General features: G+C 46.1%; 68 protein-coding genes and 1 tRNA gene (1 of these 69 cut by a window edge). 15 read left to right on the forward strand and 54 right to left on the reverse strand.

The window, feature by feature from the left end:
- Positions 1-322 precede the first annotated feature (322 nt).
- The 5 genes from JQC72_RS14670 (at position 323) to JQC72_RS14690 (ending at position 5,625) form a co-directional block, all read left to right on the forward strand.
- Positions 323-694: a hypothetical protein gene (locus tag JQC72_RS14670; protein WP_205496943.1), complete on the forward strand. Its 372-nt coding sequence runs from the start codon at positions 323-325 to the stop codon at positions 692-694.
- Positions 695-1,447: 753 nt separating this feature from the next.
- The gene (locus JQC72_RS14675) at positions 1,448-2,509 is read left to right on the forward strand and encodes a Cfr family 23S rRNA (adenine(2503)-C(8))-methyltransferase (RefSeq protein ID WP_335342483.1); all 1,062 of its coding nucleotides are present in this window, start codon (positions 1,448-1,450) and stop codon (positions 2,507-2,509) included.
- A gap of 389 nt (positions 2,510-2,898) precedes the next feature.
- Entirely contained in the window at positions 2,899-3,732 is an 834-nt protein-coding gene (locus JQC72_RS14680) for an SDR family NAD(P)-dependent oxidoreductase (protein ID WP_205496947.1), read from the forward strand.
- 339 nt (positions 3,733-4,071) lie between these two features.
- Positions 4,072-4,401, forward strand: a complete 330-nt coding sequence (locus tag JQC72_RS14685; protein WP_205496949.1) for a carboxymuconolactone decarboxylase family protein — start codon at positions 4,072-4,074, stop codon at positions 4,399-4,401.
- A 174-nt stretch (positions 4,402-4,575) separates the two neighbouring features.
- Positions 4,576-5,625 (forward strand): NAD(P)-dependent alcohol dehydrogenase, encoded by a 1,050-nt coding sequence (locus JQC72_RS14690; RefSeq protein WP_205496951.1) that lies wholly within the window; start codon positions 4,576-4,578, stop codon positions 5,623-5,625.
- A 1,655-nt stretch (positions 5,626-7,280) separates the two neighbouring features.
- Here JQC72_RS14690 and JQC72_RS14695 read toward each other — a convergent pair.
- The 3 genes from JQC72_RS14695 to JQC72_RS14705 all read right to left on the reverse strand — a co-directional run bounded on the left by JQC72_RS14695 (position 7,281) and on the right by JQC72_RS14705 (position 8,709).
- Entirely contained in the window at positions 7,281-7,547 is a 267-nt protein-coding gene (locus JQC72_RS14695) for a hypothetical protein (RefSeq protein ID WP_205496954.1), read from the reverse strand.
- Positions 7,548-8,207: 660 nt separating this feature from the next.
- On the reverse strand, positions 8,208-8,330 hold the full coding sequence (locus JQC72_RS14700; protein ID WP_205496955.1) for a sporulation protein YjcZ: 123 nt from the start codon (positions 8,328-8,330) through the stop codon (positions 8,208-8,210).
- 85 nt (positions 8,331-8,415) lie between these two features.
- The gene (locus tag JQC72_RS14705; protein WP_205496957.1) at positions 8,416-8,709 is read right to left on the reverse strand and encodes a hypothetical protein; all 294 of its coding nucleotides are present in this window, start codon (positions 8,707-8,709) and stop codon (positions 8,416-8,418) included.
- Between the two features lie 718 nt (positions 8,710-9,427).
- Here JQC72_RS14705 and JQC72_RS14710 point away from each other — a divergent pair.
- Complete coding sequence (locus JQC72_RS14710) at positions 9,428-9,652, forward strand: hypothetical protein (protein WP_205496959.1); 225 nt, start codon at positions 9,428-9,430, stop codon at positions 9,650-9,652.
- A gap of 752 nt (positions 9,653-10,404) precedes the next feature.
- Positions 10,405-11,478, forward strand: a complete 1,074-nt coding sequence (locus JQC72_RS14715) for a bifunctional 3-deoxy-7-phosphoheptulonate synthase/chorismate mutase (protein WP_205496961.1) — start codon at positions 10,405-10,407, stop codon at positions 11,476-11,478.
- An 81-nt stretch (positions 11,479-11,559) separates the two neighbouring features.
- On the opposite strand, the gene JQC72_RS14720 is transcribed toward JQC72_RS14715, so the two are convergent.
- The 7 genes from JQC72_RS14720 to JQC72_RS14750 all read right to left on the reverse strand — a co-directional run bounded on the left by JQC72_RS14720 (position 11,560) and on the right by JQC72_RS14750 (position 17,658).
- Entirely contained in the window at positions 11,560-11,979 is a 420-nt protein-coding gene (locus JQC72_RS14720) for a NucA/NucB deoxyribonuclease domain-containing protein (RefSeq protein ID WP_205496963.1), read from the reverse strand.
- 101 nt (positions 11,980-12,080) lie between these two features.
- Positions 12,081-12,245 (reverse strand): hypothetical protein, encoded by a 165-nt coding sequence (locus JQC72_RS14725; protein ID WP_205496965.1) that lies wholly within the window; start codon positions 12,243-12,245, stop codon positions 12,081-12,083.
- A gap of 115 nt (positions 12,246-12,360) precedes the next feature.
- On the reverse strand, positions 12,361-12,732 hold the full coding sequence (locus tag JQC72_RS14730; RefSeq protein WP_205496967.1) for an iron chaperone: 372 nt from the start codon (positions 12,730-12,732) through the stop codon (positions 12,361-12,363).
- A 293-nt stretch (positions 12,733-13,025) separates the two neighbouring features.
- The gene (locus JQC72_RS14735; protein ID WP_205496970.1) at positions 13,026-13,880 is read right to left on the reverse strand and encodes an ATP-dependent DNA ligase; all 855 of its coding nucleotides are present in this window, start codon (positions 13,878-13,880) and stop codon (positions 13,026-13,028) included.
- 114 nt (positions 13,881-13,994) lie between these two features.
- Positions 13,995-14,687 carry a thermonuclease family protein gene (locus JQC72_RS14740; RefSeq protein ID WP_205496972.1) on the reverse strand — a complete coding sequence of 231 codons (693 nt, stop codon included), beginning with the start codon at positions 14,685-14,687 and terminating at the stop codon, positions 13,995-13,997.
- Positions 14,688-15,240: 553 nt separating this feature from the next.
- A complete protein-coding gene (locus JQC72_RS14745) occupies positions 15,241-15,705 on the reverse strand; it encodes a hypothetical protein (RefSeq protein ID WP_205496974.1) in 465 nt (154 codons plus the stop codon).
- A 24-nt stretch (positions 15,706-15,729) separates the two neighbouring features.
- The gene (locus tag JQC72_RS14750; protein ID WP_205496976.1) at positions 15,730-17,658 is read right to left on the reverse strand and encodes an HNH endonuclease; all 1,929 of its coding nucleotides are present in this window, start codon (positions 17,656-17,658) and stop codon (positions 15,730-15,732) included.
- 429 nt (positions 17,659-18,087) lie between these two features.
- Between JQC72_RS14750 and JQC72_RS14755 the strand changes: the two genes are divergently transcribed.
- Complete coding sequence (locus JQC72_RS14755) at positions 18,088-19,206, forward strand: DNA cytosine methyltransferase (RefSeq protein WP_205496977.1); 1,119 nt, start codon at positions 18,088-18,090, stop codon at positions 19,204-19,206.
- Between the two features lie 33 nt (positions 19,207-19,239).
- Here JQC72_RS14755 and JQC72_RS14760 read toward each other — a convergent pair whose 3' ends face one another.
- Positions 19,240-20,853 carry an AlwI family type II restriction endonuclease gene (locus JQC72_RS14760; RefSeq protein ID WP_205496979.1) on the reverse strand — a complete coding sequence of 538 codons (1,614 nt, stop codon included), beginning with the start codon at positions 20,851-20,853 and terminating at the stop codon, positions 19,240-19,242.
- A 304-nt stretch (positions 20,854-21,157) separates the two neighbouring features.
- Here JQC72_RS14760 and JQC72_RS14765 point away from each other — a divergent pair, with 304 nt between their 5' ends.
- The 4 genes from JQC72_RS14765 to JQC72_RS16640 all read left to right on the forward strand — a co-directional run bounded on the left by JQC72_RS14765 (position 21,158) and on the right by JQC72_RS16640 (position 23,317).
- Positions 21,158-21,571: a hypothetical protein gene (locus JQC72_RS14765; RefSeq protein WP_205496981.1), complete on the forward strand. Its 414-nt coding sequence runs from the start codon at positions 21,158-21,160 to the stop codon at positions 21,569-21,571.
- A gap of 53 nt (positions 21,572-21,624) precedes the next feature.
- The gene (locus JQC72_RS16915) at positions 21,625-21,774 is read left to right on the forward strand and encodes a hypothetical protein (protein ID WP_419179879.1); all 150 of its coding nucleotides are present in this window, start codon (positions 21,625-21,627) and stop codon (positions 21,772-21,774) included.
- A gap of 180 nt (positions 21,775-21,954) precedes the next feature.
- A complete protein-coding gene (locus JQC72_RS14775) occupies positions 21,955-22,896 on the forward strand; it encodes a DUF2726 domain-containing protein (protein WP_205496984.1) in 942 nt (313 codons plus the stop codon).
- A gap of 286 nt (positions 22,897-23,182) precedes the next feature.
- Complete coding sequence (locus JQC72_RS16640) at positions 23,183-23,317, forward strand: hypothetical protein (RefSeq protein ID WP_302104900.1); 135 nt, start codon at positions 23,183-23,185, stop codon at positions 23,315-23,317.
- A gap of 263 nt (positions 23,318-23,580) precedes the next feature.
- Here JQC72_RS16640 and JQC72_RS14780 read toward each other — a convergent pair whose 3' ends face one another.
- The 24 genes from JQC72_RS14780 to JQC72_RS14895 all read right to left on the reverse strand — a co-directional run bounded on the left by JQC72_RS14780 (position 23,581) and on the right by JQC72_RS14895 (position 43,905).
- Positions 23,581-24,318, reverse strand: a complete 738-nt coding sequence (locus JQC72_RS14780; protein ID WP_205496985.1) for an N-acetylmuramoyl-L-alanine amidase — start codon at positions 24,316-24,318, stop codon at positions 23,581-23,583.
- On the reverse strand, positions 24,315-24,713 hold the full coding sequence (locus JQC72_RS14785) for a phage holin family protein (RefSeq protein ID WP_205496987.1): 399 nt from the start codon (positions 24,711-24,713) through the stop codon (positions 24,315-24,317). Before JQC72_RS14785 ends, JQC72_RS14780 begins: the two co-directional genes overlap by 4 nt.
- A 6-nt stretch (positions 24,714-24,719) precedes the next feature.
- Positions 24,720-24,860 carry a CD1375 family protein gene (locus JQC72_RS14790; RefSeq protein WP_205496989.1) on the reverse strand — a complete coding sequence of 47 codons (141 nt, stop codon included), beginning with the start codon at positions 24,858-24,860 and terminating at the stop codon, positions 24,720-24,722.
- Positions 24,860-25,183 carry a hypothetical protein gene (locus tag JQC72_RS14795; RefSeq protein WP_205496991.1) on the reverse strand — a complete coding sequence of 108 codons (324 nt, stop codon included), beginning with the start codon at positions 25,181-25,183 and terminating at the stop codon, positions 24,860-24,862. The genes JQC72_RS14790 and JQC72_RS14795 overlap by 1 nt, the downstream gene beginning before the upstream one ends.
- 14 nt (positions 25,184-25,197) lie before the next feature.
- Positions 25,198-28,152, reverse strand: a complete 2,955-nt coding sequence (locus JQC72_RS14800) for a phage tail spike protein (RefSeq protein ID WP_302104910.1) — start codon at positions 28,150-28,152, stop codon at positions 25,198-25,200.
- A complete protein-coding gene (locus tag JQC72_RS14805) occupies positions 28,152-29,606 on the reverse strand; it encodes a distal tail protein Dit (RefSeq protein ID WP_205496994.1) in 1,455 nt (484 codons plus the stop codon). Before JQC72_RS14805 ends, JQC72_RS14800 begins: the two co-directional genes overlap by 1 nt.
- A complete protein-coding gene (locus JQC72_RS14810) occupies positions 29,599-33,441 on the reverse strand; it encodes a phage tail tape measure protein (protein WP_205496996.1) in 3,843 nt (1,280 codons plus the stop codon). Before JQC72_RS14810 ends, JQC72_RS14805 begins: the two co-directional genes overlap by 8 nt.
- A gap of 17 nt (positions 33,442-33,458) precedes the next feature.
- Positions 33,459-33,611, reverse strand: a complete 153-nt coding sequence (locus JQC72_RS14815) for a hypothetical protein (RefSeq protein ID WP_205496998.1) — start codon at positions 33,609-33,611, stop codon at positions 33,459-33,461.
- Positions 33,611-34,000, reverse strand: a complete 390-nt coding sequence (gene gpG / locus JQC72_RS14820) for a phage tail assembly chaperone G (protein ID WP_205496999.1) — start codon at positions 33,998-34,000, stop codon at positions 33,611-33,613. Before gpG ends, JQC72_RS14815 begins: the two co-directional genes overlap by 1 nt.
- 44 nt (positions 34,001-34,044) lie before the next feature.
- Positions 34,045-34,434 (reverse strand): HK97-gp10 family putative phage morphogenesis protein, encoded by a 390-nt coding sequence (locus tag JQC72_RS14825; RefSeq protein ID WP_205497001.1) that lies wholly within the window; start codon positions 34,432-34,434, stop codon positions 34,045-34,047.
- Between the two features lie 33 nt (positions 34,435-34,467).
- Positions 34,468-35,031 (reverse strand): major tail protein, encoded by a 564-nt coding sequence (locus JQC72_RS14830; protein ID WP_205497002.1) that lies wholly within the window; start codon positions 35,029-35,031, stop codon positions 34,468-34,470.
- A gap of 2 nt (positions 35,032-35,033) precedes the next feature.
- On the reverse strand, positions 35,034-35,396 hold the full coding sequence (gene gp17 / locus JQC72_RS14835; RefSeq protein ID WP_205497004.1) for a tail completion protein gp17: 363 nt from the start codon (positions 35,394-35,396) through the stop codon (positions 35,034-35,036).
- Positions 35,393-35,689, reverse strand: a complete 297-nt coding sequence (locus JQC72_RS14840; RefSeq protein WP_335342482.1) for a phage head closure protein — start codon at positions 35,687-35,689, stop codon at positions 35,393-35,395. The genes gp17 and JQC72_RS14840 overlap by 4 nt, the downstream gene beginning before the upstream one ends.
- The gene (locus tag JQC72_RS14845) at positions 35,652-35,891 is read right to left on the reverse strand and encodes a hypothetical protein (protein ID WP_205497070.1); all 240 of its coding nucleotides are present in this window, start codon (positions 35,889-35,891) and stop codon (positions 35,652-35,654) included. Before JQC72_RS14845 ends, JQC72_RS14840 begins: the two co-directional genes overlap by 38 nt.
- A 15-nt stretch (positions 35,892-35,906) precedes the next feature.
- Complete coding sequence (locus JQC72_RS14850; RefSeq protein WP_205497007.1) at positions 35,907-36,161, reverse strand: head-tail connector protein; 255 nt, start codon at positions 36,159-36,161, stop codon at positions 35,907-35,909.
- 18 nt (positions 36,162-36,179) lie between these two features.
- Positions 36,180-37,340 (reverse strand): phage major capsid protein, encoded by a 1,161-nt coding sequence (locus JQC72_RS14855; RefSeq protein WP_205497009.1) that lies wholly within the window; start codon positions 37,338-37,340, stop codon positions 36,180-36,182.
- Complete coding sequence (locus JQC72_RS14860; RefSeq protein ID WP_205497010.1) at positions 37,340-37,990, reverse strand: HK97 family phage prohead protease; 651 nt, start codon at positions 37,988-37,990, stop codon at positions 37,340-37,342. The genes JQC72_RS14855 and JQC72_RS14860 overlap by 1 nt, the downstream gene beginning before the upstream one ends.
- Positions 37,965-39,218: a phage portal protein gene (locus JQC72_RS14865; RefSeq protein ID WP_205497012.1), complete on the reverse strand. Its 1,254-nt coding sequence runs from the start codon at positions 39,216-39,218 to the stop codon at positions 37,965-37,967. Before JQC72_RS14865 ends, JQC72_RS14860 begins: the two co-directional genes overlap by 26 nt.
- Before the next feature lie 8 nt (positions 39,219-39,226).
- Entirely contained in the window at positions 39,227-40,915 is a 1,689-nt protein-coding gene (locus tag JQC72_RS14870; RefSeq protein WP_205497014.1) for a terminase large subunit, read from the reverse strand.
- Entirely contained in the window at positions 40,896-41,249 is a 354-nt protein-coding gene (locus JQC72_RS14875; RefSeq protein ID WP_205497016.1) for a P27 family phage terminase small subunit, read from the reverse strand. Before JQC72_RS14875 ends, JQC72_RS14870 begins: the two co-directional genes overlap by 20 nt.
- A 99-nt stretch (positions 41,250-41,348) precedes the next feature.
- Positions 41,349-41,561: an HNH endonuclease gene (locus tag JQC72_RS14880; protein ID WP_302104901.1), complete on the reverse strand. Its 213-nt coding sequence runs from the start codon at positions 41,559-41,561 to the stop codon at positions 41,349-41,351.
- A gap of 455 nt (positions 41,562-42,016) precedes the next feature.
- Positions 42,017-42,748, reverse strand: a complete 732-nt coding sequence (locus JQC72_RS14885) for a hypothetical protein (protein WP_205497018.1) — start codon at positions 42,746-42,748, stop codon at positions 42,017-42,019.
- Positions 42,749-42,771: 23 nt separating this feature from the next.
- Positions 42,772-43,149, reverse strand: a complete 378-nt coding sequence (locus JQC72_RS14890; RefSeq protein WP_205497020.1) for an HNH endonuclease — start codon at positions 43,147-43,149, stop codon at positions 42,772-42,774.
- Positions 43,150-43,398: 249 nt separating this feature from the next.
- Positions 43,399-43,905, reverse strand: coding sequence for a sigma factor-like helix-turn-helix DNA-binding protein (locus JQC72_RS14895; RefSeq protein WP_205497022.1), 507 nt, complete (start codon positions 43,903-43,905; stop codon positions 43,399-43,401).
- A 337-nt stretch (positions 43,906-44,242) separates the two neighbouring features.
- On the opposite strand from JQC72_RS14895, the gene JQC72_RS14900 reads away from it, so the two are divergent.
- The gene (locus JQC72_RS14900; protein WP_205497023.1) at positions 44,243-44,758 is read left to right on the forward strand and encodes a 2'-5' RNA ligase family protein; all 516 of its coding nucleotides are present in this window, start codon (positions 44,243-44,245) and stop codon (positions 44,756-44,758) included.
- A 229-nt stretch (positions 44,759-44,987) separates the two neighbouring features.
- Here the strand turns inward: JQC72_RS14900 and JQC72_RS14905 are convergent.
- The 18 genes from JQC72_RS14905 to JQC72_RS14980 form a co-directional block, all read right to left on the reverse strand.
- A tRNA-OTHER gene (locus JQC72_RS14905) sits at positions 44,988-45,049 on the reverse strand.
- 1,249 nt (positions 45,050-46,298) lie between these two features.
- On the reverse strand, positions 46,299-46,499 hold the full coding sequence (locus JQC72_RS14910) for a hypothetical protein (RefSeq protein WP_205497025.1): 201 nt from the start codon (positions 46,497-46,499) through the stop codon (positions 46,299-46,301).
- A 291-nt stretch (positions 46,500-46,790) separates the two neighbouring features.
- Positions 46,791-47,243 (reverse strand): ArpU family phage packaging/lysis transcriptional regulator, encoded by a 453-nt coding sequence (locus JQC72_RS14915; RefSeq protein ID WP_205497027.1) that lies wholly within the window; start codon positions 47,241-47,243, stop codon positions 46,791-46,793.
- 1,006 nt (positions 47,244-48,249) lie between these two features.
- Entirely contained in the window at positions 48,250-48,378 is a 129-nt protein-coding gene (locus tag JQC72_RS16645) for a hypothetical protein (RefSeq protein ID WP_302104902.1), read from the reverse strand.
- Positions 48,371-49,270 (reverse strand): DNA cytosine methyltransferase, encoded by a 900-nt coding sequence (locus tag JQC72_RS14920; protein ID WP_302104903.1) that lies wholly within the window; start codon positions 49,268-49,270, stop codon positions 48,371-48,373. Before JQC72_RS14920 ends, JQC72_RS16645 begins: the two co-directional genes overlap by 8 nt.
- Positions 49,271-49,272: 2 nt before the next feature.
- Positions 49,273-49,656: a RusA family crossover junction endodeoxyribonuclease gene (locus JQC72_RS14925; protein ID WP_205497031.1), complete on the reverse strand. Its 384-nt coding sequence runs from the start codon at positions 49,654-49,656 to the stop codon at positions 49,273-49,275.
- A 204-nt stretch (positions 49,657-49,860) separates the two neighbouring features.
- Positions 49,861-50,136 (reverse strand): helix-turn-helix domain-containing protein, encoded by a 276-nt coding sequence (locus JQC72_RS14930; protein WP_205497033.1) that lies wholly within the window; start codon positions 50,134-50,136, stop codon positions 49,861-49,863.
- Positions 50,133-50,771: an ATP-binding protein gene (locus JQC72_RS14935; RefSeq protein WP_302104904.1), complete on the reverse strand. Its 639-nt coding sequence runs from the start codon at positions 50,769-50,771 to the stop codon at positions 50,133-50,135. The genes JQC72_RS14930 and JQC72_RS14935 overlap by 4 nt, the downstream gene beginning before the upstream one ends.
- A 103-nt stretch (positions 50,772-50,874) precedes the next feature.
- A complete protein-coding gene (locus tag JQC72_RS14940; RefSeq protein WP_205497036.1) occupies positions 50,875-51,750 on the reverse strand; it encodes a phage replication protein O in 876 nt (291 codons plus the stop codon).
- Positions 51,751-51,794: 44 nt separating this feature from the next.
- Entirely contained in the window at positions 51,795-51,986 is a 192-nt protein-coding gene (locus tag JQC72_RS14945) for a hypothetical protein (protein WP_205497038.1), read from the reverse strand.
- 11 nt (positions 51,987-51,997) lie between these two features.
- On the reverse strand, positions 51,998-52,327 hold the full coding sequence (locus tag JQC72_RS14950; RefSeq protein ID WP_205497040.1) for a hypothetical protein: 330 nt from the start codon (positions 52,325-52,327) through the stop codon (positions 51,998-52,000).
- Positions 52,328-52,366: 39 nt separating this feature from the next.
- Positions 52,367-52,504 (reverse strand): hypothetical protein, encoded by a 138-nt coding sequence (locus JQC72_RS14955; RefSeq protein ID WP_205497042.1) that lies wholly within the window; start codon positions 52,502-52,504, stop codon positions 52,367-52,369.
- Between the two features lie 330 nt (positions 52,505-52,834).
- Complete coding sequence (locus JQC72_RS14960; RefSeq protein WP_205497044.1) at positions 52,835-53,074, reverse strand: hypothetical protein; 240 nt, start codon at positions 53,072-53,074, stop codon at positions 52,835-52,837.
- 64 nt (positions 53,075-53,138) lie between these two features.
- Positions 53,139-53,348, reverse strand: coding sequence for a hypothetical protein (locus JQC72_RS14965; RefSeq protein ID WP_205497046.1), 210 nt, complete (start codon positions 53,346-53,348; stop codon positions 53,139-53,141).
- A 5-nt stretch (positions 53,349-53,353) separates the two neighbouring features.
- Positions 53,354-53,488 carry a hypothetical protein gene (locus JQC72_RS16650; protein ID WP_302104907.1) on the reverse strand — a complete coding sequence of 45 codons (135 nt, stop codon included), beginning with the start codon at positions 53,486-53,488 and terminating at the stop codon, positions 53,354-53,356.
- Entirely contained in the window at positions 53,488-54,327 is an 840-nt protein-coding gene (locus JQC72_RS14970; RefSeq protein ID WP_205497048.1) for a hypothetical protein, read from the reverse strand. The genes JQC72_RS16650 and JQC72_RS14970 overlap by 1 nt, the downstream gene beginning before the upstream one ends.
- Positions 54,328-54,524: 197 nt before the next feature.
- Positions 54,525-54,704: a hypothetical protein gene (locus tag JQC72_RS14975; protein WP_205497050.1), complete on the reverse strand. Its 180-nt coding sequence runs from the start codon at positions 54,702-54,704 to the stop codon at positions 54,525-54,527.
- Positions 54,682-54,918, reverse strand: a complete 237-nt coding sequence (locus JQC72_RS14980) for a helix-turn-helix domain-containing protein (RefSeq protein WP_205497052.1) — start codon at positions 54,916-54,918, stop codon at positions 54,682-54,684. Before JQC72_RS14980 ends, JQC72_RS14975 begins: the two co-directional genes overlap by 23 nt.
- A 178-nt stretch (positions 54,919-55,096) precedes the next feature.
- Between JQC72_RS14980 and JQC72_RS14985 the strand changes: the two genes are divergently transcribed.
- The gene (locus JQC72_RS14985; protein ID WP_205497054.1) at positions 55,097-55,489 is read left to right on the forward strand and encodes a helix-turn-helix domain-containing protein; all 393 of its coding nucleotides are present in this window, start codon (positions 55,097-55,099) and stop codon (positions 55,487-55,489) included.
- Here JQC72_RS14985 and JQC72_RS14990 read toward each other — a convergent pair.
- Complete coding sequence (locus JQC72_RS14990; protein ID WP_205497057.1) at positions 55,486-55,707, reverse strand: hypothetical protein; 222 nt, start codon at positions 55,705-55,707, stop codon at positions 55,486-55,488. The two genes, JQC72_RS14985 and JQC72_RS14990, sit on opposite strands and share 4 nt — an antisense overlap.
- A 180-nt stretch (positions 55,708-55,887) precedes the next feature.
- Between JQC72_RS14990 and JQC72_RS14995 the strand changes: the two genes are divergently transcribed.
- Positions 55,888-56,455 carry the beginning of a recombinase family protein gene (locus JQC72_RS14995; protein ID WP_205497059.1) on the forward strand. Its footprint extends 833 nt past the window's final position, so only the first 568 of its 1,401 coding nucleotides appear in the window; the start codon lies at positions 55,888-55,890; the stop codon falls past the right edge of the window.

A 56,455-nucleotide genomic window follows, 5' to 3' on the forward strand; every position in this document is an offset into this window, starting at 1 on the left:
CGTTTATTTTCATGCTGCCATCACTCTGGTTTCCTTGATACTTTGGATCAATGATTGATTCACCAGACACGCCCTAGCTTCTCCTAAAGTAAACGGCAATCAAATGCAAATCAATATTGAGAACAACGGTGGGTTGCTGACTTGTCAATATCAAAAACAATAACATTATCCCGCAATTCATCTCCACATCTTTGTGGGGATTTTTTATGTATTGCCTATATGAACAAACAAAATTTTATATAATATTTTTGTGGTAGACTGATTATATTTCATCTTTTGATATTGTTTGGAATATTTCTGGCAAAGATGAGGAGGACAAGCATTGAAAAACATTTTTTTGGCGACTGCACTTTCATTTTTATACCCAGGATTTGGCCAGATTTATAATCAACAAAAGGTCAAAGGGATCATATTGATTGTGATCCAATTGTTCCTGGCATTCTTACATAAAAAGGCCACGGGAGTATTGAATAGTCCATACAATGGATATTGGGTGATTGGTATTATAGATGCGTTTGTTTTTGCAATCATCAAGGAAATAAGAATCAGAGATTTGGATGAAACGGAAGATGCCAGAGATGAAAAGAAACAATGGATTTTGATTGTTATCACTACGGTTGTAGCCGTTTCGACACACTATGGAATTGAACCTTCAGTATGTGTTGACTTATCGGTAATACAATGTTGGATGTAACAAGAAAAAGAGCTTATTGGTTAAGATAGGCTCGTTTCTTTTCAGTGATTTTGCTTGAGGAACTTGATTTTTCCCCTTTTATCAAGGTGGTCAATACGTGACTTGCTCCATGCGGCTGAGGTCGTTGGATGTCTTTCTCTCTCCTCTCAGCCCCATTGTCAATACACAATTAATGAATATTATGAAAAAATGAGGTAGCACGCCGTCAGAAGAAGGTTTTTTTACTTTTTGTCCCATTGAAACCGTATATTTTACACGTATCTGAATAGGAAGAAGTCCCGCAAATTTCCCATTTGCCCGGTTGGATTTCAATCCCGGGTGCCGCGTTCATTTTCACCTTTATTTCGAGTACTAGAGATGTTTGAATCAAGAAGAGATTGCGTTTTACCAAAAATTTGAGTACAATATCCTACATATAAAGCGAGGAGGCTGTGAAGAGCGGTGGACAATGTTTTCGCATATGTACCCATCATAAATCTTATAGCGAAAACATACCGGGGCTCTTCATAAGACCGCCTTTTCTTTATTCTATTATGTAAAAATTACTTTATCTCTTTATCGTTACTATTACTGAAAAAGCAAACAAAGGCACCGGTATGTCCGGCGCCTTTTTTACATGGTACAGTGTCGAACATTGATTTGGCTTGTGCCATGTCTTTGGCGCCGGTGACCCGGCGTCTTTTTTTATGGGAAGCCATTGGTTTCTCACGAAAGCCGTCGGGGCACCGTGTCTTTGATCCAATCTGAGGGAGGATCGAAATGGAAACAAAATTTGATCGGTTAAAAACGTTTGTCGCTGAGAAGGGGTGGACGAACTACCGCTTCAACCAAATCCTGCACGCAATTTTCAAGGAAAAGAGAAGCGAGTTCGACCGGATGACGACGCTCCCGCTGTCATTGCGCAAGCAGTTGCAAGAAGAATTTGGCAGAACGTTACTGAGTCTTAGGCCGATATATCGTCAATCGTCCGGTCAAGCGGACAAAGTTCTGTTTGAACTGCCCGATTCCAACAAGATTGAAACGGTCAGGTTGATCTATCGCACTGGCTGGGAGTCGTATTGTATTTCCTCCCAGTGCGGATGCGGATTCGGCTGTAAATTTTGTGCCACGGGAAAGATCGGAATGAAGCGAAATTTAAGCGCAGACGAGATCACCGATCAGATCCTGTACTTTTATTTGCAAAACCATCCTATCGACAGTATTTCATTTATGGGAATGGGCGAGGCACTTGCCAATCCGCAAATCTTCGTCGCCTTAAAAACCCTGACCGACCCTCGGCTGTTCAACTTGAGTCCGCGGCGGATCACGGTTTCCACGATTGGGCTGGTTCCCCAGATACAGCGATTGTCACAGGAGTTTCCGCAGGTGAATCTCACCTTTTCGCTCCACTCCCCTTTTGACGAGCAGCGGAGCGATCTGATGCCGATCAACCGCAAGTATCCATTGCGGGAGGTGTTGGAGGTGCTGGATGCACACATCCAAAAACATCGGCGCAAGGTATACATCGCCTATATCGTGCTTCCCGGCGTCAACGATAGTCCCGTGCATGCGGAGAAGCTGATTTCCCTGTTGCGTGGGCGCGGACCGTGGGATTATCTATATCACGTAAACCTCATCCGTTACAATCCTGCCATTGGAGCCACGAAAGCGTACAATCGTCCGCACAAGCGGGAATTGGCTAGTTTTTACCAACGATTGCGAGAAGCAGGCCTGAATGTAACCGTGAGACAATCCTTCGGAGTGGACATCGAGGCTGCCTGCGGTCAACTGTATGGGCAGTATTATATTCGTGGAGAGCCGGGAGAGGTGGAATAGACCTTTCGACACGCTCAAGCCGTCATGCTCAGCATGACGGCTTTAGAAATGAAATGTCGATCCTTCACCGGCACTTCCCGCGACCGGTTGCCCGTTTTTCATCCCCTGAATAATGACGCCAAAATCGGCCGATGCTCCCTCTACCCCTACAATGGCTCCGGGTGCCATTTGTAGTTTATGCTTTTCTCACCGATTAACCGGAGTTAGGAAACAACCGGACGATCCTTTATCTGGCCGGCTTGCTCCGTCGGAGATAGCCTCTCCTGACGCTGATGAGGTAGAGACCAAAAATTTAGTGCTTGCCTTAAAGTAGACTTTAAGCCGTATGATATTTACGACATCCCACTCCGATGAATGGTAAAAGTACAAAAAGGGGGATGTGGGGACGTATGGCTGACAAGAAGGTTTGGTTCATCACCGGTGCCGGGCGCGGCATGGGCGTAGACATCGCCAAAGCCGCCCTGGACGCCGGCTACCGGGTCGTCGCCACCGGCCGCAATACCGACAAGGTGACCAAAGCTGTCGGCGAGGCCGAGGACGTGCTGGTCGTGAAGCTGGACATCACCAATCCTGCCGACGCCGAGGCAGCTGTCAAGGCGGCGGTTGACCGGTTTGGACGGATCGACGTGCTCGTCAACAACGCTGCCAACTGTTATCTCGGCTACTTCGAGGAGCTGACCCCGAAGCAGATCGAGCATCAACTCGCCACCAACCTCATCGGCCCGATGAACGTCACCCGCGCCGTGCTGCCCGTGATGCGTAAGGCCCGGTCCGGTCACATCATCACGATTTCCTCGATCGCGGGCCTCGTCGGCCAGGAGTTCTGTTCCGCCTACGCCGCCTCGAAGTTCGGCCTCGAGGGCTGGATGGAGTCGCTGCGCTTCGAAATCGCCCCGTTCCGCATCAAAACCACCATTATCGAGCCGGGCTTCTTCCGCACCGAGCTCCTCACAAAGGAGTCGTCGACCTATGCTGAGCTGTCCCTCGAGGACTACGCCGAACGCTCTGCTCAAAACCGGGCTTGGTGGGAGGCGCATAACGGAAAGCAGGTCGGTGACCCCGCCAAGCTCGCCCGGGCACTGATGACGATCGCGAGCCAGGAGGAGCCGCCGCTGCGCTGGGTCGCCGGTGCCGACGCGATCGCCATTGCTGAGCAGAAGGTTGCCGAACTCCAGCAGCAGATCAACGCCTATCGTGACCTGTCGACTTCACTGGCGTACTAGGACGCGTAACCGCTTGGACTGATCTTGCCGGACCACGCCATCGAGCTCGCTGACCGGCCCAACCGGTGATCACTGTGCCAACCAACGCGGTCGTCCGTGTTGTGCTGGCGTATCTTCTGAGCTCTGACCTCTGGTACTACCGGGTTGAACAACCATCTGATGTAGCTATTAATGAGATGATGATTCGTCCTGCACATCAAGAGTGGTGATATTTGGGTGGCGATAAAAGCAGAATAAATAATCAGTTCAGTAAAAAATGATTATTATCAAATGAAAAAAAGGGTTCCTCTCCTGCGAACGTCGGAAACGAAGGTACTTCAAATAAAAGGAGGAATATAAATGTCCAATTCAAAAGAACTTACTGCCTCACAGAAAATGATCGGAGATTTTGCACCAAAGCTTGTCCAACTAACCGATGATGTTTTATTTGGAGATGTATGGGAGCGCAAAGAGCTTTCTCCACGTGACCGCAGTTTAATTACCGTATCTTCGTTAGTAACTGGTGGAAATACAGAACAACTGAAATTTCATTTAAATAAAGCAAAAGAAAACGGCCTTTCGGAAGAAGAACTGATTGAAGTCATTACCCACTTGGCTTTTTATGCTGGTTGGCCGAAGGCAATGTCTGCCATTATGGTCGCAAAAGAAATGTTTTTGAAAGGAAAATAAAAACGATTGTCGCAGATTCATTGATGGTTATATCACGTGTTAAGACCGGGCTCGAAGGTTATGATAGGTTGGAGGCACAAAGGATCGGAAAAGATCAAAATTTGGTACTTGCCTTAAAGTAGACTTTAAGTCGTATGATATTTACGACATTCCACTCAAACAAGGAGGTTTGTTATGATTACTGCCAACGCACGTGCCGTCTTTGGTCCGAGCGATCCGTTCAAAGCGATTACAATCGATCGCCGCGATGTCGGACCTCGTGACGTCCTCATTGAGATTCAGTACTGTGGTATCTGCCATTCAGACATTCATTTTGCTCGCGGTGAGTGGGGTTCGGTGAACTATCCCATCGTTCCCGGCCACGAGATCACCGGAATTGTCGCCGATGTGGGCTCCGAGGTCACAAAGTTCACCGTCGGCGACCGGGTCGGTGTCGGCTGTATGGTTGACTCCTGCCGCGAATGCGTGAACTGCCGCAAGGGCGAGGAGCAGTACTGTCTCAATGGACATACCCTTACCTACGGTGCCGTCGACAAATACGGCCAGCCCACCCAAGGCGGCTATTCCACCCACATCGTCGTGGACGAGGACTTCGTCCTCAGAATCCCTGAGGGGATCGAGCTCGACGTTGCCGCACCGTTACTGTGCGCCGGCATCACGACGTACTCGCCGCTGCGCCACTGGGGAGCCGGCCCCGGTAAGAAAGTGGCGATCATCGGCCTCGGCGGACTCGGTCACATGGCCGTTAAGCTGGCGCGCGCCATGGGCGCTGAGGTCACCGTCCTGTCACGCTCGCTGAAGAAGAAAGACGACGCTCTGCGGCTCGGGGCGCACCACTACTATGCCACGAGCGACCCGGAGACATTTGAGAAGCTTGCCGGTTCCTTCGACCTCATCATTAACACGGTGAGCGCGAAGATCGACGTTGATGCCTACCTCTCGTTGCTGGCTCTGGACGGCACCTTGGTCAACGTCGGTGCTCCTGCGGAGCCGTTGTCACTCAACGTATTCTCTCTCCTCGGCCAGCGCCGGTCGTACGCCGGTTCACTGATCGGTGGCATCCGCGAGACCCAGGAAATGCTGGACTTCTGCGCCAAACACCACATTGCCCCCGAGATCGAGGTCATCTCGGCCGACAGGATCGACGAGGCCTACGAGCGGGTACTGGCTTCCGACGTGCGGTATCGATTTGTGATCGATATCAGCACGATGCGGACCGCGTAACCATGCGGGCTGCTTGAACATGACTCCATAACTGAATTGTTCAGCGGACACCCTAACGGTTGTCCGCTGTTCTTTTCCAAAATCGCCGTTTGTCTCATCATAGATGGAGAGTGGGTAGGAGACGATGAGCAACACCTGGAAAATTTAAATTTACATGCTAACCCTGATCAGCTTCTTGGTTGGCACCGTCACAATTCGTCATCGTGGGCGAAAGCATCGCGATTACTCCGATTCTGTTATTTTAAACTGAGGAGAAGCTATCCGAATGGCGAAACTTTTCATTATAATCAAGAGTTTCGCTGCTTTCAAGAAGTGGTGTTTTTTAATGTCATACATTACCGAATAAGAATTCGGTACATCGTACCTCATAAACGGAAGTAATGCCTCCCTCTACCCCTTATAACAGAGATTCCTCCATTCCTTTTGCAGTTACCTTAGTGGACATTGTTTTACAGAGATATCTGAAGCCTTAGCGGACATAAAGGTGTGGTTTTCAGGGAGGTAATGTCCGCTAATGACATTTAGCGGACATGTTTTTTTAAGATGGTTTTTTCCGTTCTTCCCTTTCATCTCATCAAAAGAAGAAAAAGAAGGAAAAAACAAAAATTAATACTACGATTACCAATAGGAAAATTAACAAGCGACGCAATCCGAAACTGAAAAAAGGGAAACCACCAAATCCGAATCCGCTCATAATAAAACCTCCTTTCATGTAATTTCGTTTCATAGACAATAGAGAGCCTCTTCAAGAGACCCCGGGGCCAATTATTAAGTATTTGTCATCTCTTTGCGATCATGTTTTTTTTTTTGATGTCGATATCAATGTCAATGATGTTGATATTTCTGTTTCTGTTCTTGTTGTCATTGTCATCATCGTGATCTCTTTTTCTCCGATCTTTCCAATCATGATCTTTCCGATGGTTTATCCGATCATGGTCTTTCTGATCGTCGTCTTTCCGATGCATTTTCCGATCATGGTCTTTCCATTCATGGTCTTTCTGATCATCGTCTTTCCATCCATCAATTATTTTCAAAAAAGTATTAAAAAAATTCACGACATCACATCCTAGTTGTTTTTTTAGTTCAGCGTGTAAGGCACGAATTTGAAACTCTTGCCTTTTTAACATTTTGACCTAGATACTCAAATCCACATGGACTTTGACACGTCAAATTTTATTTTCATTTTTAGGTGAACGAAAAGGAGTCTCGTCAAAGAAACATCAAAAAAGTGAACCACCTATATCTTTTGCTTTATTTTATTCAGTTAACAAAATGCTGTTTAGGTTTCTTAACTAGGGTAAAAGTAGATTTTTTTGAATCGGTGGAATTGTCCTTTCCCAACTTGGGTTCACTCAGCCTTATTAAAGAACATCTTTTACTTTAGATTTTTTCCTTCAAAAGGGGTCGCTGTAAAATTTCGGGATAGGCTGAGGAATTAATGGCAATGAGGTACATTACAGCGGACATGGAGATGTAGTTTTTGGGGAGGTAATGTCCGCTAAAAAGCTCGTCGGCTCATTTCAACAACGTTCACGTTGATTCACCTGGTTGAGTTTTTTTCATAACTGGGTCTTCTTTCTTTTATGGAAGTAAACACAGGAAACAGCCGACGAAGTGTACCGGCTGTCAAGGAAATGAAGGTTGCTGCAAATCCCTTACTTTATTTTGGTAATACCTTCCAGGATATTTTTGCCCACTTGGGGGTTGGAACGGATAAAATCCGCAAACATACGCATTTCATTGGGATCAACATCGGCTCCGGTTACATGCATCAAGTACCGGATCATCCCATCCATTCCTCCCTTTCGATAGGCTTGCATGGCTCCTTTTTGAATCTGTTTCAATTGGTGTTCGGTTAACACCTTTTGTCCCAGTACCGAATTAATCATACGCGTTAATTCTTTTGTCGATGGGGTACCCATCCCCTTCCCTCCTTTCGAAACCAACAGGCGGCATTTTTCCACTTTAAAACATAACCCCTACCGAAAACGGTGGGAGTATGGGGATAGTCCGAGATACGTGTAAAGTGAACTACTCGTCAATCAATTGGCGAGTAGTTCACAAAAGTGAAAGTAGACCCTGACTCGGGCTCATTGTGTGTAAATCCTGTTAGTCATCAAATCCAACGCCGGCAAAAACAAAAATTGTTGCGATTACCAACAGGAAAATCAACAGGCGACGCAAACCAAAACGTTTTTCACCAAATCCGAATCCGCTCATAATATAAACCTCCTTTCATGCAATTTCGCTTTATACTATTCATTGATCCGTTATGTAGAGACGGCATATATATATAGTTAAGTCTCTAATTTTATGAGCTCCCGCGGGGCTAGTATATGTCCGCTTTCAATTTAGGAGTGTCGGGTAGGGCAGGCTCATATCGGAGCCTGCCTTAACTATGCGACCAGCTGTTCGAACCAGAGTCATTTTATCTTTGTTTGAAATTCCGTTTTATTAATTGGTGATCTCCGTCCGACGTTCTCTATTTTCTTCCAATCCATATACAAAACCCAGCGGAAAAACCGCTGGGTTTGTCAATAGCCTCACCCAACATAAGTTGGGCTCATTGTGTGTGAATCCTGTTAGAAACCAAATCCAACGCCGGCAAAAACAAAAATAGTTGCGATTACCAACAGGAAAATTAACAAGCGACGCAATCCGAAACCAAAACCACCAAATCCACCAAATCCACCAAATCCGCTCATAATATAAACCTCCTTTCATGTATCTCGCTTCAGACTATTCATTGATCCGTACTGTAGAGACGGCGCATACATAGTAAGTCCGAAATTAAACGAGCACCCACGAGACTTCAGGAAAAACCCAGCGGTTTTTTCCGCTGGGTTGTAAGAGGAGATAGAGTTGGGTTCGGTTGGTTTCGGCTGGCTTTAGCTGGCTTTCCTGCTGATCTTCCTGCTGGTAGCCAACTAATGTATTGTATGTAAATTGTTTAAGAACGGTGATAGGGTTTAGCCTGTTTTCTCCGTGATCTCTGTCTATCTTTTCTCCACATTCTCCCAAACTATGTACAAACCCAGGGCTTTTTCCCCTGGGTTTCTCTCGCCCAACATAAGTTGGGCTCATTGTGTGTAAATCCTGTTAGAAACCAAATCCAACACCGGCAAAAACAAAAATTGTTGCGATTACCAACAGGAAAATCAACAAGCGACGCAATCCGAAACCAAAACCACCAAATCCGCCGAATCCGCTCATAAATATAACCTCCTTTCATGTAATCTCGCTTCAGACTATTCATTGATCCGTACTGTAGAGACGGCGCATGCATATAGTTAAGTCCCAAATTAAATGAGCTCCCGCGGGACTTTGAGCAGTCTCAGATTATAACAGAAAGCCCACCGGTGTCTGGCCGGGCGCGATTATCCATGTGCCTATGGGTGGAACGGTTCACTAGGAAGTGTCTACAAGTACCGACGATCCGTATGAGCCCTCTACCGTCCCCCGACCCGATTCATCCACTCATTTGGTCTCGTGGAAACGACTGAGTGAACCCAAGTTGGGAAAGGACAATTCCACCGATTCAAAAAAATCTACTTTTGCCCTAGTTAAGAAACCTAAACAGCATTTTGTTAACTGAATAGAATAAAGCAATAGATATAGGTGGTTCACTTTTTTGATGTTTCTTTGACGAGACTCCTTTTCGTTCAAACTAAAAATGAAAATAAAAATTTGACGTGTCAAAGTCCATGTGGATTTGAGTATCTAGGTCAAAATGTCAGAAAGGCAAGAGTTTCAAATTCGTGCCTTACACGCTGAACTAAAAAAACAACTAGGATATGATATCGTGAATTTTTTGAAAATAATTGATGAATGGAAAGACGACGATCAGAAAGACCATGATCGGAAAGACCATGAATGGAAAGACCATGATAGGAAAAACCATCGGAAAGATCATGATTGGCAAGATCGGAGAAAAAGAGATCACGATGATGACAATGACAACAAGAACAGAGACAGAAATATCAACATCATTGACATTGATATCGATATCAAACATCGCAAAGAGTAGGAAATGAGATGACAAATACTAAATAAGTGGCCCCCCGGGTCTCTTGAAGCGAAATTACATGAAAGGAGGTTTATATTATGAGCGGATTCGGATTTGGTGGTTTCCCTTTTTTTAGTTTTGGATTGCGTCGCTTGTTAATTTTCCTGTTGGTAATCGTAGTATTAATTTTTGTTTTTTCCTTCTTTTTCTTCTTTTGATGAGATGAAAGGGAAGAACGGACTGGATAGTGTCCATAGAAAAAAGCCCTTAACTACCCAAGGTAGGTGCCAGCCTTATCGCTTGGGAGTGCGGGCTTTTTTCGTTGTTTCTTGAGGGGAGTGAGTAGTTGACGTATCTCTAGGAGGAGAGTTTTGACCGCGGTCAGCAACCCGACCACGATCCCGACAATCAAGAAGATTGTGTTAACTGTGTTCAGCGCCGCTCACCTCCTTTCGGAGGCCAGCAACTTCCCCGCACCGCACCTACCTGCGTACAACAAAATTTTACCACAGATCATTTCTGATAGAATAGAACGAGTCTTTTCCTTTTGCCTATTCCCACTTCCGTCGTCATCACGCCGGGGGAACAGCTGCATATGCAATTTTTCTCATCTCTCGCCCAGAACCAGGATGTTTTGCAGTGGGCAAGTCACTTGACCCGTCATCATTGATCCCTTTATTTCTTTCGCCCATTTCCCCGGTCAGGGGTGACATCCGACGCCGTTATGCGTATAATAAGCGATAATTTTTTCTAAGGGATGGGTGGGGAGAGAATTGAGTCACCAACAGTTCGAAAAGCTGAGGAAGAAACTGGACGAAATCAACTTGCAACTGCTTCGCATCATCAACGAACGTGCGTCGGTGGTAAAGGAAATCGGAGAAATCAAAAAACGATACAGTGTTCAAAAATTCGACCCGATCCGGGAAAGAGACATGCTGGAACGGATCGTGCAGCATAACGAAGGGCCATTCGACGACAACACGGTCCGCCATCTGTTTAAGCAGATTTTCAAGGCTTCATTGAGCTTGCTAGAAGATGACCACAAAAAGGCATTGCTGGTCAGCCGGAAGCGCCAGCCGAAAGACACCGTCGTCATGGTGGGCGATGTTCCGGTCGGCGGGGAGCGAAACGTCATGGTGGCGGGACCTTGCTCAGTTGAATCGGAGGAACAGGTTCGGCAAGTGGCGCAAACGATGAGCAAACTGGGAATTCGCCTGATCCGTGGCGGTGCGTACAAACCGCGCACGTCTCCCTACGACTTTCAGGGCTTGGGAGAAGAGGGGTTGAAAATCCTGCGCCGGGTGGCGGATGAATTCGGCTTGAAAGTGGTCAGTGAAATTGTTCATCCGGCCGATATCGAGATGGCGACACAGTATGTAGATGTGATCCAGATCGGTGCACGCAATATGCAGAACTTTGAGCTCTTGAAAGCGGCAGGCTCTGTTCGGAAGCCCGTGCTGTTGAAACGCGGCTTGGCGGCGACACTGGAAGAATTCATGTTTGCGGCGGAATATATTGTCTCCCGCGGCAACACACAGGTCATCCTGTGCGAGCGCGGCATTCGTACTTATGAAAAATGGACGCGAAACACGTTGGATATTTCGGCTGTTCCCATTTTGAAACAAGAAAGCCATCTGCCCGTGTTGGTGGATATCAGTCACTCCACCGGCCGTCGTGACATCCTGTTGCCCATCGCTAAAGCGGCATTGGCTGCGGGGGCGGACGGGATCATGGTGGAGACGCATCCGGAACCTTCGGTGGCGTTGTCGGATGCTGGGCAGCAAATCAATCTCGAACAACTAGAAGCATTGCTGACACAATTGCGTCAAACGCACGACTTGGTGTGAAGGAAGGGATGGCGGAGGTCGGGAACACTGTTTCCCCCGGAACACACAAAAAGCTACCCGGTTAAGGGTAGCTTTTTGTCATCATTGAACGATAAATTTCACTCGGGTACCGTCCGGGTAATCCTCAAGTTGATTGCTCACCCATGCGCCTGCTCCACGGTTATCATTCGGACTGATATAACGAACATCTGCGCCTGCGCCACCTTCCAGGCACATAGCCATTGGCCATTCGTCTCGATCATAACCGCTAATCGGCGGATAAGGCGCAAGCGACTCCTCCCGTCTTTCATCCGCTCCATCCCGTTCGATCGTGCAAACATCCGGTTGGCCAGATGCAATGGCATCGCGAATATGGCCACCGGTTTCTGGATATCGATCTAGCGGGAAGTAAAGTACAACGTCGTAGCTACTATAAGCATTAGTGCTATGAGAAGGTAAAACTGCAATAGACGACACAACCAGCGCCACGGCAATCACAAGAGAGCGAAGGAGTTTAAACATGTTATCCCCCTATTCATATTATTTGTAATAGACACTCTAATCAAAATATATCACGTTCAAGGATGAATATGAGGGATAACTACTATCATTTATCAAAACATTTACCCTATATCAATAAATGTTTCCCAAGGCAGATGATCCTCATCCAACTCCGGCAGCTGAAACATTTTCTGCTTTTTCTCTTGCTCATGAAGCAACGATTCATGTTTGGGCAAGATCATCCGATGCCCTACCCATAGCTTATTACCACGATCCAACTCCTTCATTTGAACCACCTCATGATTATATTATGGGAATACATGTTCGTATTATAGTGGTATTTTATTACGGGTAATACCAGCATAGCTCACTAGGGGCAAAGTAAGAGCTATCCTATTTTTTTTATTTCCGCCAAAAAGTTGAACAGCCTGCCTTATCCTTGATATTAAATTCAATTATCTTCTCTAGCAATTCGTAATTAACTGGTTCAGTCCATTTAATTCGGAACAAGCGTGAAGAAGCGCTGTAGCCAGCTTGGGCGATTTCATCGGCAAAATGCACCATTGTCTCTTCTTCGGGTAAAATGCTCAAATGATTCTTTGCTGTGGCAAACATAATGATGTATGTGCCGTGATCGGTAAACGTGGGTTTGTTCCACTTGATTTGCGGTTCCAAATTTGGGAATTTATTAGCAACCCACGCCAAAATTTCCTCTGTTCGGGCCCGATGTTGCGGGTTATCAATACGCGCTAAATATTCTGCAAAAACTTCCATGTTGTTCCCTCCTAAAATAAAAATTATGTCGTTCAGAGAAGTCCCTCAAACCCATTCGTCGTTAAAACTCCTCACAGAACCGCTCAGACACGTTCTTAAACAACACCTATTTCCAACTATATATTTTACAACCTGGATAGTCAAAATGTCTTAAAACGCAAATTAGAGGCTTTAAAAAGTATCTGACTTGTATCGCCAGCGATAGCTGGTCTGTCTAAAAGTATATAACTGTAGAGAGCCTTTTTTACAATAATTTTCCACTTCCCTATCCAAAAGCCGGGGTTTTCCCCGGCTTAGAAAATAAAGTGTTGAAACACGGGGAGGCGCATATACCCTTTCGAAGTCCATCCTCGGAATTTGACCTTACATCTCAATCGTGGCTCTAGGTATATAAACTGCTCATTTTCGGCGATTTTGATCAGATTGGACACTTCGTAAAGCGCCTTTCTCTCCGCTGGGACTACACCTAATTCCAAAATACCGACTGGTCGGATATCATTTCCTTCCTCGATCCCGATCATCCACCCAAATTCACTTTTTCGGTAACCTGTGATGACCACTTCCGCCTCTTTGTAGTTGATGACCTTTTGCCACGCTTTTGACCGTTTCCCCGCTAGATATGGAGCGTCTTTCTTTTTCAGCACGATGCCCTCCAAATCCATCTTCGAGCAAACATTGAACAGATCGGTTCCGCAACCATCCACATAACGAATCGTGGCGATTGTATTGTCCTCGTCAATCGCTTTGGATAGTATCGCTTTCCGCTCCATCAGTGGTTGTTTGGTTATGTCCTGTCCCCGATGATAAAGTATATCAAACACAATATACTGAACAGGAAGTTGGTGAGATAATCGTTGAATTTTCTCCTGCTTCCCAGCTTGCAACCGTCTCATAACCGCTTCAAAATCCGGTCGGCCTCCATCACCGGTTACGATCAATTCGCCGTCCAACACTGTTTCAGGCGGCACTGACAACTTACTCAGTTCAGGAAAACGATCCGTCACGTCGTTTCCATGTCGCGTATATCCCCTTATGCCGTCCACGGTCGATAGGAGCAGCCGAAACCCGTCCATTTTCGGTTCAGCAATGTACTCGTCACTGTCAAAAGGTCTATCGGATTGATGTGCAAGCATTGGCTCAATAAACACAAAAATCCCCCTGCCTTTTTGGCTATGTATAGGGGGATCTAATTTTATTGTATCATTTCGCATTTAAATCGGGAGATGGGAAACAGAGGAAATACTGTGACCACAGGGGCGGGTTCATTTCTTCTTATATCCAGCTTTTTTGGCGTCCTCTTCGTTCCAAAAGAACACCCTTTGTTCTATGAGAATATCCTTGTATTGATCGGGTTCCACGTACTCTTTGGTTTTATAGTTACCTGCGTACTTATCGGGTTGCCGGTGACCAACACGCAGCCGGAACTCATAAGGCAATTCTTCCAGCGGATCGTCAGGATTCCAGATGCCGCGGCCGTCTTTCTTCGCCTCATTGAGGGAATCTAGGTATGGCTGTACCCGTTCAAAATTCGGATAGATTATATACGGAACGGCTTTTCCTTGAAGAATCATCTCTCGGTTGACATCCATATCACCTTTTTGGATATAGGCGAGCAACCTACCGTAGTCATCTTTCGCTTGTTTTCCGGGTATCACTTTCACCTTTGTTCCTTCAGGAAGCAATTGTTTTAAATACACTTTGGCTTCTTCTCCGTATTTTCCTTGACTTTTCCCTTGGTAGTTAGTTTCAGGAGCGTCAATGGAAAGCATGCGGACTTTGGTGGTTCCCAATACAGGATTTTTCAAATGAACGGTATCTCCGTCCACAACGTCATCAATTGAGGATTCATAACCATTGGGCTGATCATCCGGTGGATTTGGTTTCTCAGGCGGAGTGGGGGGATTACAACCGGCCAGTAACACCACGGCTAACAAAAAAACCCACAGCTTTTTCATGTCCCTTCCCCCTTAACCTTAATGTTTAACCAGACATTAATTGGAATAAGTTGTATCTTTACTCTACTACTATTATCAGAGAATTACAATTGTGTTAATGTAAAAAATTGATTACACCAACGCTCCCGCTATTATTTCATACTACCTCCCGCTTAAATCCCATGTTTCCTGGGAATCCTAAGTATGCCTTTATGAAGCGGTACTACATTTATAGCAGGCCTTGCCGAAGAAGTTCGAACAGCCCGTCCGAAGGTCTTCTGGCAGTCGTAGAGGTGGAAAACACTACGAAACTGATCAAAGACGGACAGCGAATCCGTTTGAACGAAACAGAAGGATATATAGAACTGCTGTGACTTACGATGACAGCTTACGTTATCACCTTGCGGTTGGATTCGTCATAGTTCCACCTTCACCATGGTTCCATCGGAGGTCGGAATGAGATCTTCAGATCTCTTTCTCCCCTTGTTTGCCAGGCGTTACAAAAGAAACCCGCCCATGGCTCACAATCTGGACGGGTTTCTTTTTATTTCTTCTTTATATCCATCTTTTTACCTTACTCCATTTCAACCCACTTTTCTTGCTTCAAATCATAGCTATCGCCGGAATTAGGGTAAAACAAGTAAATGGGAATCGGTGATTTCTTTCCATCTGCTGCGTTAAAACATCGTTGGAAAAATGAAACAAAGTACTCTTTTGCAAACTCATCAATCTCTTCGACTAACTCTTCATCATCACGAATCTCCGAACGGTCTTTATCTAATTTTGAGTAAAGATAGAAACCAAATGTAGGCAAATCATTATCTGGTTCTCCATAAGCATTATGCATAAGTTGCCCATAATTTTCATCCATTTGTGTACAAGTGACACCAAAAACCCCGCCATTTCCTCTTATTTCTAATTCTACAAATTTGGCATCCGGATGAAAAGGGTACTGTATGAGAGTTCGGAACTTTTGGATCGTCGCTTCCTGTTCTTCGTCAATAGCTTGCTTGACAAGCATTCGGGTATTATGATCCATTTGAATCCCCCCTCTATTGTCTTGTCAACGTCCACCGCCCCAAATTTGACGTCCGCCTGTATGTCTTATGTTACCATGGACTCTAGATTTCACAAGTTGCATTAACCCTTCTTCCTGATGATGGTGCCATACATACCCAACTGGATCTTCCCCTTTACTAATCCATTCATGATTGGCTTTGATGAACTCTTCTTTTAACTTTGGGTTTTTATTTAATTTCTCAATAAGAGTAGCACTTCCCCTCCCGGAAGACAATTCGGATAACTCGGAATCAGAAAGATTGTTTTTTATCACAGGATTATCTCTAATAAACACCTTTAGTTTTTCGATTCCAGGGCTATTTCGATCTCCAATTCCTTTCTCTAATACTTCCAGAAATGTATTGTCTATTTTTTTTGTCAGTTCAGGATTGTTTTCCATATCTTTAGCTAAACGTTTATCAAGTAGCTTAAATTGAGTGTCATCAACCAATAAATACTGATCAACATTTAAACGGGATTCATAATCTGTCCATTGTCTAAAATCAGGAAATCCGTTTTGGTCAAACGGCACCTCATACTTCTGACCATTAACATCAATAGTAAAATTCTTGCCTGCGTATGAAGAGTTGCGAATAGCTCTTTCTCTCCCATCATAATACGTTAAATATTTTTTTCCGTTTTTATCCACAACTTTACCAGCATTTTCATTTGGAGAAAACTCCTTTTTCGATGAAGGTTCTTGACCGTATTTTCTTAAATTCGCTGCACGAATGCTTTCTCTTTCAGATTCAGATAGCCATTTGGCGGCCTGAACACCTTCCGAAGATGCCGTTTGACCTGCAAACTTCTGTAACCACTGTCCAAAAGCTGTATCGCCAATTTTGGGTTGGTATGTACTCCCGTTAGCTAAAACAACCTCTTGCGCAAAGGGGTTTTTGAGATTGTTAATCCCTTGAATGAGTTGGGTGCCGTATTTATTGATATAATGCCCACCGCTAAACAAAAGCAATGTAGCTAGCGCTGAAATACCAGCTTTTTTCCAATCTATTTTTCTTCCATGAAGAATATCATCCGAAGCGGATGCTGTACCACCAGCACCTATAAACTTCATAAAATTACTGACATAAGGGGCCAATCGTTGGACAATAGGCTTGGCGACTTTTCCCAGAACAGATGTGAGAGTTTGCCCGATCCCTTCTCCAACACCGTGGGTAATCAGACCGACAATGCCGCCAATCATTATGTCTCTAGCGATTTCCTTTGGGCCATTACCTTGAAGATAAGAGAACAATCCTCCTATTCCAGACCCACCTAATATGGAATAGCCTGCCCCTCTGACGATCAGGGCAACCCCTGCTTCTTCAGCGAACGGCACAAAACATAAAACTACACCAAGTACGACCGTTCCAATCGCTCCGAGCTCTTCTGTATGGTCCTTGATCCAATCCCAAACATCTGAAGCGACACCCTTGGTAAAATCCCATGCTTTACCTGAGTACTCCTTCGTTTTATCCCATAACCATCCCAATCCATTCTTGAATGAGCCCCATAAACCAGTATCCTGCTTGTTTTTCAACGGTTGGATATGAGGTTTTTGTTGATTGCCATCACCTAGAGGCCCCAAGTTTGGAGGGGAATGATTGCTTCCCTCATAGGATAATGAGGAGTATGGTGATTTTTGATCAAACTGAGAAGCTCCCTGTAAGATACGGTTATGAGATGAAGAGCCTCCGCCTACAAAGGCTTCACATCCGGCTAACACACTGGCATCCTGATTGATACGAGCGATTTGGGTCTTAATCGCGCATGCCATTGACTTTTTGACCGGTTCACTGATGACAGCGTTAAAAATAGCTAGTCCCAACAACGCAGCCGCACTCATCACGATGACATATTCAATGGTTGGTGATCCACGCCGGTTCCCCAAAACTCTCGAAAATATGCCTGATAAGGCACTCCAAAATCCCCTCAATAAAATCCCTCCGGAAAGAAAAAATTTCTATACGGATTCTATATTACACCAATATTCGTCTGGTTTTAATAGACAAATAGTAATATTACGGAAATGGTTTGTCGGTTTTCTTATCTTGTCGCCAAGTAACTAAATGAATACTCTTCCTAATAATCGCTTCTACTTTAGATATCTTAGGAGCAATAAAATATAAAAAATGTACTACCATTGTCACGCAATATCTTCACTTCTCATCTTTATTCATCATTACAAAAAATCAGCCTTTTGTTTGTTCGAAACCCACGTATTTCTCACTGTTAAACATAACTTACCCAATGTAGTTGAATAACATAATAGGTAAATCTTGATGCTGCTTTTTACTGGAGAATTAAGTATAATCAATGATGTAACCATCTAGGAACACATATTCTACATAAGGGTGAAGTATAGATGATATTTAGAAAAGGGGAGTTATTTTGCGGGCCTGGTGGTTTAGCTTTAGGTTGTAAACTTCCACAATCTATTAATAAGAAAACAGGAGAGGTTTTTAAAGTAGAGCACACGTGGGCAAATGATATTGATCCTTATGCATGCCAAACTTTTAGAAAAAATATTTGCCCAGATAATCCCGAATCTGTTATTTGTAAAGACGTCCGTGAATTAGAAATTGAAAAGTTACCTCCCATTGATTGCTTTACATTCGGATTTCCATGTAACGATTTTAGTATTGTTGGAGAACACAAAGGTACAGATGGAAAGTATGGTCCACTTTACACATACGGTGTAAAAGTATTAAATTACCATAACCCATTGTTTTTTATAGCGGAAAATGTTGGTGGACTTCAGAGTGCAAACGAGGGAAATGCCTTCAAAAAAATACTTCATGATATCGCAAATGCTGGTAAAGGGTACAACATTACTCCTCACTTATACAAATTTGAGGAATATGGAGTACCTCAAAAAAGACATAGAATAATTATTGTTGGTATAAGAAAAGACCTTAACCTACAATTCCGTGTACCTGCACCTACCCACGTGGACAGATATGTAACAGCTCGTGAAGCGTTAGAAGTACCTCCTATACCACCTGATGCTGCCAATAATGAGCAAACGCGTCACAGCTCCAAAGTAATTGAAATGCTGAAATATATCCCACCTGGTGAGAATGCATGGTATGATGGAATCCCAGAAGAACTACGACTTAATGTAAAAAAGGTTAAAATGAGTCAGATCTATAGAAGATTGCATCCTGATGAACCAGCTTATACTATTACCGGATCAGGTGGTGGCGGTACTCACGGTTACCATTGGAAAGAAAATCGGGCACTCACAAACCGTGAACGTGCAAGATTGCAAACATTCCCGGATGATTTTGTATTTGAAGGTCCAAAAGAAATGGTTAGGAAACAGATTGGTATGGCAGTTCCCCCATTGGGAGCAAAAATAATAATGCAAGCAATACTTGATACATTCGCTGGTAATCGATATAAATGGGTAGAGCCTAAATGGAATTTTGAAGAAATGGAAGGAAATGATCTGGTAAAAGTCCTTCAAGAACAAGCAAACTGAAGCATTGCTTCAGTTTGCTTGAACATCATGTTCCTATACCTGTTTAATTACATTCATAAACTCCCCAAATGTTTTGTAACCTCTATTCTTAATGGCGTTCAAAAACATCTGTAACCTCTTTTCCTTTGCAATGTTATTCTCAATACAATAATCCAAAAAAGAAAGAAGGACTCTGGCACTAATGATTATTCCATTTATATCTTTATTAATGATTTTTTTTGCTTTCTCGCTAATCCTAACTAAATTATTTTCACCACCAAAATCATTCGCAGTTACATAACCAAAAAAGCACAATTCTCTACCTTCAAAGTTATCATAGTTTGGAATATACTCAGATGCCATATGAGATGCTAACGATGCACTAAGCGAGAATTTTTGACGATAATTTTTGGTATCAATTATTCCACATTTATTTTCTCCATATTTTAGTAAAATCTCAATTTCTGTTTTAGTATTTGCCGAATCTGGTCTCATGACCACTTGAAACCCTAATGCATTTAGCACTTCACCAGTTTTATCCTCAAATTTAAGGTTATTTTCTTCTGATAAGTAACTTTCTACAAAATCGTTATTTAGCTGGTCAAATCTTGATGAATTTTGAGCAACTTCAAAAGCTAATTTCTTTGCTTGCGCAGGATTAAACTCCTGTCTAAATATCTGCTCAAGCTTTTCTATACTTAGATTTGAAATACTAGGATAGTCTTTCAACAATGATTTGACTTTTATCTCCTTTTTTCTTGCGTTTGATGCAGGTTTTTTTTCTCCCATCCTAGTAGCTTTATAGCTATCCACATCTAATCCGCTATTTTCATACATGCGCTCTCTAGATATTAAATATCGTTTATTAAAAGGATAACGGGTTTCAAAGTAATCCAATTCTTCTTTTATACTAGTACTTTTTTCTGGATTAACTCGTAAAGCTTTACCTCTTATATACTCGACTAGACCAGTGTATTCACTAATTAACATAAATGTATGTGCTACATCAGAATGATTTTCTTCAAAGCTTCTCGAATCTTTATCGACACGATCCCTGTGATCATAACAATTCGCTATTTCTTCTTTCATTTCAATCTTCTTTTCAATAGGGGAATGTCTGTAATCAACAATCTTATGGATTACTTCGTCCAAATCAGAATCTTTCTTAGCAGTTAAAGCGAAATAGGTTATTTCCTCTTTTGTTAAATAATAATCAAGTAATTCTTGATTGGTTAAGCGAATCAAAAACAATATTGGACGGATCTCAAATCCTTCATCAAATTTAGGTCGAAATCCAGGTTCTAAAAAGTAAGCATTTGGAATTTGGAATGTAAGAATCTGTTTCTTGATATTCTCAAACACTTTTTTTCCTTCCAATATTGCTAATCCAACTTTAGTGGGAACTATGTATCCATCATCATTAGTGTAACAGTAAGAAAATGTTTTTAGTAATGCAAACCAAGTTCGTCCTCCAGAACCATCATGGCTTACGTTATTTCTTTTTAGATTAGCTAACGACAAAGCTCGTTCATATTCCTTATGAACTTCTCTATTACGATCCCATTTAATTGTAAAGTTATTTGTCGCTTTCTTAAGAGCCATTAACGCATCTCTGTGAAAATGAGGATCGCGTTCAGGCCGTGTAATAAACCACGTTTTCCTGCTCATGTCTTAAACCTCCGTAAGTTAAATAATCTTGTGTTTTTTTATTATATAAACATCGACATGTAGCAGAAAAGTTTTCGAATAGTATATATTTTCGTATATCAAGGAATACGAGGAGGGAACGGGATAAGCGAAAAAAAACGCTTGAAAACAGGGAAGTGATATGGGCTTTGACCAACATAAAAAAATGACAGCCGACGCGGATCATTCCGCGTTTTTTTCTTTTGGCCAAGTGAACACAAAATTGACACTCGATACGAAAAATTAATTTAGGTAGGTTTTAGAAACTATTTTGGTGGGAGAGAAAATGTATAGTTTAAACGGAGACTGGAGTGCAAAGACATTACATGGAGCACAATTTGTGTGCGGGTATTGTGGTTCAGTTACAGCTTCTAATCAAGGCTTTTTTAATCAAATAAAGAATTACCACCACACTAAATACAAACACTTTATCTATATTTGCAGTTTCTGTAATCTACCCACTTTTTTTGAATATTTTGGGACAGACTGTCAAAAACAAACTCCTGCTCCCATGATAGGTAGAACAGTTAAGCATCTTCCTAAGGATGTGGAAAAAGTTTATAATGAAGCCCGTGATTGCACAAGTGTTGGAGCTTATACTGCGGCTGTGATGTTGTGTCGCAAGCTACTAATGCATATTGCTGTAGAGCAAGGTGCCGAAGAAGGAAAATCATTCAAACACTATGTTGATTTTTGGTAGAGAAATCATTGATATCTGACAATCAAAAAATTTGGGTTGACCATATCCGCCAGTTGGGTAATCAGGCTAACCATGAAATTGTACATTATGTGAGAAATGATGCAGAGAAAATCTTGAGTTTTGTTGAGGTATTGCTAATAATGACTTACGAATTTCCCCATAAATTAAAGGGTGAAGAAGAGACGTCTCCCCATTCGACATAAAAAACAGCCGATCCCTTACGGGGCGTTTGGTTCGCTTGCGCGAAATAGTACAAGACTCTTCCGAACGAGTTTTGACCAACATAAAAAAACCGGCTATTAATTAGCCGATTTGAGCTTGATGACGAACCCTTGGTTTTTTCCTGAACAAACGAAAGAGCACGTGGGAATAATGGAGGTCTTATGCTTAGAGAAAATCTCTTTGATAGCAAGACGGAAGAGCGGTTGTACCTTTATCTTCACTCCAATTTGTCTGATAAATTCATGATTCATGCGCATGTCCCTGTATTTAATGTTTTTGAGAGAAAAAAGGTACGTAATCATCCTAAGATCGGGGAGAGGGAATTTTCCTTTTTAGAAAAAACGAATTTTGATTTTGTTGTGGTGGATAAAGACAGTAGTAATCCAATCCTCATCATTGAGTTCGATGGTTTGGGCATGGGTTACAACACAGAAAAGGAATACGTACAAGTAAAAGAAACGTGTGATCCCTACCGGAAATTGAAGCTCGACTGTAAAACAATACTTTGTCATTCGGCTAAAATGCCATTTGTTATCATTTCCTACCCCGAAGTTGAGCTAATCGAAAATCAAATAACAGTCCTAGATGGGATCATTGGAACTTATTTAGCAAATCGGGAATTTAATCGTCTTTTTCAAGAGGATGTTCATCTATTAGAGGAAGAACTGAAAAATGTTTACGATCCAATTCAGAGAGAAGTCATTATTGAGCAGTATGGGTTGGAAAGGGAAGTCGAAAGCAAATATAGATATAACCCAATCTTGAGGAAAATAATGAAGTTACAACATAAATTGATGCTTGAAAAAAAGCTACCTATTAGCTGTTCCAAAATCCTCGGGGATCCGACTCCCTTATCTAAAAAACTCGGCTATCCTGACCAGGATGATGAAGGATATGATTCGTGTCTGGTAATTGCTGAGTACCGTGAAAATAAAAAAGATCCAGAAGACCCTTTTTCCACGAAGAATATCTTATGTCATAGGAAGATTCCTGTCCGTACATTTCATTGTAAAGGAGTTGTTCCCTGGATTTTGTCAGCAGATATTGGAGAATTACTGGTTCTTTTAGAAATAGCGAATATGTTTGGTGTTAGCGTTGATTGACAAGTTCAAAAAGAAGGCTAAATAAGCCCTCTTTTGACACAAGCTCAAACCGGCCATTAATTGGCCGGTTTAGCACCTTTTTTCTAAAAGGTGCTCTTTTGTTTTTGATCAGGAGTTCCGCGAACAATGCGGAATTGAATACCAATGCACCAAAGCTCCCGAATCATCGCTGTTCACCCGGCCACGGTGTAGGTGGCGTGCTGTGGCCGGTACGCTCGTCCATTGATACAAGGGAAATTGAATTTTGGAGAAGCAGCGGGATAAATGAATCAGTGAGGCAGCCGACATGAGCGAAAAAGAAAAGAAGTACCCCGGCCATGTAGACGGGGTTTTCTCTACCCAGGTAGGCTGGGAAATTACCGTACCTCAAATGGATGCTCAGATCATCCGAGAAAGTGAAAAAGGCCAGATCAGAAGGTAACGGAATGAATATCCCTCTTTTTTTATCGGTTCATTACTACTATCATAATATTCCAATATGTTTATGAATCCAACTTACCCAATTATCAAAAATCGGTCCTAATTGAATCACCTTCTAAAAGAATACGAAAAATGTTGCATGTAATAGGCAATACGGGCTTAATAACCGGGCGGTTATCTGCCGCCCGGTCTCTTTATTTAATGTCTGATCTTGGTCTACGTCTATTTTAAATCATTAAATCGCTCCCACCAGCCACTTTTCCGTTACCGCTTGATAATCTCCACTTTGTCTTGGTACTTGTCCAGCGCCGCCGACACTGCCGCCAACACTTTATCTTTATAAGCTGAATCAATCACCGATTTTCCGTCCACGATGACGCGATGCATCGGCTTCGGTTGGGGTGCGGCTTTCTTTTTCAAGCCAAAAGTAGCGGCCACGCCTTCCGCAATCGCTTGGGCCAACCCATCAAGGAATTTACCGTCACGCAACAATCTTTCTTCGTTCGGGTTGTCAATGAACAGGTTTTCAAGCAACACAGCAGGCATTTTGGTGGCACGCAGAACATAAATGCGGGAGTGTGCACCTTCTGTATCGTTTTTAACAGCATCCCCGTGTGCCCCGATCCCGTATCCTTTCAGGAAGGCCAACACGCTGTCGGTAATCACTTTTTGAATTTGCAACGTGCGGGACGGTGCACCTTTCATCGCATAAGATTCAAAACCGGAACCGCCGCCACAGTTGTTGTGGAGTGACAAGAATAAATCGGCTCCGGATTGGTTTGCAATGTCTACGCGCTTATAAAGTCCTTGCGGCGGTGCAGGATAGTTTTTGCTGTTGTTCCGGTCTCGCGTGAAGGTAACGGCCACGCCTTCATATTGACCCAGTGCGCCGCTCACTTTCTCGGCCAAATTCAAAGCCACATCTGCCTCACGCAACCCTGACTTCGACACCGCCCCGGAATCAGGTCCACCATGTCCAGGATCCAGACAGATTTTAATCATTTCTTATCGATCTCCTTTCCTCGCAGGATTTCTACAGCTTGTTGGATTTTTGGCGGAATGGGGAGACCCATCCGACCGGCGTTTTCAATGATGGAGAGGGCTTCATTGGCGATATAGAAAGCCGTGGCTCCATCCCGGAAAATATGACCGTCGCCCAACATGGCATCTACCTGATGGGCCACGGCCACTATCGCAAAGATTCCCACCTTCATCGTGATTCCCTGAAACCCGATCCGACTGGATAACTTCCCCTCTTTCCCTGCCGCCAAGAAACCGGTCAGGTAATCGAGGGCAACAAACAAAAGAAGTGTTTGCAACGCGGTTGACCACCCTCCCCATAAAAAAGAGGCGGCAGCGCCGCCAATGGCAACAATCAATTTAAACGTCGTCTCCATGTTGTTTCATCCACTCCTTGATTTCGTTTGCTGTTCATTCATACAGGTTTGAACGTCTTGGCGAAGTGTATCTACATCCGGCACATCCTCCATCGTCTTCAGTCCTGCGAGTATCAGTCGGGCGTAAGACGGCGCCAATGGATGCATCAGATCACCCCCTTTGCGAGAAGTGTCTCAAACAGATAAACCAGGGTTTCATCCTGGTCGATCTGCTGTCTGTATGGCAGGGCTTGTTTTGCAACTTCATGGCGAATATCCTGAGCCTGCAGCTCGGGGGTGACCGTATCCCCTTCCGCAACTGCAACGGAGTCAGGTAGAAAAAGAAAAAGCGCCATACCGGAAAACATGACGCCATTTCCTGCACTGTCCTTAAAACGGACGATATTCTTTTCTTCGTTATATTCGGCTTCAGAGATGTTTTCAAACACCTCAATGACGGTACCATCCCGGGTGCAACTGACGTATTTCATGAGAATCACCTCCGTTAAACGTAGGTTATCTCGAGTTTGGCACTATCATCGAATACGGCATAGTAGGCGTCACTGTCATTGGTCGTATACAGACCGATCCCCTTTGCAGTGCCGTTCGAGAAGTAGGAAAACCAGCTTGACGGCAAGTCGATCCATTTCGCTTCGCCGACGGCAAACGTGACGTTGTATGTCGGCGATAGTACAGAAGGTTGTCCCGTTGGTTTCGACGTGTAGCTGTGCATCCGAAGCGTGACGGTTACCTTATCGTTCCCGCCTCTTAGCCGCTTCAGATACACACGAATCCGTTTAATCGTCTTGCCTGTAACTGTACTAGACAGCCCAGACGAAAACAGCCAGATGCCGGTGTGCAAACCATAGCCTTGCCAGTCGCCCTGGCGGACGGTTCCATCCCCGCGCCACGAGTTGTAGACGGTGCGCCACGAGTCACCGCAAGTAGAATCCCATGTATAGACAGACGGTGCGGTTGGCGTCGAGCCCCCTGTCCCCGATCCGCTCTGGCCCTGTCCGACAGATGAGGGGTTCACCATCCCACCGTTTACAGCACGGATCGGGTTACCTGCACCATCTGGAATCTGGGTACTCCAGCCAATATATCCCGCATAATCCGCCATCACGCCATAAGTCGCACCACTTCCGACACACGAGTTCAGCATTGTCGTGGCTCCATACGCCGAGTAGACGCAAGCGCTGACGGCGTTGTAGAACTCACATTTGTAGTAATAGGCGAAACTGTTGTCATAAGTGGTGACAACACCTGTACACCCACCACTTCCACTGTTGCCGTATACCTTGAGGTAATTTGCATAAAAGTAGTCGGTTTCGAAAATCTGAATGACACCGATGTTTTCACCGGCTTTCGCGTTGATTCGGCCGTACAGGTTTGTGCTGGACTCTGTGCCGCCATACAGTTCCACCCGCATTTTGACCGACTTGCACAGGAAGGTGCCGGTCATCGTGTATCCGTTCATCACGATGAAGATCTTTCCGCTTCCCATGAACCCTGACAGGATGATGTCCTCATAGATGTCGGATTGCAGGTAGATTTTCACCGTACCGTCAAACACACGTGGAAGTCGATCAATGGCGGCATACACGGAAGCCAACGGCGTACTGCTACTCCCGTCATTGTCGTCGCTTCCCGTATTCGCGTTCACATAATAAGTGACGGTAGTCCCTGCCGGAATCCCAGTCGTCACCACGTTCGGAGCCTGGACATTTTCGGCTACAACCGATCCAAACGTAACCTGGGTATCATCGATGATGGCAATCGTTTCTCCATTGGAGTCATAGGCCACGACCTTGCCGTAGCGGCTTCCGCTATCCCCGAGACGCAGCTCCTGACCATATGCACCTTTGACGCCGGGACCACCAATCGAAATGTCATAGAAGTGATACCAGTACCCCGACGGTGAGCTTGTCCCCGTTATTTTGAAGGAACCGGAGTCATACGGGAACGAAACTCCGCTTGTGGTCCGGTAAGTGTTTCCTGAAAAATCACCATACAACTGATAGGTACCGACTTCCTGACGTAACAGGAAATCGAGCTTCAAACGGTTTTCTCCGGCGACAAGGTTCGAAAACTGACGTTTCTCGATGGTATTTCCATTGCCATCGCGTAGTTCCACCGTGCCTGACTGTCCCGCCGTGTCACAAAAAACGCTGACATAACCCAAATGGACATTTTCGGTTACTTGAATGGTGAGTGAATGGTTAAAGTTTGCATAGTCGCCATTCGCCAGCGGTTTCGGCGTGTTGGCAATGACATGTGTCCCCGTTCCCGCCGCCTTCTTGGCGGTATCCAATGTATCCCTGAGTTGCTTTTGAATCTCTTTGATCGTATCATTCGGGGTGATTTGGATCGGCTGATAATCCCCCAAGCTAACCTGATTCTTACTTGGGTCAGTCAGAGATTCTTTTACTTCCACAATCCGGGCCTCCAGCACCAGCTCGGGTTCAAAGGTGGTATCCTTCACCAGGATTGTGTCATAAAGCCGGATATCGTTGTCGGGGAGCAACGCGATATCCACTTCATAAGTGAGTTGTGGCCGGTTCCGCCGCTTTAATTCCGTCAACGTATTGTTGAACAGCTCTACCGCATTTGTCGCTTTGTCGTCCTTATAGATGCCGAAGATGTGTTTTCCGTCCTTCGACCATCGCTGAAGAGCATCCTGATCGCCGACCCATTTGGCTCCTACGGGTTTCTCATACGGATAAGAAAGTGTCGGATTGTAGGTGTCAAAGGTAAGCAGGTTGCCGGCGGAATCTTTGGGCCCGATCCCGTAGAGTGCCGTGACCAGTTGGGTATAGTCTTCTTTCCGCTTGGCTCCCTTGAGATTCAATCCATAAACAAACGGCTTGTTTAATTGCCGACCGCGTTGGAGTCTGGCATGAACAAGCCGCCTCGTGATCGTAAGCCCGTTGAACTCTACTACAAATTCAATTTCCGCTCCGAATTTGTCCATCACTTGGTGAAGTGCATCCAGTGAGGTGGCCACATCATCGAAAACAATATCTTGGGTTCCGGCCAGCTCCACCTCACCCGCCTGCCAGTTGGTGCCTTGCAGCAAATAGGAAATGGCCTGTGAAAGCGTGTAGCTGGATAACTTGGTCGGCAGGATGATATTGCTGATCAGATCGCCAACCGCGGCATTTTCACACGTAATCCGCTTGATATACCTCTCGTCGGAATGATCCTCTTCTGTGTTCACGATCCGAAAGAGATTGTAGGTACCGGTTCTATATGGATAGACGATCAGATTCCCGACGACCAGATTTTGAGCCGCAGGATGATCGCCCGGAACGGAAAACTCATACGTGAGATAGGCATATTCAATTCGCTCCGTCCGGACATCATCGAAAAACGGACATGCATTCGGGAGAGAGGGATTTAATATCCCAATGGCTTTTTCAAACCGATCCAATATATAGAGATTGGGGATCTTGGCCATCACAACCACCTCTCCCGATACTTCAGATATGAATTGGTGATGATGTCGGACGGATAGACAGCAAGCGCGTTGGTTCCTTTCATCAAACGGATGAAATTGCTCCCCGGGTCCATTGCATAGTAAAACTCTTCTTGGTTTCCATTACTGGTCTTGATGATTTCCCCCGTTGAACAGTCGATGTCCAGGATATCGCCAGCTTCAAACACATAAGGCACTTCGTTAGAAACCGGTGTTTTCTCATTCCACACCTGGATCTGCTCGATATAGTTGGTGGAGATCGCTTGTCGTGTCCCGTATGCACCAAAATGGACCTGTATTGCGGCCAGCTTCTGGGTGTAGAGATTGTCCTTGTCGATGAACTTGTATGAAAAAGTCTTATACAGCTTTCCGTTTTCATCCCGCCGTGAGGCACTGAACTCCCACCGGTTCCCGATCCGAGTTAACCGAATGGGCCCGTTAAGCTGCTTCCAGCTTCCAACCGGACCCGTATAATTGACAAAGACCCGCCCGGTGGACAGGTTTCCGGCACGGGCCTCTAAATAGGGATTGTCCAGGCTGACGCTGCTGTCGCGGATCGCCATTTTACCGATCACCGCGTTGTTGATGTCCAACAGGTAAACTTCCAATCTTCCCACTTGGTAGGCATAACCGGCCTTAAACCCGCATTCCACCTGAACGGTGAAGTCCTGGATTTGCTGCCCGAGGGATTTCACCCCCGCCGGACCGTGCCAGGTGGAGCCGCTTCCGTAATCACTGGCGCGGATTTTGGTTCCGTCTGACGCCAAAGTACCGGCCACCGTCCCACCGTCCACCCCAACACCGGCCGTATATCCCGCTACACTGGAACAATCATCGTCCAGCACCTTCGTCCGCTTAGTTACGGCTGTCTGGGTATCCACGTTGGCGGCCTGGCCAAAGTAAATATAATCGTCGGCGGAGAAGATCCCAAACTCGGTAGTATTCCCGGTAAATTCAAAGTGAAGCTGTGGGTACGCATCCAAATCGCCGTTGTTGACTACCTGAAGCGGGTTGGTGTCGCCCGGAATGAAGTTGGCCGTTTTTTCAGTTACTCCATAGGCGATGGGATCCGGACAAACAAATGTGATCGTACCAAATCCCACATGGAGGAGCTTATCAATATCCGTCTCCCCGGATACTTTCGCCATGTAGTATTTATCCGGTTCATCGGGCAAAACGAGCTGTTTGGGTTCATCATAAAACAGCCAACTCATCAGTGCCCTTTTTTTAGCAGGAAAATCGGCCATCGAGTAGGCTGCAATGGTAAGGGGAACCGTAATGGTCCTTTCCCCGAGATTCTGGCCGAAATAATAGCTCCCCGCCCGCCCGGATATGTCGGTTGTCACCAACGAAATGGGCGGATGGGGAGGGTTCTTGATCTTCCCCACTTTGACGAAAGAAGGGATCTCTTCGTTGTTCAGCATCAACTTAGCCAAATTGGATCACCCCTTTCGCCCGGTTGAGTAAGGTATCCTGTTTGTTGATCTCTTTGGCAATGAAAGGAGCGAGGATCCCGCTCAATTTCTCCATGTCCGACCGATCTTTGAAAAATACAGGCTGGTCAAACCGCAATGAAACGTAAACAGGAGCCGTTACAGGCGGACTGACCGATTGGACTGTTTGGACTGTGACGCCGCTTCCCGTATTCCTTGTTGAAGGGATAGGAATCGCTGCTTTAGAAAGAAGGTCGGATACACGACGGATCTGCGAAATACGGGATCGCATCCCCTCTTCAAACCCTTGGGCTGTAAATCGCCCAAGCTCCATCGTGACACGGGAAGGAGAGTGGATTTTCAGGTTATCTTTCATTGCCTGCCAAGCGCCTCTTGCAATCGCCGCTGCGGCAGAAATCACACCAAATTTTCCGCCCAGGATCCCCGAGGCAAAGCTGCTGGCGAGATTGCTCCCCAGTCCATAAGCGTCCACCTGCAGGTTATTCTTGGCGGCACTTGCCACTGACGCGGCATTCCCCGCCGCTTTTCCCTTATTACTCAAAATCCCGCTGGCGAATTGACTGCCTGCCTTATTGCCACCGCCGCCATCCGTTGTCTTTCCTAAAAGAGATTGAACCCCCAATCGAAGAGCCATAGCCGCCGCCTGTACATTGGGTTGGCTGGCTTTAAGTCCTTTGGCATGCGAATCGCCCGCCGCCTTTCCTTCCGGATGAAGATTCGCTTTTGCGTTGGCTTTAAGCAGCTTCTCGATCCCTTTGGCGAATGTCTGAATATCAACCTTCCCGTCCTGCAAACCTTTCAACAGCGTCTGGACGGTATATTGTCCTTGGGGCCCGAGATTGACTTTCATTTTGCTTTTGATATCCAGACCGAGCAGGCTGGCCGCTTTGTTGACATCGACGATTCCCGCCTGCATTCCTGCACGAAGCGTGGCGATGTTTTGCTTTCCTTCAGGCGACAGGTCCACCTTCATCCCTTGCTTCAAGCGGTTATTGAAGTATGTAGCCACTTGGTTAAACCCATAAGTGCCATTTGCCAGACCCTTGACAAACGATTCGGCAGTGACTTTTCCATCAGGGCCAAGGTCGATCTTCATCTTCGACTTCAAGTCGAGACCCAGTTTCTGCGCGATGATCTCAGGGCTTTGGGAGCGCAGCCCTTTCGTAAATGATTCCATAGCCACAATGCCCATATCGCCATACAGTTTGATTAATCGCTCGCGCCCTTTTTGCGCCGCTTCCGTCGCTTTAGCGGCAGATTGGCTTACACTGTTGGCAAATTCCTCGTTGTTCTTTTTCCCCTCTTCGTTCAACTGGGCATCGGATTTCATCAATCCGGTCTTGGCCGTCACATATCCCATGAAACCATCCAGCATCTGTCCAGTTGCGAGCTGGTATTGCTGCGCTTCATCCGACATGCTTTTTCTCAATTCCTGGATGGCCTGTGCGCGTTTTTGTTGTGCCACCGCGATCTTCTCTCGCTCCATCTGGTCAATGATCGCGATTTGCTGATTATACTGCTCACGTGTAATATTGCCATTGGCCAGTTGTTCCTCCCAGACGGCCTTCAGCTCCTTGGATGTTCGTTTTGCTGCATCGACGGCATGCTTGTAGGTTTGATCAATCGTGGTCATCCACTGTTTGGCACCTTCAACCGAGATTTTCCCCCGCTCCGATTCCAACTTCTTCATGAAGCTGTTCAGATCACTGACTTTCTTGACAAAGGTTTGTGCCCCTTGATCCACATCCCGGAGTGCTTGCTGGTATTCGGCAGCAAACTTCTTCGGCATCTTGGAAAGGTTTCCGCCGTATTCCAACAATCCTTTTCGAATGATTTCATTGGCCTGTTGAATCTTCTTGATCTGGGTGTCAATTTTCTTGATGGCGTCATCCGCCACTTTTTGAACCGCAGGTTTCAACGCATTGGGCACTTGAGTAAGCATGGTGGCCGTAGCCTTCTGGACATTGATTTTGTCCCGATTCAGCTCGGTGACGATTTTATCTCCCATTTGGGCGAAGATAGCGACCGTTTCGTTCACGATCCGTTTAGCCTCTGCACCGGAAGCGATTCTCAACCTTGCAAGGTTGACCATCGCTTTATCCCGCAAATCCATATAGCCCTTGGCCGCCTGGATCGTCCCTTGCGAGACTCCAACACCGAACCGTCTGGCATCCGTTTCCGCTTGATTCATGTCTGCGGATAGCTTGTGGGATAACCCAGCCAGTCCACCGATGGCCACACTTGCCCCGACAATAGCGGCCACGAAGGGGTTGGAAATGGCGATAATCCCCGCAATAGCTCCGCCCAATGCCAGAACACCGGCAGTAACTGAAGCAAAGATTCCAATCGCTTCCTTGGTGGTCGGATTGAGTTGAGAGAACCAATCCATCACACTCTGAACCCCATTGGCGAGACTCCTCAAAACCGGAAGAAACATACTTCCCATTTCGATCTGAGCCGTTTCAAAAGCGCCACGCAGTTGCTCTATCGTCCCCTTGAGGTTGTTCATCCGCTGACTCGCCACTTCCGCCGCCGTGGTCTTGGACATCTCCTGGGCCATCTCTCGGACGCCTTCCGCCCCTTCCTTAAAGGCAATATTGGCCGCCCGGATCGCATCAGTTCCGAACATCGTTTTCAGCGCTTGGTTTCGCTGTTCTTCAGATAAGTTCCTCAATCTATCCCGGAGAACCCCAGCGATCTCGGCAAAGGATTTCACCTTGCCGTGAGCGTCAAAGAACTGGTTTTTCCCGTCTGCGGTGATGATACCAAGCTTTTTCATTTCCTCGGCAGCTTCTTTTGATGACGGAGAAAGGTTGAGAAGCATGGTTTTCAAACTGGTCCCGGCATCGCTTCCCTTAAGTCCATTTTGCGCAAACACCGCCAGTGCAGTGGCCGTATCCCGGAAGGACATGCCTGCCCCCGATGCAACCGCAGCCGCAGCGGCCAAACCATAGCGCAGTTCATGAACATCCGTTGCCGATGCGTTCGCCGCACCTGCGAGGATGTTGGCCGCCTCCGCAACGGACAGATGATCCGCCTTAAAGGCATTCAGCGCAGTGGAGGCGATTTCCGCCGCTTCAGCCAGACTCAACTCACCGGCCGCGGCAAGGTCTAAAGCTCCTTTCAGACCGCCATTCAATATGTCGCGGGTAGACACGCCCGCCTTCGCCAACTCCTCGATCCCTTGGGCAGCCTCCATTGCGCTAAATTTTGTCTTTGCCCCCATTTGGATCGCCAGCTGGCGGAACTGTTCCATCTCTTGGGCCGAAGCTCCCGTGACCGCTTTGACACTGGATAATTGCGCCTCAAAGTCCGCCGCTTTCTTGACCGCGCTTCCCAATGCAACCGCCAATCCGCCCGCCATCGCACCGAGGGCAATTCCCGTCTCAATCGCCTGCTCCCGGATGTAAAACATATTTTGGCCAAAGCGACCAAATAACGAGCGTTGCTGGTTCATTTGGGTATTTACACGCCGGAGGGCCCCTTCCATATTGGCCAATTCAGCTTGGGCCCGATTCAATCGAACCGCCATTTTCTCGGTTTCATTGGCATTCGCACCGAGTTTTTGGGTATACGCCTCATGAATTTGGGAAAGCAAAGACACTTTTTGTCTTTGCAGATCGATCTGCTTGGCCAGCAAATTAGCATGGAGCCTCAATTGGTCCTGCGATTGCCCAAATGCCCGCATTTTTGCAGAGCTGGTGTCCATTTCACTTTTGACCAGCCTCAATTGGCGGTTGATTTGCGAAATCCCTTGCTCAAATCCCTTGGTTTCCAGTTTGACCTGACCCCTGATCTCGCCGAGAGATTCTGCCATGCTGTTCCCCCCCTTCCCTAAAAGAGGATCTGGTCAATGTAGACCTTTTCTTCTTTTTGTTGCTTCTTCGCGACATGGGCATACAGCCGCATATAAAAGACCATATCCATTTGGTCGATTTCATGGAGCTTCCAGCCCTGCTGGATCAGATTCAGATACAATTCATTCACTACTTCCGCCGGTTCGGCTTCGGCCGTTTCTTTTTTTTGACATCTTCATCGTCATCCAGCTCTTTTAGCGGCTCCATTACCTGATTAATGATGCCATGAACAATCGCCCAGGACTGGTCGATGATCTCCCGAGCATCGGTTCCTCGCTCGTATTCTTCAGGGGTGAATTGTCCCCCAAAAACCTCTGAAACGAAATGGTATAACTCGTTTAACAGCTCCTCCTGCTCCTGGGTCATATCCTGTCCATTTTCCTGATCCAGTAGCTTTTTCAGGAACTTGTTTCGCTTATCGTCCAAATCAAGTGCCCGACGGAACAGATAACCAGAAATAAAGTCCTGACAGTAAGTTTTGGTTTCGCCATGCAATCGAAGCTGGATTTTCAGCATCATACAACCCTCCATAAATAAAAGTGAGAGGGCCAGTCATCCGGCCCTCAACCTAAACCCATTCCCCTCCGCAATTCAACGGCCATCGCTTTCAGTACCCGTTCGCGGGATTCCACGATACTTGGACCGACAAACGGATGCGGAGACATCTTCGATGTCCCAAACTCCAAAAATCGAGCGTAGAACGATGTTTTCCCCGGCCCCACCTCAATTACTTTTCCTTCTTCCGATTCCTTGACGCGGCTCATCTGAATGTTATCTTTCAGATGAACCGCCCGCTTTTTATCCGAAGGCCCTGGTGCATTCCGGGCCATGGTCTCCTGCAGCTCCTTCGCCCCAGCTCTGAGCGCCTGATTTTCCCGGCGGGATACCTTCTGGCCCAGACGCTGAATGTTAAGAAGCATTTCTTCGACCCCATACCAGTCAATTTCCGCCATCCCGCCACCACCTTTTTGTTATCCGAAAATGTATTAGGCTGTCGGCGGTTCAACGGCGCTGAACCAGTTCTGACCGATATTGGGGACATAGTCGGGATGATCTTCATCAGCAATTTTCTGCCATGCATTATCCCAATCCCGGCGAATGAAGGTTCCTTTGATTGTCGCCGTTTGAAACTCCGGTTTGTCTTCCATCGTCTTGTATTCCGATTCAGGCACTTCAAATTTCCCTTTGAGAAGCCAGACATAACGGAATTTCCCGTTCGATTTGACCGATTTGAAGCCAATCGCCACATAGGGAGCAATATCCGTGGATTTCTTAATGATGACGCCCTGGCTTACGGTGTGTCCCAACAACTCCGCTTGGACGTCCAATGGCAGATCGCTCACCTCCAGTTCCACCTCAATCTCACCGAGGGACGAAGCGGTTTCCACGGGGCCGTCATCTGCATAAAGCGTTTCCGAGTTGGTTTTGGGCGAAATCTTGGCGTTAATCGCCGCCGCTACCTTTTTCGGCGTTTGGTACGTAACTCCAGTGGGATCGTCTTTCGTCAACACAGCATAATAAAGATCCCGCAAACCCACTTGCACTGCCATTTTCAATCAACCTCCTTGATGGTCGAATATCTCATCGCCTTATGGAAAACCTGGGTGTCATCCTCGTAAAGGTCATGGGATGAATTACGTTGATAACCCAAATTCTTCATGGTTTTGTCCACTTCCAGCGCGATTGCTGACGTACTTTCCTTGCTCCAGATATCAATTTGGATGTGAATTTCGCTGCTGAACGCGGTATCATCGGCAAAATCGCGATCAAAGTTCATCAACTCAAAGAAGGTGATGCGCGGAAACTCCTCCGGATCGGGAGCTTTGATCTGGTAGATCCGTTTGCCACCGAGTAAAGCAACAAGCGCTGGATTGTTCTCCAGCGCCTGTAACACTTCCGGTTTGACGTTAATCACCCCGCCATCAACTCCCGACACATCAGGTGCATTTCCTGATGTCGTTCGTCGATATCAATGACGGAGGTGATGTTAAAGATACGCCCAGAGTAAATAACCCGCATATCGGGTTTCACACCAGCTTTGTATCGCATCCGGATCCTGACGGTGTTCTCAGCATTAATCGCAGCCGCTTCAAAGTATTCCCGCCCGCGAAGCGGCTCCACTGCTGCCCAGACCGTGGCTATATCGGTCCAGATTTCGGTCACCAAGCCTTCACTGTCTTTGATCACGGTCTTTTTTTGCAGCGTCACCCTGTGTCGAAGATCGCTTATTCTCATGGCCTTTTCCTTTTCCCTTTCCTTTATGGGGTTCAGCGACTTCGTCCCCCAAGAAACCGCCTTTTCTCAATTCCTCCACGCGGTCGGCGTCAGTAGTCTCATAAACCCCGCCAGCCGGGTGATATTTGCCTGTGTGTTTGTCGATAAAGTCAGCAGTGACACGATATTTCCGCACGATGATCACCCCTTCTTAATCTTTCAACTGCAAAATGATGCTCTCCAACGCGAAGTTGAATTTGTCCATCTTCGCACTAGGATCACGGTTTTCATAGTGTAGCGCCACATAGAGCATCACTGCCAGCTTGTACAATTGACTATCGGATTCCGGGACACCCGCGTTTGCCAGATACTCTTTTGCACTATCTATGAGGAGAGCGAGGATGCCATCATCCTCGCTCCCATCAATACGGAGATAGGTTTTCAGATCATCAAGTTTCAGATCCATGTTTCACGCCCCCATCACTTAAGCCTGGGGTGCTACTTTCGCAATGCGGAATGCGGATTTCAGCAAGAGCTGCATATCAAACCAGGATGTGAGGACGAACAGATACTCCCCTTTGTTTACGTCTTTATCCGAGTCATAAACCATATCGCCATCATAGTTCAGATGGGCATAGTTAAAGTCGCCAATGATCGGATCAACGGCGGAGTCACAAAAGATGACCGGCTTACCGAGAACTTGTTCCGGCTGTGCGTTGTATAGGGTGGTGTTGCCGTTGGCCAACGTTTCAATGATGTCCATATAGTCAGCGAAAGTCATGACAATCTTCGCATTTTCGCGGAAATCCTCATGCAGATCAGCCAGAGACGCTTTGATAGCCTTGTATTTATCCGCAGCTGTCACCTGTTTGACGGCATTTTGTGTAGAATAGAAACTCATATGCTCCTCACCGGTTGCCGGAGTGGTGGCGAAGGATACTTTCTTCTCTTTGGCCGCCAGACCGGAGCGCAAGGCGTTTTCCACGTAATTTACCAGGTTTAAGTCAGAACCATGGAGAACGGTATCTGAGATTCGGGCTTTCACCTTGAACTTGAAACGGCCGAACGAAACCTTATCCCCCGTCAAAGCGATCTCTTTTGCCGTTTCTTCGTCACCGATAAAAGCATCATCATCAAGGGTAAAGGCGATTTTCGGCACTTCCAATCCTTTTACGTTCGTCATTCGGATGACGCCACGCAACGGATTTCTCGTAAACGGCTCAGAAATGAGCTCATTGGCCATGTTGGTCGGCAGGAATTTCTCTCCGCCTGTAGACGTGGTTTGTTTGATCGCGCCCAAAAGGTTCCGTGCTTCTTCAGACATTTGGCGACCGAGAATCGCCGAGCGGATCAGGTCCGCTTTGGCTGCAATCATGCGCTGTTCGTTGTTGTCTGTACCGAGAACGGGGTGATTTTGCTTGAATTGAAGCTCCAATTTGGCCCGTTCTTCCTTTTCTTGCTTCTCGATTTCCTCTTTCAGGAGTTTGAACCGCTCTTCGGTGTCTACTTGTTTCTGTTTCAAATCTCGCAATTCCTCAAGTTTGGCTCCCGGGTCGCCTGCTTTGGATCGGATCTCCTCCGTAATTGCCTTTAACTCTGCTCCCAGGTCCGCAAGCTGTTGTTTCATCTGATAAATCGTCGGCATTAGTAATAACCCCCTTGTTTTTTCAAAAATTCATAGACTCGATTGGCTTCAACCAGGATTTTTTGCCTTTCTTCTTGTTCAGAAGCACTGATTTCAGGCGTTTTTTCGCCTTTTTTGACCATATCCGGGGTCAAACTGCGCACTTCTGCGCTGGTTGACGTATAGGCCGGAATCGGGGTGAGTGTGATTTCGTACAGTTCCAATTCGTTGATCGTCCGGAACCATCGTCCGTCCCTTTCTTCCCAGTCTTGATCCACGATTCGAAAACCAATGCTGCATTGATTGATCAAACCACTTCGGACTTCTTCGATCACATCACGTCCAAGTGTGGTATTGGGTGGTGTAAGCTCAAAAAATAGCCCTTTTTCATCACTTCTTAGAGTCAAATTTTGCCCGGTTCGTCCAATTACGTTGTCCCAACTATGGTTTCTTAGCGCGAAAATGTCACGTCCGGACTCCAAGCTTTGTTTGATCGCATCCTTTGCAATCCGCTCGTAGAAGACGTCACCAAACCAATCACGGATTTCCGTGAACTCATCGTAAACGGCCGCATAACCGGTGATCTTTAGGCTTTTTTCAGTTTGTTCACGGGTTTCTAGCCCATGTATTGGTAGTGTTCGGATCTCATTTTGGCTCGTTCGCGGGTTCATTCGTCGGACTCACCCCCTTTCGATTCGGATCATCGATCGGTGACAGGTCCTTGCTCATATACAGCCTATCGCCTCCCGGTTCCGGTGGAAGTTCCTCAAAGGCTCTTACTTCATTGGGTTTGAACCACCCCGAGCGAATACCCTTGAAATAAAACTCCCCGCGTGTTTTGATGTCCCCACGCAAAAGAGCGTTCACGTTGAACTTGAAAGTAAGTCCACGTAAACGCTCTTGTTCCGTTAGCAGTTTTCGATTGAACTCCTGTTCATACTGGCGAACAATCGGCAAAAGGGTCCCCTGAACAAACTCAAGGTACAATTGTTCCATGCTGGAATAACTTGCACCCTCTGTTTCGCCCAGCATATGAACCGGCATGTTGAAGACGGTGGCCACTCGTGAGCGGGTGATCTTCTCAACCTCGAACACTTTCGTGTCGATGATACTCCGTTCAATCGGGTTGATCTCCGTCCCGGCTTCTTGGATGATCACACCGCCGTTGGCTTGGTAAAACTCCTTAAAATTGTTCAGGATCTCGGCCTTTTTCTCTTTCGACAGGGTCGTGTTCATCTTCAGGATGAACGACGCCCGGATGGCGCTGTCCATCTGATCCAGGCTAAATGTCCGGACTTTCCAATCATAATCCACCGTGTTGCGGAGAACATCGATTGGGCTGATTCCCTTGTATCCGACCGAGTTATAGACGATCGTTTGACCTGTTGCGGCAATGTGTTTGACGTGTATCATATCCATGTTGTGAATGTAATACATCCCGTTTTTGCCTTGAACCTCATACCAGAGTTCATAGGTATTTTCTTCGATGACTGGTTCAACTCTGGTCGGGTCCAAAAGCAAAAGCGATTCCACTTGATAGTTCCCGTCATACATCTTCAGCGCGTAGCCGTTGCCGAATGTATCGCGCATCACTTCCAAGGTGCGGATAAACTCAAAACTGGTCATATTTGGATTCGGCGAGTTCGCCAGCATGTCCGCGATTCGATTGTTGACTGGCGTGAAATCTCTATATAGTTTCAAAGGTAAACTCGCCATCGCGTTTGATAGTCGGGTGATCGCTGCGAAAATGGTTTCGTTCGTCGCAAGTATGTTCCCCGTTTTACTGGCAAAGATATTGCTTGGTGAAAACCACTTCACAAAGTCGTATCCATCACCGCTGTACTTGTTCCGTAGAACATTCCAGGCGACTTTGAGCCGTTGCCGTAGATTCAGTAGCATCACCCCCTTTATCGTAAAAGATCACTAATTGAGACAAATTCCACTTTCCCGTTGGATTGTGACACTATCATGCGTTTCATCACTTCGGTGTGAGCATTCAACAAGGCGGCGAATCCATCGATCTTCCGGTACCGGTTCTGTTTGGTCGGCATCCAGTTGCCATTCCGGTCTTCCACCAATTTCACGTTGTTAAGATACCAACGGAACAGCTTGTTCTGGTTGTAAACCACTTTTCCATCAAGCAGAAGCTCCTTTACGTCCTTCATAGCCGGGCTGAGTGTTAAAGCCCCTTGCCGGACGACCTGTGTTTGAAAACCGTGCACTTTCAAATCTTCCACCAACCGGTAAGCATTGGCCGGATCGTAGGTGATCAGCTCGATGGCGTACCGTTTGGATTGCTCAACAAACCAGTCAAAGACATATTTGTAATCCACATAGTCTCCCGGACAGATTGTCAGCAATCCTTCCCTTTCCCATTCTCGAAAAGGCAGCTTTTCGTTATCTAATTCGACTTTTCGCTGTGGGATAAAAGAATGGGATAAGACAAAAACCCGCCCATCATCGAGCGGAAACTCCAGACATGCAGCAGTAAAATCCTCGGTCTGTGACAGGTCAAACCCACCCACACAGTTCTTGCCTTCCAACTCGGCAAGGTCGATCCATCCGTCATTACGCCTGATCACCTCGTAGTCGATGAAGGACTGCTCATCGGACTGAACGAACAGGTTCAGTCGCTTGGTGATGAAGTCGTTTCGCTCCGCCGGGATGCTCTTCCGGGCATTCCACTCCTCGATCATAGTGTCAAGGTCAATGGTTACGCCCAGGTTCGGGTTCGCTTTCACCCAATTGTCCGGATTGTCGATATCATCATCCTCATCCAATTCGGCGATAAAATAAAAGGACCGTTCATCCTGGATCACGCCTTCCAGCACGTCAGCCGCCTTTTCGTAATAGTCCATCAGTGGCCCATCCAACTGGTAACCGGCGGTTGTGATGTACAGGATGAGTGGTTGTGTCCGGGCACCGGTACTGTTTTTGATGACGTTAATCAGTTTGTAGTCTTTGTACTCGTGGATTTCATCAAATATGGCGAGATGAGCATTCAAACCGTCCAGTTTCTCACTGTCGGACGCTTGCGGTTCAATCTTCGAGAACGTCTGATCGTAGTGGATCGCGTCCCGCAAGACACGGAAGTGTTTGGACAAGAGCGGGGAAGATTTGACCATCTTCTGGCACTCATCGAACACCACACGGGCCTGCTTCATACTGTTGGCCAAAAGGTAAACATCTGCGCCTTTTTCGCCATCCTTGGAGCATCCGTAGTTGGCTAGGCCACTAACCATGGTACTCTTACCGTTTTTCCTAGCAACAAAAATAAGCCCCTCTTTGAATCGACGGAGCTTGGTGTCTTTATGAACCCAGCCGTACAGGGAGCCGATCACAAAATGTTGCCACGGCTGAAGTTCTAAGCGCTTATAGTTGCCTTTGGATGGTTTGCAAAACCGTTGGATGAACGTAATCGGCCGCAAGGCTTTTTCCTCATCGAATACATAGGGAAAATCGTCTGTTCCTTGACGCTTCAAGTCTCTCAAATGGCGTTCACAAGCCTGACGAACCTTCTTGGAAACAATAATCTTACCGGCAACTGCATCCTCAGCATATGACGTGGTGAGCAGATCAGAACGCTTCGAACTCATCCACTGTCACCACCTCTGCAATCCGCTTGTCAGAGGCTGGTGTCAGTTTCAGCTCAGCCTGCAGTTTACGTTGTTGCTCCACGATCTTCAGGATTTTGTCAACCGATTTGTTTTCCCGAAACATCTCCTGGGAGCCGTTTTTGAACAGTTCCACCACGCCACGTTCCTTGATATCGTCCATGTGTTCCTGTTTCAACTGTTCCAGCAACACCATATTATCAACGATGATCATCGTCCGGTCATTGAGGTTCCCCTCTCTTTCCAGTTCCTGCGTGATGATCTGAAACAGTTTCTTGGCTTCTTTGTGCTTGATGATCTTCTTTGGTTTGTACACCTTGCACCCCCCCTCGCGTATGAAATTGCCCCGCGCTGTAAACGAAGGGGCCGCGCCCGGTCACCAGCCCCCCGCTTTCCAATTTTCAGGGTGGGGGGGCTATATGATCTCAGGATTCGCCCTCGCCTGGATGACGCGCGCTTTCCTTTGCTTGGGTTCTTCCTGATGTTTCCCCTTCTCCGGATGCAACCGGTTATGGCATGCAGCACATACGCTTTGCAAGTTGTCTTCATCCAATGCCTTGTCTGGTCGATCCTTCAGATGGTCGATGTGGTGAACGATCACCGCTGGCTCCAAGACCCCACGTTCCAAGCATATCTGGCATAGATAATAATCCCTTGCTAGTACCGCTTTCCTTGCATTCCTCCATGCTGGACTGTTGTAGAATGGTAGTGGCTTCTTCCCATGTTTCCCATTCCCCTTCGCTCAAATTTGTTCACTATATAGACATGCCCATAACCAAAAAGAGTAGAAGAAAACAGTTACCATCCCGAATCAGCAAATATCTATTCTTCCATGCCAAGTTTATGGATCTTTCATGCCGAGACAAACCCAATCAAAAGGAGAATAACCGTAGACATCGAAATTTATAACCATTCGAAAAAGGAGAGAAGGTAGGAGGCGATATAATATGATTGAAAACAAAGGCAAAAATGGGGATGGCAATCGATCTATAACCAGGCCTACAACCCCACCACCCAAGGTTAATCCCAATGTGAGCGTTTCGAGGCCCACTACACCTCCACCAAAAAAACCGAAATAATTAATTAAACACATTCCTTTTCGATTAATTGATTTTCACATTCTTTTGGTACTTTCAATTCATTTACAACTATGCCGGTTTCAAGATCAATATACGTTTGTTTAATCGGGAATCTGAAATAATCATGCGCTTCCTTCCAACCTGAAGGATCATCTAGAATCAACGCACGTTCCGGCTCAAAAGGTCGGGACGCGTTTTTTATACAACCCACTATTTTTTCTTTTTCTGATTCCCCCAGTTTATATACCTCAACAACTAAACGCGAACCATCAGAAGATTTCTCCTTTTCATCTATTGCGAGAAAAAAACTGTCCCATGTGGAAGTGTTTTCACTAAGCTTAGATACATTTCTCTTTATCCTAACTTTATTAACAATTTTTAGTACTCCCTTTTGACCATAAACTGACCATATCCAAGCGATTGCAAAACTGAATATTATATTTAGGATAATAAAATAGAAGAGAAATATTAAATTAGTTGACATAGTTTTTATATCTTCTAATCTCCACAAATGCCTTAAACCAAGATTTAATAAAATAGTCTTATCCAACAAGAAGTAACCTATATCATAAACAATAATAAATAAACCGACGGTAGGTACCCACAAGAGTGCCGAAATCCCCATCATCTCAATTACTGTATGTTGAGTTGGAGGGTTTACACCAAACATTCTTAGCCAAAAGTACGCTAATAATCCAGGCAAAGAAAATACGACAGTAGCAATGAAATTATCCAAAACACATCCCTCCAAGATACTGTCTATTTCCTAAATAAATTGGACCTACACCACCGTCCATCCTTCTCAGCAGTCTTCCTATTATGACAGCTCACACATAACGCTTGCCAATTGTCCACATCCCAAAACAAAACCATATCGCCTATATGTGGAACGATATGGTCTACTACAGTTGCTGGTGAAACCTTTCCCTGCTTCATGCATTCTACGCATAACGGATTCCGCCGCAGGAACATCAGACGTGCCTTCCTCCATCGAGCATCATATCCACGCTTTGCTACTGATCCCCGTTGCTGGTCATATCGCCTTGCTTCCTTTGCTTTATGATGAGGGCAATACCTTTCCTCCGTTAATTCTGGGCAACCGGGGTACGAGCAGGGTTTTCGTGATCTCTTCGGCATTGAGGTATTCCCCGCAAGTCAATACTTATTGACGATGTAAATCCACGCGCCCAATGCTCCAAAAAAGCCAACGGAAAAACCAAACATAACACCACAAATGAGTCCGAACCAACACATATGACCCCTCCTTGATGAGCGACGAGACGGAGTTTTCACCTCCGTTGATAGATTCCCGCCACAAATACCTACATATTGCGAAAATGAATCTGATATCCTCTACATATAGGTGGCATTCGTAAGACAACCAACCTATCCTACAAGGAATAGGCTGGTCTCTTTTTGCCTAGCCATCTTCTTTTCCGCCCTCTCAATCATCTTTTGTACTGTGCCCTTGGCTACTCCCAATAACCCAGCAATTTCAGCATAAGACAAGCAATGACCCCGGCTCATGATATAAACGTCGCGTTCTAAATTAGAAAGTACACTTAAAGCCTCCTCCACACGCCACATATCATAGTCGGATAGGGTGTGCTTGTTTTGTTTATAAAGCGGCTGCATGGCATACCGCTGAAAATGAATCGGATCGATTGGTCGCTCCCGTTGGTAAGCCGCCCGCCGTTCAATTCCCCTACGATTCCCCGGACACCGACCGGTTTCCATCCATTCAAGGGACCACAGCAAGTCCGATTCCATTTGGCATAGGATTTTATAGTCACAATCCTGCTCAGGACTTCGTTCATTTACGGATGGGTATCCTCTCTTTACCTTTCGGATTTTTCTCAGCGTCTCCTTGTACTCCTTAATTAGATCCTGCATACTCCCCACCTCCGTGTTATAATGGAGATGAGAAGACCCGTTTCCCCAGTCTGATGACTGGGGATTTTTTTATCGCTTTGTTCAAATCAAGGGGTGTAAATCATATTTAGAACATCAACGTTACCACAGTGTATCGATACCAAACAGGTTCGCTACAAATAACTGGCCTACAGGAATTTATGTAATTTACAAAAAGAACTAATCCTCAACAGCAAGATGTATTTCCTGTGCCCCCATGAAACGGTCGAAGAATACCATCAATTGTGTCCTTCTAAATGCTATCATTCGCTTACGATAAAGTTGCATCGTTGCATCTTAGTCAAAAGAGGTGAAGCTAATGCACGCAATTGTGTCGTTGTTGGATGAACATCATTATCAACAGGTTGAGAACCTTTGGGCAGAGCTACGTAACAAATTCGGATTGGATGGAATATACAAGACTCCGTATCCGCACTTCTCCTATCAAATTGCGGAAGAGTATGATTTTCAAAGGGTCGAAGATGAATTGAAACGCCTATCTAGACAAATCCCATCATTCTCTATTCGAACAAGTGGATTAGGTATCTTTACGGGTACTGATCCCGTATTATACGTGCCCATCGTCAGGTCGAGTCTTCTGGACAGTATACACAGAACTCTTTTGACGAGAATATCTAACGCTGCAAACAAAACATCCCCATATTATGGGCCTGATCACTGGATACCCCATATAACAATCGCCCAATGGAATTTAGACAAGAATTTACTATCTAAGGCAATCTCTTATGTGTACGACTACAACTTTTACTGGACTATACAAGTAAACAACTTCGCTATCATCGAAGATGACGGCAAGCGTCAATTCATCAAGTAGCGCTTTGATTTACACTAACATCAGGAAATACATTCACACGCAAATACTAAAAACAACATTTCCACGAACAGAGCGTTTTTTATTACTCCCCTTGATGAGGAGACCACCCATACCTTTTCACACATCGCCGAAATACACATAAATGATCCCAGGTCAGCCAGACGCAACCCTTACAATGGTCTTTGGTCACTCTTATCCTCATCAACTTCAATGCCTATCGATTTCTTTTTGGTGGGTTGCACGGGATTCGAACCCGTGACCGTTGGCCATCCTTGGCCCTCCATGCAACCCATAATAAAAAAAGACCCATACGGGTCAGCGAATCATGGCTCGCCCTTTGCATCCTCAACCGCCGTCATCCAAGAGGAAGAAACCGATGGCACGTGGTCGTTATCAAGAGAAATCGGCATAGTATTTTGGGGCCTGTGGCCCTGGGAGAGGGTTGTTGCCCGGTTGCCCTCTCATCCGGGTGAAGCGGGGATAGCGATGAGCGTCAGTGACGGAGGAAATTCACCTCCGTTGTATATTTTTGTCCCCGCTCCAAACACCTACATATTGCGATGAATCGCCCAACCATCCCTGATACCATGTTAACACCGAAAAACGGGTAATTGGTGCCAGAAGGTTGCCAAAAAGTTGCCAAATAGGGCCATTGTTGTGCTCCTGATTTGTCAGACACAGCCTAGTAACCGAATCCAACTTCAGCAAAGACAAAGATCGTAGCGATGACCAACAGGAAAATCAAAAGACGACACAGCCCAATACTAAGCAAAGCTCATCCCACTCCTCCTTTCCTACAAAAAACTTTATTCGTCCTCTTTTTCTTTAGGGAACCGCTAACGTCATAGTCAAGGTACATAATTACGTTTGGGATATTTATCTTTTCAAAAAAATGCACATATTACTGTAAACTATTGCCCTTCCACAAAAAAGAACATTAGAATAACTTATCCTCAGGAAACGAAAGGGGGAGTTTTAAAAAATGTCCACCACTTCTTTGCCTATTTTGAGAGGAATTAATATCCGCGGTTTAATGACACAATTGTTGAAATTCATTCCCATGCCCAAGGCGATTCAATCGATAATGGGTTTTTGGAAAAACATCCAACCGATATGGAATATATGTAAGAGGTTTCTTAGCTTTTTTAGGAAATAGTAAAACCGGCTTGTCAGCTCCAGGTGCTTCCCTATAGCTCTTGAATTAACCGATCAGACGATCGGTTTTTTCGTCTTTAGTTTGGGCCTCAATGCAAAGGCGAAAACCCTTGCCCATAGGGCGGGGGTTAACTTTTGACTCATTACGACGACCCTCGCCCCTTATTTTGTTGGAGGGATTGAGTCTTTGGGACAACGTCAAGTCATATGAGCCGAGAGTGGCCTACTCATTATATATCGGGCACAGAAGGGGAAATCATACTACGCAAAAATTCATAATGGATAAAGATGGTTGTACACGAACAAACATTTCGTAATGAATTATTACTAATAAAAAAGACCGCTAAATGCGGTCGATTGATACAGGCGGTTGGAGAAACCTTATTTAGTCTTTGTCTCTTTGTGTCTTTCTGTGATCATGTTTTTCTCTAACATCAATATCAATATCAATGTCAATAATGTTGGTATTTTTGTCTTTGTTGTCATTGTCATCATCGTGTCTTTTGAAAAAATCTTTTTTTCGATCTTTCCGATCATGGTCTTTCCGATCATCATCTTTTTTCCAATCATTATTCCAAAATTCCATGATATCACCTCCTAGTTGTTTTTGGAACTGGATTTACTAGAAGTAGTCTCTTCAAAGAAACATCAACAAAGTGAACCTCCTGTATCTTTTGCTATATTGTATTCGGTTAATACAATACTGTTTAGACTTCTTAACTAGGGTAAAAGTATATTTTTTTGTAATCGGTGTTTGTCCTTTTCCAACTTGGGTTTCTTCTAATCGCGGGATAAGCTATTTTCCTTCCTACTAAGTACGGTTGGCTCAGGATTATCCGGAAACAACTGACTATACTAGGACAGAGCGCCCGGCCGTTTAAATTAAATTCAACGCTATAGCCAGTTTATCCAATGCCCGTCTTTTGATCCGGTAATAGGTTCGCTTACTCCAACCAAGCTTATCGCAAACAATCATGTCGTCCGCAGGTGATTGATCCATATACCGCTTTTCGATTATATACCGCTCATCCAGATTCAAGACCAACAATGCCCGCTCAATCTGTTGGAGTCTGACCATCTTGGTAGCCCGGATGATGGCATAAAGTTCCGTGGTGGATTGGTGGTATTCGCTATGCCCACGGCTCACCGACTCCTCATACAGCGGGGTGCAGGAGGGGAACAGATTCCCAAGGCCCTCCCGCTCCAATTGTCGTTCGTTTTCTATAGCCGCTTTTAGGACCGGGTACTCCCTTAACAAACGCTCCACCTGCCGCCGGTAAGACGGCTTTTTATATTTAACAACAGGCGCGTTTTTCGGTGCCGCTCCCACTTTTTTCACTCCTTTTTGTGATTGGCTACTGGCTGTAACCGGCCATTCTTTCTATGTAACGGCAAACACTGAATCCCGTAGCCCTTACTGGCTCTTACTTTCACCCACTAGTTTTCCCTAGTATATCGATATCAGCCTTGGTCGCGCGTATCTTAAAAGGGTTAAACATCGGCTAAAACGTTCATGATGATAATGCACACCTAGGTTACCCAATCACCTAGGTAGTGCCCCCTGGTTCCACCTTTTGAGGACGAGGCTACACTAATGTGTGGTCTCGTCAGTTATTTTTACCTTACGTTAAGCCTATTTTTTATCACCCCTTGGTCCAAACCAACATAATATTGTCACGTGCCTAACACCCCTTTTTACTCACCTTCAGGTGGGCTTTATCCACAAATTATTCACATTTTATACACAGATCTGTACTAATCAGAACATAAGATGAATACTTTAATAATCCCGGTTCTCCCCTAGGAGCTTCATGGGCCGATCAGACGATCGGTTTTTTTTCGCCTGTAATTGATGAATTTTTTTCATTGAATTGGGCAACACATTAACGGGGCTAAAAGTACATTGTTAAGGCCTCGATGCAAAGGCGAATCCCCTGCCCGATGGGCGGGGGAAACTTTTTAGCCCATTTTTATCAACAACATTTGACTGCCACATATCCTGCATATGTCTCATGACGACGCCTCGCCTACCATCCTCGGTAGGTTTTTTTCATCATACCTGCCTCCTACCTTCTTCGTTCGCGCTCTTACTCATTTCGCTGCCCCCTCGCTTGATCACAAAATTTCCTTCCCAAAATATTTCTTATGCCTTTCTGCCACTTTCCGCCTCATCTCTTTAAAAAGCCCTTCGGTTGCTTGGTCCAAAAATTCACGTCGGGACAACCCCCGTCTAATCCGAATCGGTTCAAGCAGGAACTCTTCCAGATACCGCCGCCGTCCCATCAACTGCATAAGTTTTTGACATGGGTATCGGTCTTTCATGATCCCGTCTCCCCTTAATCCGCAAGCATCGCAAACGCATAATCAAAGCCCATCAGCAACATAACAATTTCGTCTTCCTCTTCTTTTCTCACCCATCTAAACACTCCACCAAGGAAAAGCAGGAGGGAAAGGATGTTAAGCATCTTTTTCCGTGGCCTCCCTTATTGCTCGTAAGATTTGATAGGCCACCTGTGGAACAATCGCGTTCCCCAGTGCCTTGAGCCGTGGAACTCTGTTTGTTACTCCTGTGGCAACCCGGGGCGGCTCCCAGTCGTGTTGAACTGATCCAAAAGCGGCGGGCCATCGGTGTCCGTCCAACCAATCGGAAAGCCCATCAGTGCTTCGACCCATTCGGCGTTGAGTTTGCCGGAATGACCGCTCCTGATCACCGCTCCCGGGATCGAGTCCCAATCTTTCATTGACGGTGGGAGAGTTGAATTTTTCCCATCGTTCGCTCTTGGTGTCGGCCACAGTTTCACCGCCGTCTGGATATTCGGGCCACCCTTGCCGTGTTTGCCGGCTCCTGTGTGACAATTCGCGTGAGGTGTGGGCCACAATCCAGACCCGATCCCGTCTATGTGGGGCGCCGACGGCACAAGCTGGTATAATAAACGTCCGCGTTTCGTAATCTTCGTTTTCCAAGTCATCGATGATGAGGTCGAGGGCCAGTTTGACAAATCCAACAACGTTTTCGATAAGTACCCAAGGGGGTCGAAGTTCTCGGACGATCCGATACATTTCCGGCCAGAGGTGTCGTTCGTCGTTGATTCCCCGCTTTTTGCCCGCGACTGAGAATGGTTGACAAGGTGGGCCACCGCAAATAAGTCCAATTGTACGGTCATCGTCTATCACCCCGTCCTTTTCTAATCTCTCCCGGGTGATTTCCCGAACGTCTTTATAAATCGGAACCTGTGGCCAGTGGCGGGAAAGTACCTGCCGGCAATACGGGTCAATTTCGCAGAAAGCGACCGTCTTGATACCAGCCCAGTGCGCAGCCAAGGAAAACCCACCGATACCGGAAAACAGGTCTAACATCCTCAACCCGTGGCCACCTCTTTTTCGGGTGTGTATTTGGTGACTGTTACCTGTACTTGTTCTTTTTGTGGTGTTGTTACGTAGTGCTTCCGGGCGTGGATTTCAGCCACTTGCCTGTCATCACTCCATGCGATGCCGTTCAGCGCGTCCAAGATGATCTTTTGCATGTTGTCAATGTCGCCTTCCTTGCCATATTTCAGGAGGTAAATATCCATTTTCACAGCCACAGGACCATCAAAGCGTGGAACCTTCGCCGCTTTCGCTGCCCAGGCGACATCATGACGGTATGACATGTACCGAAGTACCTTAGGCGAACGCTTACCACGATACGTCATCCGAGGAGCCGGAACGCACCGGCCCGCAACGGTGAAAGTAAATCGGTTCATCGTAACCACCACCCCATCGTCAGATATCCCAGTAAGTCCACAACAACTCAAACCGGATCGTTTTCCCTTGCTCCTGGCATTTTGGGCAACATGGCCAATTCATCACTCGATATTCCGGGATCGTAACAACCTCTTTGCACTCTGGGCACTGATAGACACCATACAGGATCAAATCCATATCATCCGGTCCGACACCTTCAAGAATCATCGTTTTACCCTCCTCCCATACACTCCACCCGGTCGTGGTTTAATGAACCCTTTCCTAGTTCGATCCATGATGAGGATGGCCACCTCGTCCGGGTCTCTCATGCATGCGTTGGCAATATCCCAGATAGAAAACCCTGCGTTCCACATCCGCTCAATGTCGGGAATCTCGGCTTCATCCCAGAAGAAATTGAAATCCAAATCATCCAAGGCGATGTATATTTTCCGCCGCTGGATCGCCAACGGTGTAACGGTTCCGGTCGGCCCATAGATCACCGCTCCCTCATCCGGTAGTCATCGCCCTTCACTTGGAGGAAAAAATCTTTCGCCATCCCGGACAGCCGAGAAAATGCCGCCGGTCCGATCTTTTCGCTTAGTGTCATCGGGTCCTCATTGGAGCTAAACAGGATGGGACGCCGCGCTTTGTATCGTTCGTTGATAATCTGGTAATATAAATCCTCTTTCGTCTCGCTGTATTTGCTCTTTCCGATGTCGTCCCATACAAGAACCGGTGCTTGTACCACTGCACCCATCAACCGGTTAAACTCAATTCCTCCATCATCGATCCGTTTGGAGTTAACCAATTCGTTCATAAACACTGTGTCCGAGATACAAAGGACCGCGTAACCCCGTCGGATCAATTCTTTCGCCGCTGCCATCTGAAGATGGGTCTTGCCAAGACCGTAGCTGTTATAAATCCGTTCGTACTCCGCCCGCTTTCGCAGATCACCAATCCGTCGGATTTGTTGCTCCCCCACTTCGGCCACAAATCCCATACTGTTCGCCTTGGTGTCTTTGATCTCATCAAAACGGGCCAGGTACTCCTTGGTCATCTGCAAAAGTTCCTGTTGTACAGGCGTTTCGACTTTGTAGTTGTCCAGCCGAGCGTCCACAAACTCTTCCGGGATCATGGCGTTTCTCATCCGGCGTTGGAGCCGTTTCCGCTTAAGGCAGGAACACGGCCTAGCCGTCCAACCGTCGATGATCCATTCTCGATCCTTGCAAATCTGGCACTCAACCGCCGACTCTGCGCCCGAAGTTTGCGTATTTCCCGAAGTTGATGATAGGCGTTTCATCTTTTCGATCCGTTCCATAATGTCCTTGATAGCCAACACCACGACCGCCTCCCCGTTCTTGTTCTTTTCTCATTCGGTTCATCAAGACATGGAATTGCTTGCGTAACTTTGACGGCGATTGTACGTTGTCTTGCCAGAAATCATCTTGTGTCACCCAGTCGATGACTTCTTTTATCTCTTGTTTGGTCCGTCCATCTATCTCATGGATCTTTCGAAAATCATCCGCCCATGTTTGGATGTTTCCTCGGAATATATAGCCAAGGACGTTCTCCTCTATCTTCTGCCTGAAATAGACGGCCATTTTGTAATAGGGTGAGTCCTCATCATATACTCGGCGCTGTTTGCGACGAGTATTATTTATATCTTTCTTGTCATTCTTATCATTCTTATCATTCTTGTTTATGTCCGTTGATTGTTTCTTTATTGGGTGTTCATTGTTACCCTCTTCGTCTTTCGATTGGTAAACCTCCCAATTTATCAGCGTTATTAATGTGTAACCATTGTTACCCTTGCGCCCTGTTATATTGATCATGCCTTGCTGTTTCATCCAATCGAGAATGGACTTGATAGTCTTCGGGTTCGGTTCCTTCCATTTGCCGTTTTCATACCAACCAACACCTTGGGCGATCTGCCTGATCGACGTCATATGCTGACCACGGCGAATAGTTATTTTGCTTCCATCTTTCATAGGAATCGATTTATCTTGGTGATTAGCCTTGTATTTCAGCCACTGCCACACCCGATGATAAAGTGGAGGCATTAGCCAAATATCGCTTTCCAGTTCCTTTCTGTGATCCTTGATGTATCCGGTCACTTCTCTCCCTCCTGCTTGTGGGGGATGGGCGGTGTGGCCGCCCGTTATCCGATCCGTTTCAACTCTCGTGCGTAGATAATCCCGATCGTGTCGGTGTTGTAGACCAATTCCTCGCCGTGCTTTTTAGTCCAAAGAACCCGAAACCGTTTCCCGTTTGCCAGTTCCACCACATCGCCAGGGTTCAGATAGTTCATCCCGAAATGTCCCTCGAAGTGATATTCCGCCTTGTATTTCATCCGTGATCACCTCATTCGAAGGTTAATTCTCCCTGTTCAAATTCAGTTTCCTCAATCTCCACCGGTACATAGATCGCGCAGTTTCTACCGGTTACGCTACATTTCCGCTTCCCGGCCACTCGGATCAATCCGGCCTGCATTAACTCCGTCAATCGCGGATGGACAAAATTGCGTTCCGGGCGCGGGAAATAACCCTTTTCAAACATCTTCTTGGCCAGCTCGTTAGCCGTAATCATCGGAGACTCATACAGTTCCAACATCACGTCATATTGCCGCTGGCCAAGTGACTCTAGGATCTGATAAAATGATTCTCGTCGAGTTTCTTTCGTAATTGGATGCATTTTATCAGCTCCTTTCGTTTTGCCGGGCCATGGCCCGGCTTATTCTTCGTCTATTAGTTCTGGCTCTTCACCGTTTAAAATCACACGTTCGCATTCAACGCACATATCATGTTTATCTGTCCAAAACACATCACCAATCGTACAAACAGGGCATTTTTTGATGGGTTGCACCAACATCCCCACTCGCTCCTTTTGTGGTTGTTATGCCGGGCGCGTGGCCCGGCTTGCTTTGCATCTCTGAATCGCCCGACTTAGAGGTATCCAGAAAGAACGTCCTCTTTATCTACCCATCGCCTTACCACCGGTTTCAATTGCACCCATAATGTCCACCAGTGGCCACACAGCTGGCATTCCAGTTCTACCGGTAACTCGTAATCCAGAAAATCCTTTAGGTTATAGTCCTCTAGTCTGTACTCGTCATTTTCTTTGCATTTTGGGCATTGCAGGATTAAATTCATTTGTTGTCGCCCCTTTCTGATGATGCCGAGTGCGTGGCCCGGCAGTCGTTCATCGAATATAAGCGGAGTTGTATTCTTCCTCGTCCTTTTTCTTCGCCTCGATCAGCTTGACCGCACAATCATGACAGCAAGCGTGAAATTCGCTCCAATAGAAACCCGAATATTCCTCCATGTCTGGCACACGCAACTTTATGCTGATCCATTTATAAGGCAGCCCCACATTTCCATCGATAGCCGGGTCCTTGTCCAAACGACCGCATGCGTCACATTGAAAGAAAGTTCCTGTCATGGTATCTCCTCCATTTTGGTGGTATGTACCGGGCATTGCGGCGGCCCGGCTCGCCGTGATATAATCAGGCCGATACTTTTTTTAGAAGTCTTTTTAGACGTGAGATTTCACGGAGCCGCCAATTAATGTCTTGGCGGATTTTTTCTTCCTGCTCCTCATCAGCCCACAAAAGTCGGCGTGTTTCTTCTTGGATGAGCCGCTCATGTGCTTTGATGTCTTCCGCTGGGTCTTCGATTTCACCAATCATCCAGCTTTCGTACACCATTCCGATCATCCCCCTTACGGTTTCATCAGTTCGCAGGCTTCTTCAAAGGCCACAGCCGCCAATTGATCGTCGGTTAGTTGTCTCAGGTCTTTGTCGGTGTATCCCAGTTGTTTTAGGAAGTTGACCAAGTTGGGTTTTATGTTGGGCATCACCGATTCATCGCCTCCTTAATTTCCTCGTCAGTGATCGGTGCGTTTGGGTCAATCACTTCCACTTCCGGCAGGTCTTCCACAGCGGACTCAATCGCCTTTTCCCCAATCAGTTGGACCAGTTCCGGGCCACTCATTTGTTCCATCAAATCAATTAGTTCCTTGGCTTCCTGTTTGGTCAGCTCTTTTGTGCTTTCTTTGCCGGTCTGATACTTGACCAGCTTTTTAATCTGCTCGTCCGTCAGTTTCTTTTCGTTCCGTCCCATAGCGAAAATCTTTCTGCGTTGTGCATCTGTAGCCAACCCCTGCGGTCCTTGCGGTTGCTGCGTGTGTTGTTGCTGATGTTGCCGTGTTTGTTGTGCGATGTATTCACGCTCGTTTATCTCCTCGGCGGAAACTTCTCCGAATCCCACAAGGTCCAGGATTGCGCGGTTTTTAGCGCGGGTGATAGCATGCGCCCGGATGTTGTGAATCGTCCGTTGCTTTTCGGTCTTTTCCTCAAACCCACACGATCCGTCCGCCTCTTGGTAAGCACCGGTGGCCAAGTGAGTGGCGCGTGCTTTGGCCAGCCATGCGATGATCTTTCCGTTTTTGTCATACAGCGGTTCGTCTTGGATGATTTCGCATGAGACGTTGAAGAAGCGTTGAACCTTGCGGACAAAAGATTTTTTCGGGTGTTGCTTGTCGCCGATTTGTTGGAAGTCTTCCGGTGATCCAAGGCGGTGTTTTAGTTCCTGATATTGCTGGAATGCTTGAAGCGCTTGCTCCACTGTCCCTGCTGGCATGATCATCTGATTTTGTTGTTGCTGTTTAACGGCCAGTTTGGTTTGTTCGCTCATTGGTCATCCTCCTCATCTTGCCCTCCCCTCCATCCCGTGGTAGGATGAAGGGGAAAGCTCTTTGTTTTGGTGTTTTTTGTCCGCTCGTTACCGGGCGGGCTTTTCATTTTTGGCCACTCGTTGGCGTGCGCTTTCCAGGATCAGCAGGACCCAACGACGGGTGATCGGGATCGCCAACCATTCGCGCGGCTTGATTTTCATCGTTGTTCACCTCCTGAGGCTTGTTTCGCCATTTCCTCTTGCTTGATACGGATAAGGACTTTGTAAACCCAAGGGATTAAGACTTCACGCACTTTGTCCGGCGGAATCACGATCCGCTCAACTCGTTTACCAGTCCACGGGAAGACTTTTTGCTCAACTTGCTTGGTGTTGGTCACCTTTTTCCACTCCCTTTTGTTCCGTTTTGTCCCTAAACATATCAAAAAAACTCTGGTCAAAAGGAATGTCTAATGCTTTGGATATGTTCATTATTTGGTCAATGTTTAAATCTCTTTTTCCTCGTTCAATCTTGCTATAATGCGATCGTGTAAGCCCTGCGCGTTTTGCTACTTCCGCTTGTGTTAATCCAAGTGCCATTCGTCTCTTTCGCATTCCCCACCTCATTGACGTCACCTCTTTTCGGGACGTTTTGGAACAATTTCTGATTTTATTATAGGGACGTTTCGTCACTAAGTCAACAACTTTTTAGCCATTTCGGAACAAAAATCCCCTTGTGTACAAAATGGCTCCGTAGGTTATAATGTTTGAGGAAAGGGGGACATAATGTCACATGAAATTTGGAGATCGAATTGCGCTATTAAGAGAAAAAGCAGGTTTAACACAGGAGCAATTGGCACAAAAAATTGGCATTTCAAGAGCAGCATTGGCGAAGTATGAAAAAAGCCGTCGTGAACCAGATTTTGAGACGTTGGATAAAATTGCCGACTTCTTTAATGTCAGCGTTGACTACTTGTTGGGTAGAAATAAGGAACGGGAAAAAGAAACAATAGATATTAAAGAAGCATTAGAAAACAAATCAAAAGTAGCCACGTGGGAAGGAAAAGAATTGACAGAGGAACAACGCCAAGCACTAAAGGAAATTTTCGCCGTGATCCGAGACAAACTATTGGAGGAATCGGCGGGAAAGGAAGGCAAGGGGATAAGGGCGGAAACGGCGATTTAAGGCCCTGATCCCCCCTCGCAAATCGATTGTATTTTTCGATATGTTTTGAGAGTGATTTTCCCTTTAAACAACAAATATCTTGAAATCTCCTCTATGTATAACGCGTTTCCGTTAAATTCGGTTAAATCGGCAATGTCTAGCAGGATGGCTTCTAATTTATCATGATACAAGGCTAACAAACCACCGTTGATCAATAGGTGGTTGTTTTTGATCTTCATTATAAACCATCCCCTCTTTAGTACTTTATTTGTATACTTTATTCTAATAAAGGTCTATTTTTTTACCTCTTTGAAATATGTCTTTATTTTTATTATACTAATTTATCCATAGGAACATTTGTTCGTATTATACCACGAACAGGAGATAGATGAAATATGCTTGCTAGGATCTATGTTCGCGTGAGTACAGATGAACAGGCACGGGAAGGGTTCAGCCTTGCCGCTCAGGAGGAACGGTGTAGGCAGTTCGCCCAGTCGCAAGGCTGGGAAGTAGATGAGGTATATTGCGACGATGGATATAGCGCAAAAGACTTAAATCGACCGGCCATCCAGCGAGCGATCCGGGACGTGAAAGCGAAAAAATTCGATGTGTTGGTGGTCTACCGCTTAGATCGGCTCGTCCGGTCAGTTACTGATCTTCATTACTTGCTGAACATATTTAGTGAGTATGGAGTGAAGTTTAAGTCAGTTACGGAAGTTTTCGACACCACAACGGCCATGGGTCGGTTCTTTATTACTTTGGTCGGCGCCATGAGCCAATGGGAGCGGGAAAACCTATCCGAGCGGATCAAAATGGGATTAGAGCGGCGGTTTATGGAAGGTAATCGCCACGGCCATGCCCCATTTGGGTATGATGATGTCGATGGTCGTCTGGTAGTCAATCGAGATGAGGCGGCCATTGTCCGCTGGATATTTGAACAGTATAAGCGCCACGGCATGAACAAAATTGCCCACAAATTAAACCAAC

The sequence above is a fragment of the Polycladomyces zharkentensis genome (assembly GCF_016938855.1).
Classification (GTDB): domain Bacteria; phylum Bacillota; class Bacilli; order Thermoactinomycetales; family JIR-001; genus Polycladomyces; species Polycladomyces zharkentensis.

Bases quoted from the DNA above. Each gene is read 5' to 3' on its own strand.
- JQC72_RS14825 (WP_205497001.1), bottom strand. From the start codon at position 34,434: ATGGCGGAAATTGACTGGTATGGGGTCGAAGAAATGCTTCTTAACATT.
- JQC72_RS14745 (WP_205496974.1), bottom strand. From the start codon at position 15,705: ATGGATCATAATACCCGAATGCTTGTCAAGCAAGCTATTGACGAAGAA.
- JQC72_RS14955 (WP_205497042.1), bottom strand. From the start codon at position 52,504: ATGTTGGTGCAACCCATCAAAAAATGCCCTGTTTGTACGATTGGTGAT.
- JQC72_RS14705 (WP_205496957.1), bottom strand. From the start codon at position 8,709: ATGAGCCCAACTTATGTTGGGCGAGAGAAACCCAGGGGAAAAAGCCCT.
- JQC72_RS14725 (WP_205496965.1), bottom strand. From the start codon at position 12,245: ATGAAGGAGTTGGATCGTGGTAATAAGCTATGGGTAGGGCATCGGATG.
- JQC72_RS16640 (WP_302104900.1), top strand. From the start codon at position 23,183: ATGAGCGAAAAAGAAAAGAAGTACCCCGGCCATGTAGACGGGGTTTTC.
- JQC72_RS14785 (WP_205496987.1), bottom strand. From the start codon at position 24,713: ATGGAGACGACGTTTAAATTGATTGTTGCCATTGGCGGCGCTGCCGCC.
- JQC72_RS14810 (WP_205496996.1), bottom strand. From the start codon at position 33,441: ATGGCAGAATCTCTCGGCGAGATCAGGGGTCAGGTCAAACTGGAAACC.
- JQC72_RS14920 (WP_302104903.1), bottom strand. From the start codon at position 49,270: ATGTTAGACCTGTTTTCCGGTATCGGTGGGTTTTCCTTGGCTGCGCAC.
- JQC72_RS14870 (WP_205497014.1), bottom strand. From the start codon at position 40,915: ATGAGTTCGAAGCGTTCTGATCTGCTCACCACGTCATATGCTGAGGAT.
- JQC72_RS14795 (WP_205496991.1), bottom strand. From the start codon at position 25,183: ATGAAATACGTCAGTTGCACCCGGGATGGTACCGTCATTGAGGTGTTT.
- JQC72_RS14780 (WP_205496985.1), bottom strand. From the start codon at position 24,318: ATGATTAAAATCTGTCTGGATCCTGGACATGGTGGACCTGATTCCGGG.
- JQC72_RS14765 (WP_205496981.1), top strand. From the start codon at position 21,158: ATGTATAGTTTAAACGGAGACTGGAGTGCAAAGACATTACATGGAGCA.
- JQC72_RS14895 (WP_205497022.1), bottom strand. From the start codon at position 43,905: ATGCAGGATCTAATTAAGGAGTACAAGGAGACGCTGAGAAAAATCCGA.
- JQC72_RS14865 (WP_205497012.1), bottom strand. From the start codon at position 39,218: ATGCTACTGAATCTACGGCAACGGCTCAAAGTCGCCTGGAATGTTCTA.
- JQC72_RS14860 (WP_205497010.1), bottom strand. From the start codon at position 37,990: ATGAACCCGCGAACGAGCCAAAATGAGATCCGAACACTACCAATACAT.
- JQC72_RS14790 (WP_205496989.1), bottom strand. From the start codon at position 24,860: ATGCATCCATTGGCGCCGTCTTACGCCCGACTGATACTCGCAGGACTG.
- gpG (WP_205496999.1), bottom strand. From the start codon at position 34,000: ATGATGCTGAAAATCCAGCTTCGATTGCATGGCGAAACCAAAACTTAC.
- JQC72_RS14690 (WP_205496951.1), top strand. From the start codon at position 4,576: ATGATTACTGCCAACGCACGTGCCGTCTTTGGTCCGAGCGATCCGTTC.
- JQC72_RS14855 (WP_205497009.1), bottom strand. From the start codon at position 37,340: ATGCCGACGATTTATCAGATGAAACAACAGCTTGCGGACCTGGGAGCA.
- JQC72_RS14985 (WP_205497054.1), top strand. From the start codon at position 55,097: ATGAAATTTGGAGATCGAATTGCGCTATTAAGAGAAAAAGCAGGTTTA.
- JQC72_RS14950 (WP_205497040.1), bottom strand. From the start codon at position 52,327: ATGCATCCAATTACGAAAGAAACTCGACGAGAATCATTTTATCAGATC.
- JQC72_RS14695 (WP_205496954.1), bottom strand. From the start codon at position 7,547: ATGGGTACCCCATCGACAAAAGAATTAACGCGTATGATTAATTCGGTA.
- JQC72_RS14935 (WP_302104904.1), bottom strand. From the start codon at position 50,771: ATGATCCCGGAAGAGTTTGTGGACGCTCGGCTGGACAACTACAAAGTC.
- JQC72_RS14990 (WP_205497057.1), bottom strand. From the start codon at position 55,707: ATGAAGATCAAAAACAACCACCTATTGATCAACGGTGGTTTGTTAGCC.
- JQC72_RS14775 (WP_205496984.1), top strand. From the start codon at position 21,955: ATGCTTAGAGAAAATCTCTTTGATAGCAAGACGGAAGAGCGGTTGTAC.
- JQC72_RS14850 (WP_205497007.1), bottom strand. From the start codon at position 36,161: ATGGATCTGAAACTTGATGATCTGAAAACCTATCTCCGTATTGATGGG.
- JQC72_RS14910 (WP_205497025.1), bottom strand. From the start codon at position 46,499: ATGGAATTTTGGAATAATGATTGGAAAAAAGATGATGATCGGAAAGAC.
- JQC72_RS14830 (WP_205497002.1), bottom strand. From the start codon at position 35,031: ATGGCAGTGCAAGTGGGTTTGCGGGATCTTTATTATGCTGTGTTGACG.
- JQC72_RS14945 (WP_205497038.1), bottom strand. From the start codon at position 51,986: ATGAAATACAAGGCGGAATATCACTTCGAGGGACATTTCGGGATGAAC.
- JQC72_RS14700 (WP_205496955.1), bottom strand. From the start codon at position 8,330: ATGAGCGGATTTGGTGGATTTGGTGGATTTGGTGGTTTTGGTTTCGGA.
- JQC72_RS14755 (WP_205496977.1), top strand. From the start codon at position 18,088: ATGATATTTAGAAAAGGGGAGTTATTTTGCGGGCCTGGTGGTTTAGCT.
- JQC72_RS14760 (WP_205496979.1), bottom strand. From the start codon at position 20,853: ATGAGCAGGAAAACGTGGTTTATTACACGGCCTGAACGCGATCCTCAT.
- JQC72_RS14965 (WP_205497046.1), bottom strand. From the start codon at position 53,348: ATGATCGGAATGGTGTACGAAAGCTGGATGATTGGTGAAATCGAAGAC.
- JQC72_RS14970 (WP_205497048.1), bottom strand. From the start codon at position 54,327: ATGAGCGAACAAACCAAACTGGCCGTTAAACAGCAACAACAAAATCAG.
- JQC72_RS14685 (WP_205496949.1), top strand. From the start codon at position 4,072: ATGTCCAATTCAAAAGAACTTACTGCCTCACAGAAAATGATCGGAGAT.
- JQC72_RS14720 (WP_205496963.1), bottom strand. From the start codon at position 11,979: ATGTTTAAACTCCTTCGCTCTCTTGTGATTGCCGTGGCGCTGGTTGTG.
- JQC72_RS14900 (WP_205497023.1), top strand. From the start codon at position 44,243: ATGCACGCAATTGTGTCGTTGTTGGATGAACATCATTATCAACAGGTT.
- JQC72_RS14730 (WP_205496967.1), bottom strand. From the start codon at position 12,732: ATGGAAGTTTTTGCAGAATATTTAGCGCGTATTGATAACCCGCAACAT.
- JQC72_RS14890 (WP_205497020.1), bottom strand. From the start codon at position 43,149: ATGCCGAAGAGATCACGAAAACCCTGCTCGTACCCCGGTTGCCCAGAA.
- JQC72_RS16645 (WP_302104902.1), bottom strand. From the start codon at position 48,378: ATGCTTAACATCCTTTCCCTCCTGCTTTTCCTTGGTGGAGTGTTTAGA.
- JQC72_RS14960 (WP_205497044.1), bottom strand. From the start codon at position 53,074: ATGACAGGAACTTTCTTTCAATGTGACGCATGCGGTCGTTTGGACAAG.
- JQC72_RS14800 (WP_302104910.1), bottom strand. From the start codon at position 28,152: ATGGCCAAGATCCCCAATCTCTATATATTGGATCGGTTTGAAAAAGCC.
- JQC72_RS14680 (WP_205496947.1), top strand. From the start codon at position 2,899: ATGGCTGACAAGAAGGTTTGGTTCATCACCGGTGCCGGGCGCGGCATG.
- JQC72_RS14980 (WP_205497052.1), bottom strand. From the start codon at position 54,918: ATGCGAAAGAGACGAATGGCACTTGGATTAACACAAGCGGAAGTAGCA.
- JQC72_RS16650 (WP_302104907.1), bottom strand. From the start codon at position 53,488: ATGCCCAACATAAAACCCAACTTGGTCAACTTCCTAAAACAACTGGGA.
- JQC72_RS14740 (WP_205496972.1), bottom strand. From the start codon at position 14,687: ATGAAAAAGCTGTGGGTTTTTTTGTTAGCCGTGGTGTTACTGGCCGGT.
- JQC72_RS14925 (WP_205497031.1), bottom strand. From the start codon at position 49,656: ATGAACCGATTTACTTTCACCGTTGCGGGCCGGTGCGTTCCGGCTCCT.